Raw genomic sequence first — 57,671 nt, forward strand, 5'->3', positions numbered from 1 at the left:
TCCTCAGCAGCTTCCTTATCTGCTGCAGCGAGTTTGGCTTGAACTTGGTTAGAAAGTTGTGATTGAGTCTTCGCTTCGGCTGGTGTTACCTGATCGCTTTCCCCTGCCAAGAGGTCAGCTAACAAGTCTGACGCGTCAAGGTCACCTTCTTCGATAGCTTTCAAGACGGCGTCCTTACCAATTACTTCTTTAGCTGCCTTAATGGCCGCTTCTTTATCAGTGATAGAAGCATCCTTGTTCAGGTCATCAATTGTCTCTTGTTCAATTTTTTCTAAGGTAGCGAGTAAATCTGAACGAACTTTAGCGGCCTCAACCTGGGCCTCTTTATCAGCTTCATCTAACTTAGCTTGGTCTTCATCTGTGAATTCTGAGACAGGCTCAGCTTCCGTCTTATGCTCGCTCGTATCTGCTGGCCAATCTACAATAACATCACCAATCTCCAAATCCTCATCTGCAATAGCCTTCAGAAGATCTTCTTTACCAATCTCTTCCTTAGCTGCCTTAATTGCTGCTTCCTTGTCTATAATAGAGGTGTCTTTCTTAATCTCTTCAATTACAGAATTTTCAAGATCTTCTATAGCTTGCAATAAAGCTCCAATAGCTTGAGAAACTTGCTCTCTCGCATCTTTTTCTGCTTGATCTAGCAGCGCCATCTCCTCAGCAGACAACTGTTTATTTGTTTTCGCTTCAGGACCTGTTACCACTGGTTTATCTTCTGCACCTTCTGGTAATTCAGCGATAATATTGTCTAAACTGAGCTCTCCAGACTCAAGGGTATCTGAAATATACAGCTTACCGATATATTCCTTCACAGCCTTAACTGCAGCTTCTTTGTCCTCAATCGCTTCCTTATACTCGATATCACTGATAGCCTGCTCTTCTAACTCATCCAAAGCCTGCATCAATTCTTCTTTGGTCATCTTGGCTAGACTTGTTGCTTCAGGATTAGCTGGACTAGCGTTTTCTAATCCCTTTTCAGTTTGATCACCGCTCTCACCTTCTGGCGCAGTTTGTGGTTGTGTGGGAGTCGCTGCCTGCTCCTCTACTTTTCCTCCATCTGCCTTAACTACTGAAGGTTGTGAAACGAATACACCTGCTCCCAGAACAGCTGCACTTGCTAAACTCGTTAAAATAACTTTCTTCTTGCCCATTAGACAACGCCCCTCTTTTTACTTTTTGTAATTATTATATTATATTGTACATTCTTCGTCAACTCCTTTCCTAAACAACTCAAACTTCCATGATTAAATTGAGCAAATCAGATTCTCGCCCCATTACTATCGAGTTTGTAGCCATCAACTACTCTATTAACAGCTAAGGCTCCCGAAGAATCAACATAGTAATGTTTACCAGAGACTTGGAACCATTGACTGGCTTTCATCCGACCAGATTCTTCTAAATAATACCAAGTTCCCTTGTCTTTAAGCCATCCCGTCTGCATCTGACCCGTTGGCTTCAGATAATACCAATGAGAGCCGTCTTTAACCCAGCCATTTGACATGACACCATTTTCCTTAAAATGATACCAATCACCCTTGATTTTCTTCCATCCTATCGCTTGCTTACCGTCCTCTTGGTAATACCAAATACTACCTTCTTTCTTCCAACCATTTTCTGAAGCACTTAACTCTTCATACTGAACGTATCGTCTAGCACCACTGTAAGATAGATAGCTGAGCCATTTATGCCCATCTTTTTCAAGGATCTGATCGTAATGCACACTTTCCCCAGAGTAGTAATAATCAATAACTTGTCCTTCGCTTGATGGTTGATTCCTAATTGGTATTTTTCTTGTGAAGACCCTGGTCCCACTTGACGAAAATTCTAACCCGCGAGCTCCATCGTTAACTCCACGACTTGAGGACAAATCCCTGAAATGAATAAACCCTGTCATAGTGCTAGCTTTAACTATTCGACGGTTATACCTTTCTCGAACTCCATAGTTATACTCTTCAATCTCAATTGTATCCCCTGATACATTAGATACCCAGGCCACATGCCCATAGTAGCCTTCCGTAGACCAGGCAATAGATCCAACTTCTGGCTTAGTATCCACACGGTAGCCTTCTCGCCTTGCCCGATGTCCCCATTCATTCGCATTTCCGTAGGCAGGAGGAATCTCAAAGCCATTTACACTACTCAAACGAAAGGCCGCAAAAGATGTACACTGGCGAGAATACATCCGCCATTGATCGATTTCAACACTACCATTTTTGTAGTGAAGCGGATAGTCATCACCACGCGCTACACTATCAGCCTGAACCGATTCCCCACCAAACAAAAAAGTGCTTGTAACTAGCAATGTAGTCAGCACTACACCAAATTGAGTAGATCTACTCTTCTTGACTCCCGATATTAAAAACGTCATTCATTCTCCTTTACAAAGTTTTCTACGAGGCTACCCTCCTTTATACTATTCGGGAGAAAAAGAAAAAAGTGAGCTCAGCTCACTTCGTTTTATTCTTGATCTAGGTAATGAATCAAATTCTTCTCTGTTAAGATATCTGAATAAGTGAAGGATTCCACATAGACATTGGCTTGTTTGTCTCCCTCAACATCCCCAAATTCAACGATAAATAAAGATGGATAAACCTCAATTAACTTACCCAATCGATTTTTTTGGCGCTTACGTCCATTCTCCAAAGTCATTTCCACGACTTGTCCCTCATGCGCCTTGATCTCTTCTTTAATTTTTTTCATCTTGGCCACATCTGTAAATGCATCTGACATCTTATGCCTCCCTCTTTGAGATACTTGAAAATTTATTGTATTCTTTTTGGAAAATCAATTCCACCGTTCCACGAGCTCCACTACGGTTTTTCTCGATGATAACCTCTACCTTGTTATTTGGAATTCCTTCCTCTTCTTCACCCGCACGATCATAGTAGTCTTCACGGTATAGAAAGGCTACGATATCCGCATCCTGCTCAATAGAACCCGATTCACGAATATCAGACAAGACTGGTCTCTTATCCTGACGCTGTTCCACACCACGAGATAACTGACTGAGAGCAATGACTGGAACCTTTAGCTCCTTAGCTAGGATTTTCAACTGACGAGAAATTTCAGAGACTTCTTGTTGGCGGTTCTCACGACCAGTCCCTGTGATAAGCTGTAGGTAGTCGATCAAAATCAAGCCTAGATTACCTGTTTCTTGAGCCAGTTTACGTGAGCGCGAACGAATTTCCGTGATCCGAATCCCTGGCGTATCATCAATATAGATACTCGCGTTGGCTAGATTCCCTTGAGCAATGGTATACTTTTGCCACTCCTCATCAGTCAATTGACCAGTACGGATAGAATGGGACTCCACTAATCCTTCGGCCGCCAACATACGGTCTACTAGGCTTTCTGCACCCATTTCCAGTGAAAAGATGGCAACCGTCTTGTCCAACTTAGTTCCAATGTTCTGAGCAATATTTAAGGCAAAGGCTGTCTTACCAACCGCTGGACGCGCCGCTAGGATAATCAACTCCTCCTCGTGGAGACCTGTCGTCATATGGTCCAAATCACGGTAACCCGTTGCAATACCAGTGATATCCGTTGTTTGTTGTGACCGAACTTCTAGGTTCCCAAAGTTGATATTTAGAATATCTCGGATATTCTTGAACCCACTACGATTGGCATTTTCACTGACATCAATGAGTCCCTTTTCAGCTTGAGCGATGATTTCATCTGCAGGCTTAGAGGCCTCATAGGCTTGGTTTACAGAGTCTGTCAACTTGGAAATCAAGCGACGTAGCATAGACTTTTCTGCAACAATTTTAGCATAATACTCCGCATTAGCTGAAGTTGGTACAGAGTTGACAATTTCAACAAGATAGGACAAGCCACCAATATTTTGAAGATCGCCTTGGCTATCCAAAATCGTCCGAACTGTTGTCGCATCAATCGCTTCTCCACGATCCGACAAATCTACCATCGCTTGGAAAATCAACCGATGAGCATACTTAAAGAAGTCACGAGAATCAATATATTCTCGGACAAAAACGAGCTTACTCTCATCTATAAAAATAGCCCCCAGAACAGATTGTTCTGCTAAAATATCCTGAGGTTGAACTCGCAGTTCCTCTACTTCTGCCATCCGACTTTCCTTCCTTTTACAATCTTGTCAATAAGTTGTAAACTTAACCTTCTTTTACACGAAGATTGATGACACTGGTAACATCTTGATAGATTTTCACTGGTACATCAATCAAACCTACTGCTCGAATTGGTGCTTGCACTTGAATATTGCGTTTGTCAATCTTGATACCAAATTGCTTTTGCAATTCTTCTGCAATCTTCTTGTTGGTGATGGACCCAAATGTACGACCATCTGGTCCAACCTTTTCAACAAACTCTACAACAGTTTCTTCTGCTTCAAGCTTAGCCTTGATGGCTTTTGCTTCAGCAATCATCTCTGCATGAGCTTTTTCTTCAGATTTTTGTTTTCCACGCAACTCACCCACTGCTTGAGCAGTCGCTTCCTTGGCCAAATTCTTTTTAATCAAAAAGTTTTGAGCGTAGCCAGTTGGCACTTCCTTGATTTCGCCTTTTTTTCCTTTTCCTTTGACATCTGCTAAAAAGATTACTTTCATTCTTCTTTCTCCTTTTCCTTTAGTTCTTCCAAGATTAGTTGAGTCAATTTTTCCCCTGCTTCTGACAGACTCATATTCTCGATTTGCGCAGCTGCTAGATTAAAGTGGCCTCCACCACCCAGCTCTTCCATAATGCGTTGAACATTGATTTTACTGCGACTTCGAGCTGAGATAGAGATAAATCCTTGTGTATTTTTCGCCAAAACGAAGCTGGCTTCAATACCAGACATGCCCAACATAGCATCGGCAGCCTTACTGATAACAACTGTGTCATAAGACATTGAGTCCTTAGCTTGGGCAATCAAGATATCTGAACCTAGCTTATGACCTTGTAAAATGAGTTCATTTACCTCACGGTACTCTTCAAAATCTGTCGCAGCAATCTCCTGGATTGCGATGCTGTCGCTTCCACGTGTTCGAAGGTAGCTAGCCACATCAAAAGTTCGACTCGTTACTCGAGACGTAAAGTTTTTGGTATCCAGCATCATACCAGCCATCAAAACACTGGCCTGCATACGACTTAAACGATTTTTCTTAGAATTTTGGAACTGAATCAATTCTGTGACCAACTCACTCGCACTACTTGCTCCACTTTCGATATAGGTAATTACAGCATTTTCTGGAAAATCCTGATCACGTCGATGATGGTCAATGACAATGGTTTGCGTGAATAGATCATAAAAACCTTTGGACAAGGTCAAAGCTGTCTTCGAATGATCTACTAGAATCAACAAAGAACGCTTTGTAACTAGCCTCATCGCATCAGACAGAGGCAAGAGCTTGGTAACACCCTCTTTTTCCAAGAAGTTGATAGCCCGCTCGATATCTGGCGACATATGGTCCGCATCGTAAACTGCATAGCTGTCTTCTATAATATTGCTTGCAAACAACTGCATACCAACTGCAGAGCCTAAAGCGTCCATATCTAGATTCTTATGACCGACTACAAAGACTTGGTCTACACTTCGAATTTTATCTGAAATAGCTGTCATCATGGCTCTGGTACGTGTTCTTGTTCTCTTAACAGAGGCTGCGGAACCACCACCAAAATAGACTGGGTTCTTGGTTTCATCATTTTCCTTGACAACCACCTGATCACCACCACGAACCTCGGCTAGGTTCAAGTTTAGAAGAGCAACTTTTCCTATCTCATCATGATTTCCATCACCATAAGAAAATCCCATACTTAAAGTCAAGGGCAATTGTCTCTGTTTCGACTCTTCGCGGAAAACATCAATGACAGAGAACTTATCATTCATCAATTCCTCAAGCACGGTATAATCAGTAAATAGATAAAATCGATCCATCCCCACGCGCCGAGAAAACATGGCATACTTCTCCGTAAACTCCGATACAAAGTTGGCCACAAAACTATTGATATGACTGATATCCGAGTCAGAAGTCGCATCTTCTAAATCATCGTAGTTATCGACCGAGATGACCCCAATCACTGGTCGACTCGTTACCAACTCGACAGTTGCTTCGTATTCCCCTGAAACGTCAAAGAAATACAGGACACCTGAAGCCTTGTCCATATGAACGGCATAGCGTGTTTCCCCCAAGGTGGCGTAAGAACCAGGGTTCCCCACCGAAGCTTTGATGATGGTTTGAATCAATTCGACATCAATTTCGCCTTCTTCAGTAGTCAAAATCAACTCAGCATAAGGATTAAACCACTCTACTTCGCCAGTAGATAGGTCTAATTTCAGAACACCAACCGGCATTTGTTCGAGCAGCGTGTTTAAGCTATCTTCCGCTTGATGATTTACGTATTGAATTTGTTCAATTTCGCTCTTTTCATACTGTTTTTTTTGCCAGACAAATAAAAGCAGATAAAGAAGTACAAATAAAAACAAGGCACTGATTGTTACAACATTATTTTGTGAAAAAATAATCAGCATTGTTAAGGTTCCGAAAGTTGCAAGCCCTAGTAGAATCGCAGAATTCGGAGTTAAATTATTTTTTTTCATTCTAAACCTCTTGCGCATTATTATATCACAAATGCCCTTAAAAAGCGACCTTTAAAGAGAAAGCACTGCTTTTATTATAGCAAGATGCTCTTAAAGAAACCATACATAAAAAAGGAGAGCAAATGCCTCGCTCTCCTTTTTCCACATCAGTGCAGAATCTTCCGCCTAGATTACATTATTCACCTAATTCTAGTCGAATGTCTTGTAGGCGCTCTTGCGCCTGTTTCACAATTGATTCTAAAATAGCCTTACATGGTTTGATGTCTTTCACCAAGCCCGCAATTTGTCCACTCATCATTGAACCATGAACTGTATCACCTTCATAGACAGCCTTAGATAGAGAACCGATCGTAATTTCTTCCAGTTCCTCTCGGTTTGTACCTTTCTGCTCTAATTCAATGTAGTGATCCGTCATCTCATTGCGAATACAACGAACTGGCGCTCCCGCGATGCGACCTGTAACTGCAGTCGCTGTATCACTTGCCGCCAAAATAGCTTCTTTATAGGCAGGAGAAATTGGACATTCTTCTGAAGCAAGAAAAACTGTTCCCATTTGAACTCCTTGTGCACCTAGGGCAATCGCAGCAGCAAGTCCACGACCATCTGCCACACCTCCTGCAGCAATGACTGGAATCGTTACCGCATCAACGATTTGTGGGATAAGAGCCATTGTATTGGTCTCTCCAATATGTCCACCAGCTTCTGAACCTTCAGCGATTACAGCATCAACTCCCAATTCTTGCATCTTTTGAGCATGCTTGACACTGGCAATAACTGGAATAACCTTGATTCCTGCTTCTTTCAAGTAAGGCATGATATGCTTAGGAGTTCCTGCACCTGTAGTTACCACTGGAACCTTTTCTTCGATGATAACAGTCACAATATCCTTGATATTTTTCATCATCAACATGATGTTGACACCAAAAGGCTTATCTGTCAACTTTCTCAGTTCACGAATTTCTTCACGCAACTGTTCTCCGGTCATACCACCCGAAGCGATAATTCCCAGACCTCCAGCCTCAGAAACAGCTGCTGCTAGTTGATAGTGCGAGATTTGAGCCATGGCCCCTTGGAAAATTGGATATTGAATCTGTAAAAGTTTTGTAATTGACATATGAGTCCTCCTTTTATTTTCTGTTGATTCTTGTTGGCAAATGGATGCACGATGCACCAATATCCCCGTCAACAAGAAAATGTTACATTTGTCTCCTCATATTCTGCTATCCTAAAAAGTCTGGCTTACGATCCTGCTGATCTGTAAAAGGAATAAGTGGGAGGCGAGAACGTAGAACATAATCTACAAATTCCTTCCCATCCTTGTCAAACTCTACCACCGCGAAAAATTGATCATGGTAAAAGAAAAACTTATAATGATTCTCAAAAGCCTGACGCAACCACTTCTCTTTGGCTAAAATTGATTTCATAGGATAATCATCAACTGCTGGAACCCAGAGAGGATTTCGATGAACATGTGATAACATCAAGTCCCCCATATGGATCATCGTATCTTTCCCCTGTTTGAGCAAGATAATACTGTGGCCATTGCTGTGACCACTTGTATGAATCATTTGGATTTCTGGAATGACATTGATATACTCTGAGAAAGTCGTCACCTGATCTTGAATCGGTTCCCAATTTTCTCTTAAATAAGTTCCCCGCGTTCGATTATTAGGGTTTCTCATCTCATACCATTCGACATCATTCACAATAATCTTGGCGTTTGGATACTTGGAAACCAGCTTCCCTTGATCATTCACATACGTCAAGCCACCAGAATGATCATGGTGCATATGTGTCATCAGCACGATGTCAATGTCTTCAGACGATAGTCCCAAAAGAGCTAAACTTTCTTCTACCCGACTTTCAGACAAGATTCCTAAGTTGCGCCTTTGTTTATCGGATAATTTTGCTGTATCAAAACTTGCATCTATCAAGTAATTTTTACCCTTGTACTGGATCAAAATAGGATCCGTCAATTCCGCCATCATATTAGCATCATTTGTTGGGTAGTAACGAGACCACACAACTTTCGGAACCGGACCAAAAAGAGTCCCTGCATCCGTCAATTTATCGGCTCCACGTAGCCATGTCAGTTTCATATCATGAAATTGATATTCCTGTAAGGTGAGTTCTGCCATGCTTTACTCCTTTATCCATTGGGCTGCTATTCTTTTACGAATCGAATCCCCAGATTTTCCATAGATTTCAATCGTTTTGGCATCCTTTAGATAACGGTCTATGGGGATGTCATCCAAGGTTTGAAGAGGTCCAATTAATCTAATAATTTCCTCAGAAATCTCAATTGCTACTTTTGTCGTATAAAGTTTTATCTGAGATACAAAGAGAGAATCCGCATTCATCCTGTCCTTGTAGGAAGCAAAGTAAGATTCAGCCGCACACAGCTTAGTATACAAGTCTACAAATTGATTCTGATAGACTGTCGCATCGATTAATCGTTTCCCAAATCCTCTTTTGACCTTTACAAAAGCCAGACCTTTTTCAAAAGCTCCCTCAGAGATACCAATAGAGATTGCGCTTAATCCTAGCTGTAATTTTTTGATAATATCATTTAACTGAATTTCCCCATTTAAGGTCAATCCAAGCAGACTATCTTCTGGCAATATGACCCGATCAAAAGTTACCGAATTCACAGGTAAACCCTGTAAACCAGGTTTTGCTATATCATCTCCAAAAGCAACCCCCGGTCGAGTCGTATCAACAATGAAAAATCCATATCCATCTTCTCCGTTAGTTTCCTCAACCTTGGCTAAGATTAACAAAATATCTGTATAGCGGCAATTTGATACAATTGACTTCTTCCCAGTTAAAGACCAACCTGCCTCTGTTTTCCTTGCGGTTGTTGCAATAACCTCCAAGCTTTCCATCAATTTCCCTTCAGAAAATCCCAAGCCAGCTAAGATTTCTCCCTTTACTAATGGTTCTACATAACGCGATTTTTGTTCCTGACTCCCATATCGTAAAATAGGATAGATACCATAACATGCCTGAGTTAGTAGAACAGCAGAAAAAGCAGGAAAATCTTTTGAAATCAAGCGAATAAAGGTCAAAAACTCGGTTCTCAAAACAGAATCTTGACTATCTAAAAGTAAGGAAAAGATATCAAATTGCTCAATAAACTGATAAAGCAATTCTCTAGGGAACTGTTGTTCATCCTCACGAGACTTAAAATAGTCCCGAATCAACACTTTCACGTCTGCCTTCAATTCTCGCGCCAGCACGTCATTATAGGTCATCGCATTCACCTCATCTTAGTTGTCAGAAAACGGTTGGTAATAATCTTTCAACAATTCTTCATACACATAAGACTCTACTTCATTGTAGGAGTTTTTATAGGGTCTACAAAACCAAATATTAAATGGAATCGGATCCTTGAATCTAACCGCCTTAAAACGACTCTTATCCACAAAATATTCAACCGGCCTTGGCAAAAGGGCAATCAAATCTGTCTGATGAGTTGATTCAACTAGGAAGTCCCAAGTAGAGGAAAGATAAGCAAATTTAGCCTCAATTCGTTGTGAACGAAGTTTTTCTGTCACTAAATCATAAGTCGTAAATGTTTTGTTAAAGGTTGCCAATTCATAACCAGCAATATCAGACCATTCCAACAAGCTTTTCTGAGCCAGCGGATGATCCTTATCCATATAAGCAACGTATTCATCCAATTGAATGATATGTTGTTCATATTTTTTAGCATCCAGGCTCGTAGGCTCTATCAGAATAGAGAGATTCAAATCTCCATCAACCATTTTTTGACGAATTTCCTTCCCTCCACCTTCCGTAACCTGGATATGGATATGAGGATTATTTTTCAGAAAATGAGGCAAAGCACTAGCAAAATAAACTCGTAAAATCAAGGACGGAATACCAAGATTAATGGTGCCTTTTTGCTTTTGAGCTTCTATATGGATCATGGAAAGCATTTCTTCATGTCGATTCACAATCTCGGTCGCATAACGATAAATTTTGCGTCCCGCCTCTGTTAAACTTTCTAATCTTCCATTCTTGCGATTGAATAATTGAACCCCTTCAGCTGCTTCAAAATTTGTCACGAATTGACTCAAGGCTGATTGACTAATGTGAATCTTCTTTGCAGCAATGGAAAGGTTGCATCCGCATTCTATGATATTGATGAAATAGTTCATTTGGATAATATCCACTTACCCATCACCTAGCTTTCCTTCACTATTTTAGTAGGTCAATTAGACAACTATTCTAGTGTTTGATAGTTGTCTACTGACTTTTTATCGAAATAACATTTCGAATACTTCATTTTAACGTTGTATATAAAGCGCTTACAATACTATCTAGTTTATATCATAACACACTAAGTAGAAAATAGCTCTTTTTTTGCTTAAATCGGCATTGTTTTTAGGTCTTCTGAGACAATGACTTCCCCAGCTGTTTTTTCAAGAACTTCTTCTAATGTCACACCAGGAGCCAGCTCTTTCAACAGGAATTTACCATCTTTGAATCCAAAAACAGCTAATTCTGTGATGACAAGATCCAATACTCCTTTAGCTGATAGAGGTAATGTGCACTCTTTCAAGAGTTTAGATTCACCACCTGTAGTATGTTGGATCGCTGCAATTACACGTTTAGCACCTACCAACAAGTCCATTGCGCCACCCATACCAGGAGCAAATTTCCCTGGGATAATCCAGTTGGCAATACTACCATCTTGGCTGACTTCTAGTGCTCCCAGAACGGTTGCATCCACGTGTCCACCACGAATAATGGCAAAGGAAGTTTGTAGATCAAACAAGGCTGCTCCGGGCAACAATGTGATAGGAGCTCCACCTGAGTTCGCTAAATTGGCATTATAGTTGTCCTTGGTTGGTGTTTCTCCAAATCGAAGGGCGCCATTTTCTGCCTGCAAAATAACATTTACACCTTCAGGGATGTAATCAGCAGAGGCGTTTGGAATCCCAAATCCAAGATTGACCACATCTCCATCTTTAAATTCAAGCGCTACACGTCTTGCGATAATTTCTTTTGCTTTCATCTTATTTCACCCCCGCCAGTTTGTTTGTCTCTGTCCACAAGTCTCCCATCATCTGATGATGTTCTTGTGGTGTCAATCCTTGAACGACATAGTCAACTAGGATACCAGGGATGTAAATATCATTTGGATCAATTTCTCCAGCTTCAACCAACTCGTTTGTCTCAACAATGACTTTGTCAGCCGCTAGAGCGAGTTGAAGAGAGATATTTTTAGTAGTCCCATCTAGATAAAGGTTGCCATACTTATCCGCCTTAGTAGCTTTAATCAAGGCAACATCGATTTTCAATGGATCATAAATCAAATATTCTTTTCCATTTCGAGTCACTTTTTCGTGCTCATCTTCAAGAATTGTTCCTACACCTGTTGGCGTTAAGACTGCTCCAAGACCCGCACCCGCAGCATGCAAGCGTTCTACAACAGTTCCCATCGGAGTGAACTCCACTTTCATGGCTCCTGAGAAATAATCATGCTGAGCAGCAGCAGATGTCCCTACATGGGCTGCAATGTATTTTGTAACCTGATGGTTTTCACAAAGACGACCAACTCCAACTTCCTTACCAGGTTGAGAGGTTACAACAGACACCAAGGTCAAATCTTGCTGGTTTTGACGAACCAGTTCCTCAATTAACTCAAGTGGTTCTCCCACTCCGAGAAATCCAGAAATACCAACTTTATCTCCTGAATGAATCAAGGAAATAGCTTCAGACAATGTTACAACTTTCATAACCTATCTCCTCTCTTATTTACGTTGAAAGACAGCTTTGCGTTTTTCAACAAAAGCGCGCATTCCTTCTACCTTATCTTCTGTTGAGAAGAGTAGAGCTTCCGCTTCTGTTTCCAAACGAATAGCATTTTTCAGAGGGAGTTCTGAGCCAACTTGGATAATATGTTTAGCTTTTTCAACTGCTAGCGGTGCATTTTTCATAATCGCTGCTGCTAGCTCTTCTGCCGCAGGCAATAGTTCTTCTGCTGCTACCAACTTGTTAAGAATTCCAAGATCGTATGCTTCTTGTCCTTTAACCATTCTAGCAGTGAAGATTAATTCCTTTGTTTTACTAGTACCAATCAAACGAGACATTCTTTGAGTACCTGCAAAACCAGGAATGATTCCCAAGCCGACTTCAGGGAAGCCAACCATTGTCTTGTCATAGCCGATTCGGATATCAGTTGAAAGAGCTAATTCTAAACCGCCTCCCAAAGCATAACCATTCAATACTGAAATAGTTGGCTGGGTCAATTCAGATAAGCGGGTAAAGGTGTCGTTCGCATAGGTCATGTATTCATGAGCCTGAATTGGAGACATTTGGTCCATCTCTTTAATGTCTGCTCCCGCGACAAATGCTTTCTCTCCTTGACCGGTCACAATGACAACACGAATGTCCTCGCTTGCTTCAATTTGGTCTAAAGCGAGATTCAAATCCTTTAAGACTTCTGAACTTAAGGCGTTCAAAGCCGATGGACGGTTAATTGTTAGATAGCCAAGACCATTCTTAACCTCTAATAAAACAGTTTTACTCATTGTTCTGCTCCTACTTGATTTATTTTGAGTACAGAGTACAGCGTCAACAAATACCAACACAAAATGTAAGAGCTTACATTTTCATCATAAACCTTTTTTTTCCATCCGTCTACTTAATCTTTATTTATAGACCTATAAGTCCAGCTTATAGGATGTGATCATCCAATCCATCCTTAAAGTCTTAGAAAAAATAAAAATACCTTATCAAGCCCTTTTAGAGAAAGACACTTGATAAGGTATGTAACTATGAGATCGGATCAAAATCTCATTTTGTAATCGTAATATTGAAAAAGAGGAAATGACGTTCAGTTTTCTAATAACTAACGTTCAACGATGAGGGCTGTTCCCATCCCTCCTCCGATACAGAGAGTTGCTAAACCAGTTTTAGCATCACGTTTCATCATCTCATGCACCAGAGTTACTAGGATACGGCAACCTGAAGCCCCAATTGGGTGACCAAGAGCAATCGCGCCGCCATTGACATTGACAATATCTGTATTAAAGCCAAGTGTTTTCCCGACCGCACAAGCCTGAGCAGCAAAGGCCTCATTTGACTCGATCAAGTCAAGATCATCAACTGTCAAATTACCTTTTTCAAGAGCTTTACGGGTCGCATAAATCGGTCCACATCCCATAATCTTAGGATCCAAACCTGCACTTGCATACGAACGAATGCGCGCAATGACTGGAAGTCCTAATTCTTCAGCTTTTTCAGCACTCATGACCAAGACAGCCGCCGCCCCGTCATTGATACCTGAGGCATTCCCCGCTGTAACAGAACCGTCTTTTTTGAAAACAGGACGCAGCTTAGACAGACTCTCCAAGCTAGCATCTTTTCTAGGAAATTCATCTGTATCAAAGACGATAGGATCGCCTTTACGTTGAGGAATGACCACCGGAACAATCTCTTCCTTAAAGCGTCCAGATTCTATAGCCGCCACTGCTCGTTTTTGTGATTCCAAAGCAAGCGCATCTTGATCATCCCGGCTAATACCATATTCTGCGGCCACATTCTCAGCTGTAATCCCCATATGGTATTCGTTAAAGGCATCAGACAAACCGTCCTTAATCATGGTATCTACCACTTTCGAATCTCCCATACGGCCACCCCAACGGAAGTTTGGCAAAACATATGGAGCCTGGCTCATGTTTTCTGCACCACCAGCCACGACAATATCTGCATCTCCGCACTGAATCGCTTGAGCAGCTAACTGCACTGCCTTCAAACCGGAACCACAAACCTTATTAATGGTAAAGGCTGGTGTAAATTCAGGAAGCCCAGCATGAATACTCATTTGGCGAGCCACGTTTTGGCCTAAACCTGCGCCTAGGACATTCCCCATAATCACTTCATCTACCTGCTCTGGTTTAATATTCGCTTTTTCCAAAGCACTCTTAATTACCAAAGATCCCAAATCAACAGCAGAAACATTCTTCAAGCTCCCACCAAAGGAACCTAAAGGAGTTCGCACTGCCGAAACAATAACTACGTCTTTCATGACTACCTCCATCAGTGTCTAGTAAGTAAAGAAGCCTTCTTTTGTCTTCCGTCCCAATTTTCCTGCTTCGACCATTTTCTTAAGAAGAGGGGCAGGACGGTATTTTTGATCACCAAACCCTTGGTTTAGGACGCCCATAATAGCCAAACAAACATCCAATCCGATCAAGTCTGCAAGAGCCAAAGGTCCAATAGGATGATTTGCACCAAGTTTCATCGCTTCATCGATTTCCTCGGCACTAGCCACTCCTTCACCTAGAATGTAAATGGCTTCATTGATCATAGGAATCAAAATTCTGTTCACAACAAAACCATAAGAATCTTTAACATCAACTGGTGTTTTACCAATTTTCACTGTCAATTCACGAACCGCCTGAACCACTTCTTCTGAAGTCTGCAAGGCCTTAATAACCTCTACAAGTTTCATGATTGGGGCAGGATTAAAGAAGTGCATTCCAATTACGCGCTCCTGATGTTTAGTAGCAGCAGCTATATCCGTGATTGACAAAGAGGATGTGTTTGATGCTAAGATAGTTTTAGGATCTGTCAATTCATCCAATTGTTTGAAAATATTCAACTTAATCTCACGATTCTCAGTTGCAGCTTCAATCACCAATTGGACTTGTTTCGCATCTTCATATGAAACAGATGGAAGCAAATTGGCCAATACCTGATCCTTCTCATCCGCAGACATCCGTCCTTTTTCAACTGAACGTTCCAATTGTTTTGTGATATTATTCAAGCCTCTTTGAACAAATTCTTCTTTAATATCGTTTAAGTAAACTGTAAAACCAGCCTGAGCAAATACTTGAGCAATTCCGCTTCCCATTTGACCAGAACCAATAATCATCACCTTAGATATCATTATTTTCTCCTTCTTATTTTACAAAAATCCAGTGCATGAAGCAAGGACGATTGAACAGAAATCCTTCAATCGCCCTTCTCACATTAAACAAAGGCACCTAGTCCAGTAATCTCACGACCAACAATCAAGGCATTCACTTCGTGTGAACCTTCATAGGTATAGATTGATTCAGCATCTGCAAAGAAACGAGCAACATCTGTCTCAAGTGTAATACCATTACCTCCGCAAGTTTCACGAGCAAGGGCAACTGTTTCGCGCATCACCAAGGAATTGTGCATCTTAGCAAGGGCAGAGTTAAGCATCAATTCATTACCTTTCTCTTGCATCTCAGCAATACGAGTTGAATAAGCAATAACTGCTACAGCATTTGCTTGCATACGAGCCAATTTTTCTTGAACAATTTGGAATTTGGCAATTGGACGTTTGAACTGTTCACGATCTTTAGCATATTTAAGAGCTGCTACATAAGATCCACAAGTCACTCCCATAGCAATGTGAGCAACGTCCGCACGAGTGAAGGTCAAGATGCGGGCTACATCACCAAAACCATTGATATTTACCAAACGGTCTGAGTCTGGAACCTCTACATTCTTCATAGTAATATGGCCATTGCGGACACAACGAAGAGCAATCTTATGTGGGATTGGTTCTGCATGATATCCAGGAGCTCCCTTACGAACGATAAAGCATTTCACCTTGCCATCCGCAACATCACGAGCAAATACAGGAACGACATCCGCAGTATCTGAACCACCAATCCAGCGTTTTTCACCATTTAGAATCCACTTGTCTCCAACACGTTCTGCAGTAGTTGCAAGTCCTCCAGCAATATCAGAACCTGAAAGAGGTTCAGTTAAAGCGAAGCAACCTTGCCAATCAAATGCAGCTAGTTTTGGAAGAAATTCTTTTTGTTGACGCTCATCACCACCCAAGAGAATTGTGTTGTAGCAAAGTCCGCCATGAACAGTGTAGAATGTTGCCATAGAAGCATCGAAGCGGGCAAGTTCAAGATACAAGAAAGCAATATAAAGTTCAGATGGTTTCCAGCTACCTTCACGTCCCTCAAACAATTTTGGATTGTTCATAATTTGAGCGCCCTTAGCCACAGCATAGAATTCTTCAAAAGGAAAATCAGGTTTTTCCCAGTATTCATTAATAACCGGACGGAGATGTTTCTCAATCAAACGGCGAGTTTCTTGTAAAACCTCTGCTTCTCCCAAAGTTAGACCATCCGCATAGTGAAAAAGGTCCTCAGGATATAGTTCGCGTAAAATTTCTTCTTTTGTTGCCATAGTCATGACTCCTTTATTTGTTATAAGAGCGCTTACATTTTTGTATTCGCTATTTGTTGACAACCCCATTCTATCCCTTAGGGTATTATTTTGTCTACTTAATAAATATAAACACCCCTATAAGTTCAGATTATAGGAGTCGGTTCTGACTGTTTTATCAAGGATTTCCTCGTTTTTCTACTTACCTTAGGCACAAGAAAAAGTGGTTTACAAATCAGTAAACCACTCTTATTAGTTATTTCAATTTTATGATTCTTTTACTTCGAGCAAACCAACTTCACCATCTTCACGACGATACAAAACATTTGTTGTTTGATCTTCTACGTCTACATAGATAAAGAAATCATGTCCCAACAAATCCATTTGAAGAAGCGCTTCTTCTAAATCCATTGGTTTTAAATCAATTTGTTTTGAACGAACTACTTTTGGTTGCACAACATTTGCCTCTTCAACTAGGGCATCTGTAAAGAGTTGGCTTGTCGCAACTTTATTTTTATTTTTACGTTCGATTTTTGTTTTATTTTTACGAATCTGACGTTCAATTTTATCAGTTACAAGATCGATAGATCCATACATATCTTGAGAAATATCTTCTGCACGGAGAGTAATAGATCCAAGTGGAATCGTTACTTCAACTTTTGCTGTTTTTTCACGGTAAACTTTCAAATTCACACGTGCATCCAACTCTTGCTCAGGTTGAAAATACTTTTCGATCTTTTCGAGTTTAGAAACTACATAATCACGAATCGCTTCTGTTACTTCTAGGTTTTCACCACGGATACTATATTTAATCATATAAGTACCTTCTTTCTAAACATTTTTGTTTTTCTAACTATATTATAGCGCTTTCATTTTCATTTTGCAAATTTTTTCCTCATCTTACAAGGGAAAAAGTTTTAACATCCAAAGCTCCTGCTTCTTCAAAAAGACGCTTCACACGATTGACAGTCGCACCTGTTGTATAGATGTCATCAACAACCAAAATTTTCTTAGGAAGAGGGGCTTCAGTTTTTATAAAAAATGGAATTTCGGTAGCTAATCGTTCCGAGCGATTTTTAGAAGAACTAGCCGTCTCTTCTCTTTTCCCTAGTAAATCTTGAAAAGAAAACCCTGCTGCCTCAACCAAACCTTCAACCTGGTTAAATCCCCTCTCAAGCAATCTTTCAGGACTTAGGGGAATGACAACAAATTGATAGTCTCCATACTTTTTCAATTCATTAGCTAGAACAGGAGCAAAAACCTTTCTAAGTAGAAAATCCCCATCAAACTTATATCGACTAAAGAAGTCTTTCATAGCTTGATTATAGGTGAAGATTGCATTATGATCGACTCGAATCTTTTCTTTACACCAAAATTTACAATCTTGACACATAGTTGACAGGCCTGTTTTCATACAGTTCGGGCAATAGTCCTCACCAATTTTCTCAAAAGTAGACTCACAATCTGAACAAAGATAGTTGTTCTCATTCTTAAACAGCAAAAGGTGACAAAATATCAAGTCACTCTTTATTGTCTGTCCACATAATAAACAGTTCATAAACCTGCCTCCTTGTTCATCTGCTTAATTTCCTTGATTGCTTTTTTAATGGAAACATTTAATCCATCATGAAAGAAGAGCAGTTCACCAGTCGGTCTATCCATACTGCGCCCAACTCGCCCTCCAATCTGAATCAAGCTAGACTTGGTAAAGAGACGATGATTAGCTTCTACAACAAAAACATCCACACAAGGAAAGGTGACCCCACGCTCCAAAATTGTTGTACTAATAAGGATTGTCAACTCTCCATCTCGAAAAGCTTGTACCTGCTCTAATCGATTTTCTGTGATAGAGGACACAAAGCCGATGTTTTCATTTGGAAACTGTTCCTGCAAGAGTTCTTTTAGTTTCTCGCCTTTCTTAATCTCAGATGCAAAGATTAACAACGGATAACTTGTTCTTCTCTGCTTCTTAATGTAGGACTTTAACTTTGGAGACAACTGACTCTTTTCTATATAGCGATTAAAATCTGATAACCAAACTAGCTTTGGAATAATCAATGGATTTCCATGAAATCGTCTTGGCAAGCTCAATCGTTTTAATTCTCCAGTGCGAACCTTCTTATCTAACTCATCTGTAGAGGTCGCTGTAAGAAATATCTTTAGCCCCTCCTCCTTTACACATTGGTTTACAGCATAGTAAAGAACAGAGTTGTCAACATAAGGAAAGGCATCTACTTCATCCACTATCAGCAAGTCAAAAGCATGATAAAATTTTAACAGCTGATGAGTCGTTGCAACAACTAGTGGTGTTCGAAAATAAGGTTCTGACTCACCATGAAGTAGTGCTATCTCACAAGCAAAGTCATTCTGCAGTCGTTTATACAGCTCCAAACACACATCAATTCGAGGGCTGGCTAAACACACTGCACCACCTTCATCAATCACTTTAGCCACAACTTGATAAATCATCTCTGTCTTTCCCGCTCCTGTTACAGCGTGAACCAAGGTTGGCTCTTGCTTGTCTACCGCTTGAAGAAGTCCCTCTGACACTTTTTCTTGAAAAGGTGTTAACTGACCACGCCATTTGAGGACGTCTTGCTTAGGAAAATCCTCCTGCGGAAAATAGTATAAAGCTTGATCACTCCTGACCCTCTTCATCAATAAACACTCCCTACAATAGTAAGCACCTATAGGTAAATGCCATTCTTCTAGAATACTACTATTACAACGTTGACAAAACAGTTTCCCTTTCTCTTTTCTCATTGCCGGCAGTTTCTCAGCCATCTGACGTTCTTCTTTCGTTAATTCTTTCTCAGTAAACAAGCGACCGAGATAGTTTGGATTTACTTTCATACTTCTTTATTCGTAAAAATATAGCGCTTTAGGAAATTTTTTAGTACAATTAAATCATGGAATTTAGAACAATTAAAGAGGACGGGCAAGTCCAAGAAGAAATCAAAAAATCACGCTTTATCTGTCACGTAAAGCGTGTCTATAGTGAAGAAGAAGCTCGTGACTTTATCACTGCTATCAAAAAAGAACACTACAAAGCCACCCATAACTGCTCTGCTTTTATTGTAGGGGAACGCAGTGAAATCAAGCGTACGAATGATGATGGTGAGCCTAGTGGTACTGCTGGAGTCCCTATGCTTGGCGTCTTAGAAAATCATAATCTTACGAATGTCTGCGTAGTAGTTACTCGTTACTTTGGTGGAATTAAGTTAGGCGCTGGCGGTTTGATTCGCGCTTACGCAGGAAGTGTAGCCTTGGCTGTCAAAGAAATAGGCATTATTGAAATCAAAGAGCAAGCTGGCATAGCCATTCAGATGTCTTACGCTCAGTATCAAGAATATAGCAATTTTCTTAGAGAACATAAACTCACGGAAATCGAGACAAACTTTACAGATCAAATCGATACCATAATTTATGTTGATAAGGAAGAGAAAGAAAATATTAAGTCTGCTCTTGTAGAGTTTTTTAATGGAAAGGTTACTTTAACAGATCAAGGTTTACGAGAAGTTGAAGTTCCTGTAAACTTAGTGTAAATAAAGGAGAAATACATGGCGTTTGGAAAATTTATTCAAGGACTTGCTGGTAACTTCAGCGAGCAAAACAAAGAAACTCTTATCAAAGAATATGGTCAATACCTACTAGAGAATGAAGAAATCCAAAGTGGATATAAGCTCATTCGTGACGCAATCATCTTTACAAATATTCGTATCATCTTTACAGATAAGCAAGGCGCTACTGGTCGCAAGATGTCTGTTAAGTCACTCTTTTTGATGAACATTGTCAACGTTGAAATGGAAACTGCAGGAGCAGGTATAGACGATAGTGAGATTACGATCACTTATTTAGAGAATGTCTTTCTAAAAGCACATAATGAGCACCTGAGTTTGCATAAATTTGAATTCCCTAAAAAAACGGACATCCTTCCGCTTTACACCTATTTATTAGAATTGGCTTATCACAATCGATTGAAAATTAATGGCTTAGACCTTTGATATAAAAAAATCCTATCGCTTCGATAGGATTTCTATATTTTACAAATAGCCTAGAGCACGTTATACTAGTATCATCTTATACAAAGAGGTATATCTATGACTATTTACAATAATATTACTGAACTAATCGGACAAACACCAATTGTTAAACTCAACAATATTGTTCCTGAGGGTGCTGCAGATGTCTATGTTAAACTAGAAGCTTTTAACCCTGGATCTTCAGTAAAAGACCGTATTGCCCTTAGCATGATTGAAAAAGCTGAGCAGGATGGCATTCTAAAACCCGGTGCTACTATTGTTGAAGCAACAAGTGGAAATACTGGAATCGGTCTTTCATGGGTTGGTGCCGCTAAAGGATATAAAGTTGTTATCGTCATGCCAGAAACGATGAGTGTGGAACGACGTAAGATTATCCAAGCCTATGGCGCTGAACTCGTCCTTACGCCTGGTAGCGAAGGTATGAAAGGTGCGATTGCCAAAGCCCAAGAAATCGCAGCTGAGCGCGGTGGTTTCCTTCCTCTACAATTTAACAATCCAGCTAATCCTGAAGTACACGAAAGAACAACAGGAGCTGAAATACTAGCTGCTTTCGGTTCTGATGGACTAGATGCCTTTGTGGGTGGTGTTGGTACTGGTGGAACAATTTCGGGCGTTTCTCATGCACTTAAAGCTGCAAATTCAAACATTCAAGTTTATGCAGTTGAGGCAGACGAGTCAGCTATCTTGTCTGGTGAAAAACCAGGACCCCACAAAATTCAAGGCATCTCAGCTGGATTTATTCCTGAAACACTTGATACAAAGGCCTATGATGGTATCGTCCGTGTAACATCAGATGATGCTCTTGCACTTGGTCGTGAGATTGGCGGAAAAGAAGGCTTCCTTGTTGGGATTTCTTCAGCTGCAGCGATTTACGGTGCAATTGAAGTTGCTAAGAAATTAGGTGCAGGTAAGAAAGTCCTTGCTTTAGCACCAGATAACGGCGAACGTTATCTGTCTACAGCACTCTATGAATTTGAAGTGTAGTCTCCTAAATGCACTGAGCCCTTTTAAAGGGCTTTTTGTTTACTCACTCTAAAATAAAAAAAGGAAGCAAATTGCTTCCTTTTCATTATTAGTTATTTAAGGCTGCTGCCATTGTAGCTGCAACTTCTGCTTCGAAGTCGTTCGCAGCTTTCTCAATTCCTTCACCAACTTCAAAGCGAGCGAACTCAACTACTGAAGCGTTAACTGATTCAAGGTATGCTTCAACTGTCTTGCTGTCGTCCATGATGTAGACTTGTGCAAGAAGTGTGTATGCTTGGTCAACCTTAGTGTTGTCAAGCATGAAGCGATCCATTTTACCTGGAATGATTTTGTCCCAGATTTTTTCTGGTTTGCCTTCTGCAGCCAACTCTGCTTTGATGTCAGCTTCAGCTTGAGCAATCACTTCATCAGACAATTGTGCTTTTGATCCATACTTCAAGTGTGGAAGAGCTGGTTTACCAACCATTGCACGACTTTCGTTATCTTGGTCGATTACGTGGTTCAATTGTGCTAACTCATCTTTAACGAATTGCTCATCCAATTCTTTGTAAGAAAGAACTGTTGGTTTCATCGCAGCAATGTGCATTGAGATTTGTTTAGCAAGCGCTTCGTCTCCACCTTCAATAACAGAGATAACACCGATACGACCACCATTGTGTTGGTATGCTCCAAAGTGTTGTGCATCTGTTTTTTCAAGCAAAGCAAAACGACGGAATGAGATTTTTTCACCGATTGTAGCTGTTGCAGATACATATGCAGCTTCAAGAGTTTCACCTGAAGGCATTGTCAAAGCAAGAGCTTCTTCGTTGTTCGCTGGTTTTCCTTCAGCAATTACTTTAGCTGTTGCGTTTACCAAGTCAACGAATTGAGCGTTTTTCGCAACGAAGTCAGTTTCAGCGTTTACTTCAACTACTGCTGCAACGTTACCGTTAACATAAACACCAGTCAAACCTTCTGCAGCAACGCGGTCAGCTTTCTTAGCTGCTTTCGCCATACCTTTTTCACGAAGCAATTCAATCGCTTTTTCGATGTCACCGTCTGTTTCTACAAGCGCTTTTTTAGCGTCCATAACACCGGCACCAGATTTTTCACGCAACTCTTTTACAAGTTTAGCTGTAATTTCTGCCATTTTGATTCTCCTATATTTTTTAAAAAATAGGAGAGCTGGGCTACGCCCCGCCCTCCTAGGTAATTACTATTTATATGAATTAAGCGTTGTCGCCTTCTACAACTTCAACGATTTCTTCGATTGAGTCTGCTTGAGCTTCTGAAGCTGCAAATTCTGCTTCAACTGCTGCTGCATCTTCACCTTGACGTCCTTCGATGATAGCGTCAGCCAATTTAGCTGTAATCAATTTAACCGCACGGATAGCGTCATCGTTAGCTGGGATGATTACATCGATATCGTCTGGATCAGTGTTTGTGTCAACCATGGCTACAACTGGGATTCCCAATTTTTTAGCTTCTTTAACAGCGATTTGCTCTTTATGTGGGTCAACTACGTACATTACATCTGGGATACGAGGCATGTCTTCGATACCACCCAAGAATTTTTCAAGACGTGCACGTTGTTTGTTAAGAAGTGCAACTTCTTTCTTAGGAAGAACGTCAAAGATTCCTTCTTCTTCCATACGTTTGATTTCTTTCAAACGAGCAATACGTTTTTGGATAGTTCCCCAGTTAGTAAGAGTTCCACCCAACCAACGGTGGTTGATGTAGTATTGACCTGAACGCTCTGCTTCTTCTTTAACAGCGTCAGCAGCTTGTTTCTTAGTACCAACAAACAATACAACTGCATCGTTAGCTGCTGCATCACGCATAAAGTCGTAAGCTTGGTCAGCGTATTTTACAGTTTGTTGCAAGTCGATAACGTGGATTCCGTTACGCTCAGTGAAGATGTACTTAGCCATCTTAGGGTTCCAGCGACGAGTTTGGTGACCAAAGTGTACACCAGCCTCAAGAAGTTGTTTCATTGAAATTACTGCCATGAGTATTTCTCCTTTTTGTTTTTTCCTCTCCTTGATTTCAACTTGCAAAACGACCCGAGGGCAACAGTTTCACAATTCATCAAAAATGAGTATTATCGTTTACACGATAAGTTTCATTCTATCATAATTGGAGCTTTATTTCAAGTGATTTTGTTATTTTTTCTTATTAAATTACTAGTTGAAAGCTCTAAATTTAAAACATCTCAACATATACTGCTGAGATGTTCTGATAACTAATTTTTTTAAATTTAATGTAGTGGCAAAATAATTAGTTTATCCTATCTACTTCGAAGTTTCTTACGAATTTTATAAGCTAGATTAAACAAGAAATATAATGAACTAGTTGGATAATTAAACTCACCAGCAAATTCTTCGATAGTAGGATTAAACTTGGATTTAAAGTTAATTAACCCACCCTCTAAGTTGTTTTCAATTCCACCCATATTATGAGTCTCAGCCCCTCGTTCAAAAGAATGTTGAGCTGTCTCAAACCATGTAGGAATAGCAGGTTGATAGTGTCTAAATTCTTCATTCATTCCAGCATATAAGTTTTCAGAAGTTTTCCCAAATTCGATAGTTAAAGTACCAGACAATGGGACAACACTATCTCCTCTATCAATATAGCTCTTAAGAAAAGAAATTTCTTCTTCTAATCGATTTCTCTCTTGCTGATTATCTTTTACTTTACCTTCTTTCGTTTTATCTGTAAACTTCTGCGCTGTTTTTAGATTCTTTTCGAATTGCTTCTCAACTTCTTTCAATCTATTAGGTAGATCTAAATAGCTCAGTGTGATAAAGGAGTGGCTAGGATAAGTAGTCAGTAACTTTTGATAGTAATCTTTGTCTCGTAAACTAATGTTCTTACGAGACTCTGTTTTCTTCATTAAAAATGAAAATTCATCTAATAAATCGAGTCCACCAAATTTTACTTCCAATCCTTTATTTCTTGCAGTTCGGATGGCCTGTCTAGTAGACTTAGAAAGTTGATCAAGTGAAAAATTTTCTTTATGAATATTAGCTTGAAAACGTGGTTGTATATTTTCTGCCATATCCTTTGTTAAGCCTGTCCAATGAACTTTATTTTTTTTCAGTTCTTCAACAATTTCTAAAGTCATAGAATTTTGGACAGTTTCTTGGCCAATAAGACCTCTACTGATAAATAGACTTGGGTCAAATTTAACCATTATTGCATGGCTTTTTTTAGCAAGTTTTCTCAACGTTAAAAGAACAAATTTCAGAAGTTCTTTATCTTCATAATCAATTACTGGACCTCGTGGAATGTAGAACATAGAAAGTCCTAATGGTAGCGGCTGAATTAAGATATTTGCTACTCCAACTAATTGATTGTCTTTATAAAAGCCAACTCTCTCATTCCCCCAAGTATCCTTTATCTTGTACCAATCACTACTCTGCAATAAATTTCCTTGAGGATGATTTTCTAAAAATAAATCCCACTCTTTAACATCAACATTTATTTTATACGTAAACATAACTCCAACACCGACTTCCTTAGAAAACATTCTTTATTAACATGCTACACTCGTACTAAATCCCTACGTTTCATTTTACTTTAACCAAACAATTATAAGAATAGCATAGAAGTTCAAGTAATTATATAATGCAATTTATTTTTCAGCACTATACAAAGAGTGAGATTAATAAAATCTCACCCTAAATTTAGTAATAATCAGTATATTAGTTTGGATAAATGTATCTTACAGTACCTCTTGATGCTGTCGGATTAAACCATCCACGATAATTTCCGATTGGTTGAGTTCCACTGCCATCATAGTTACACTCAGAAACTTGAATACGAGTTGATGATTCAACTGCTGTAACAACTGCTACGTGACCGTATCCTCCATCATCCCATGAAGCAATTGCGCCAACTTGTGGTGTAGAACCTGTACGGAAACCTGCAGCCGCTGCACTAGCTGCCCACTGACCACCATTACCCCAATAATCACCGGCCCATGGAGCCAAGGTCTTAGCACCCCATGTACATTGACCTACAGGATAACTTGAAGCATTTGAGCTATATGTTGGACGAGTTCTAGTTACAGTTGGAGCAGGTGCTGGAGTGTAGCTTGAATCATCATCTGATGAAGAGCTTGAAGCTGCTTGCACTTGATCTGAAAGTGTTGTATTTCCAGAAGCAACAACTGATTGTTGTTGGCTTGTTTGACGTGCTTTATAAGCTGCCTCTGCCTCAGCTGCTGCTTTCGCTTCTGCTTCTGCAGTTGCTTTTTGTTCTAGCAAAGTAGCTTTTTCGCCTTCTGCAGTTGCTTTCTCAGCAGCAAGGTTCAACTCAGCAACTTTCAACTCAGCTTGCTTTGTTGTCAATGTTTGTGCATCGTCAGCAAGAGTTTGTTGGTTGGCAATTACGGTATTGATAGCTTCGTTATTCGCAACTTGTTTTTCAGAAATTGATTTTTTATCAGCCTTTTGTTGTTCCAACATTTTATTGTTAGCTGATACAATCTCGCTCATAGCTGCAACACGTGAAATAGCTTCAGTAATTGATTTTGAGTTTACAATTGTGTTGATGTAGCTAGTTGCAGCACCATTTGTTTGTGCGCTACGTGCTTGTTTTTCCAATGAGTCATTACGAGCAACAATGTTCTTAGAAAGCTCTGTAATTTCTCCTTCAAGTTTCTTAGACTCAGCTTGAAGTGTTTCATTTTCAGCTTGCAAGCTTGCTTGTTGTGTTTGAATAGCTGTAACTTGCGTTTGGATTTCATCTACTTCTTTTTGAGCTTCTTTTTGTTTAGCTGACAAGTCACTAATTTTACTATCTTGAGCAGCAATTTTTTCATCAGTTGTTTCAGCATGAACAGTTGTTAATACCGCCGTTTGTGAAACCAATACTGTACTTAACAAAAGTGACGCTAAGATTTTTTTCTTCATATTATGTAGATACTCCTTCTATTTAAGACATTACTAGTATACCAAAAAAAAGACATAATAAATATTACGCCTTTGTTACATTTATATTTCTTTCTCATAGATAATATTTTTCAAAAATGTATTGGAAAATCACCATCCATAAGAAGTTCAGAATCATTGATGGGACAAGACTATAGACAATGAAGACTGGCATAGAATCTACCGTCAATCCTACAGCTAAAGCCAGAAGATAACTCCCCATATCAAACAGAAAACTGATTACAATAATAGTCAGCATCCTTGTCCAACGATTTGTCAGAATCACACTGTTAAACTTGTGGAGCGAAGCACCAATCACGATAAACAAAAGCGTGGCAATTCCAATCAAGTGGAAAAAATAAATATCGTAAACCAAACCCACTATACAACAATAGGCTAGATAGAGATACTCTGACACCTCGATTGTCTCAAATAAGAGAAACAAGAATAGAAAATGACTGGCTAAATGAAAGTGGGGGAAGAAGGACCCCACCAATTGACCAATATGAGCATCAACTAGAACGACAACAGGGAGTAAAAAGAAAATACCAACTTGTTTAAACAGTCTCATTACGAATTCCCCACTAACTCTACCACATGAAGATCTTTGGTATCAGCACTCAACTTTACTGTTACCTCTCGTGTTAGATAATCACTGCTGTGTGTTGTGGCAACAACCTCGCCAACAGGAATATCCTTAACATTAAAGTTTCCGAGCCCCCCTGTCGTCACCTTGTCTCCCGCGCTAATGTCGCTATTACTATTTAATTGACTAATTTTAAGCAGTTCGGTTTCCTTGTCATAACCAACGATGATTCCATAAATTTCAGTAGAACCATGCAGGATTTTAACGGAAATTTTGTCGGAATTTTCAGTATTTGTCAATAAGTTGACCGTTGTTGAATGCTCCTCTACTTTTGAAACACTACCAATCAAGCCACCGTTTGCAATGGCCAACATGTTTTCAGAAACTCCTTTTGAACTTCCCACATCAATTGTCAACTCTTGCTTCCAAGATACTGGAGCTCGCATAATCACATCTGCTGCTAGGGTTTTTGTAGCCTGTAATTTTGACTTCATCTCTAGAAGCTGACGTAGTTGTTCATTTTCTGTTTTTAAACGTTCTGATTGATTAGACTCCACCTCTAGTTGATAGAGTTGTTTTTTTAGACTTTCGTTTTCATTGTAAGTCTGCGTCAAATGTCCCAAATCCGATTTGAAAGCATCAAACCACTGAAAGGGTTTTTGAACAATTCTATCTACTAAGGAAATGCCATCTCCTAGTTTTGTCACAATAGCACTTGAATAGGTTGTCACTAATAGTACAGAAACTGCCAGAACTGTGACAAAAACGATGATTAGATATTTTGATTTTTTAAAACGGTTCATATTCCTACCTTTTTACTAAAGATCTACTACTGTGATTTTTTTATAAATCTTACAAATCCACTAAGATTTTAAGAAAAATAAGAGACATCCCAGCACCAGAATCACAAGAATCGCCAGTGTATCCTTTTGACACCATCTCAACTGTCTATACTGGCTTCTACCCTTTCCTCCCTGATAACCACGCGCTTCCATGGCTATTGCCAATGAATCTGCACGCTTTAAGCTCGTCGCAAAAAGAGGAATTAAAATCGGAATCATAGCCTTTACTTTTTGAACGATACTACCTTCGCCAAAGTCAACTCCACGAGCCTTCTGAGCATTCATAATTCTCGTCGTGTCATCCATCAAGGTTGGAACAAAACGCAAACTCATTGATAACATGAGACCAATTTCATGAACGGGAACTTTCACGCGTTTCAGAGGCGCTAAAAGAGCTTCAACTGCAGCTGCCAGACTCAAAGGCATGGTCGTTAACGTTAGCAAAGTTGAAAAGAAAATAATCAACACAAAACGACAGAAAATAATCCCAGCTTGTTGCAAAGCATAATCCGTTATTTTTATAAAAGAAAACTCAAATAAGACATTTCCGCTTGAAATGAAAAAGAGTTGAAATAGAGTCGTAAAAGCAATCAAGAAAAACATGGATTTTAATCCCTGAACAAAAAATGAGAGGGAAACACCCGACAAAGCGATAAATATACCTGTTGCTACAAAAAGAATGAGATTGGCGAGGGGATTATTGGCCCAAAATACAATCAAAATCAACAGGATCATAGCGAGCAATTTACTACGGGGATCCAAGCGATGAATGATGGAATCTCCTGGTATATAACGCCCTAAAATCATACTATCCATTTAGCGACTCCTTAAACTCCTCTATCTTGATTGGCAGTTTTTTAAAAGCTACACCTCTATCTGCCAAACGTTTACAAAAGGCTGTGATTTTAGGCACACCTAACTGCACCTTTTCCATAGAGGCTACATCTTGGAAAACATCACTCGGTTTGCCACTTTTGACTAAACACCCCTTTTCCATAACATAGACCTGATCAGCATACGTAGCTACATCATCCATCAAATGCGTTACCAGGACGATTGTCATTCCAGAAAGGTGGAGTTCTTTAAACAAGGTCATCAATTCTTTTCTGCCCAGAGGATCTAGCCCTGCTGTTGGCTCATCCAAAACCAAGACAGTAGGCTCCATGGCTAGTATCCCTGCAATGGCCACACGTCTCATCTGACCACCCGAAAGTTCAAAAGGACTGCGCTCAAAGAGTGACTCATCGATGCCTACCAAGGCTAACTTTTCACGCGCAATTTTCTTGGCTTCTTCCTCAGAAACTCCAAAATTTTGTGGTCCAAACGCAACATCTTTCAAAACAGTTTCTTCGAAAATCTGATTTTCAGCAAATTGAAACACTAGACCGACTTGCTTTCGAATCTGTCGAATTTCTTTATTTGTTGATGTAGGAGTAATGACGGTATCGAAAACTCGAACAGAACCCTTACTTGGAAGCAATAGGCCATTTAAAAGCTGTAAGATCGTCGATTTCCCACTACCTGTATGTCCTATCAAAGCTGTATAGGAGCCGTCCTCAATCGTCAAGGAAACATCAGTCAAGGCTGATGAAGATAGGGGAGTCCCCTCTTGATAGGTAAAGCTCACATTTTCTAGAGTAATTCCCATAACTTGTCCTCTAGCTCTCCTTCTGTCAAATAGCCATCCGGCAACTGATAGCCTGTCTCTCTCAAAGATTCTCTCAATTGATTAGTAAAGGGATCATCTAAGCCTATCTGGTCAAGGTCATCCCGAGAAAAAAGTTCTCTTGGGCTACTGGTTGACTCCACTTGGCCTTTTTTCATGACCAAGACACGGTCACTCATCGCAACTTCTTCCAAGTCATGCGTAATGGAGACAACTGTCATCTGATAGTCTTTTCGAATCTCTTGAACTGTCTGAATCAGTTCTCTGCGCCCCTCGGGATCCAACATACTTGTAGCCTCGTCCAGAATCAAAATAGCCGGTCTCAGGGCAACAACTCCTGCAATAGCCACCCGTTGTTTTTGTCCACCAGATAAGCGGGCTGGTTCTCTCTTCTTAAAGTCTAGCATACCTACTAACTCCAAAGATTCAGCCACTCTCTTCTTCATTTCTTCACGAGGAAGTCCCTGATTTTCTAGGCCAAAGGCAACATCATCTTCAACAGTTGCACCTACAAATTGATTGTCTGGATTTTGAAAAACCATACCAATTTGACGACGCAAGTCCCAAACATTCTCAGGAGACAGCAATTGGCCATCTATCCAGATTTCTCCAGATTCCGCTTCAAGCAAGCCATCAATCAAACGAATAGTTGTTGACTTCCCACTCCCATTATGACCTACGATTGAGAGCCACTCCCCACGTTTCACGTGAAACGTAACGCTGTTAACATCATAATACTCTTGATCTTCTTTGTATCGAAAAGACAGATCTTTTACTTCAATAATCGATTTCATTTCGAACCAAATGTCCCTTTGAATACATGAGCGCTACCCTTGAAATAATCATAACCAGAGTAGATAGTGAAAAACAAAGCGGTATAAAGCAACAGTTGCCCAATTAAATTCCAATGTAAGAGCAAAAAGATAATGGCAAACATTTGACTAAAGGTCTTGATTTTCCCAGGCATCGCTGCCGCCAGAACTGTTCCACCCGTCTCAACGAGCAACAGACGAAGGCCTGTCACAGCGAGTTCACGACAGATGATAATAGCAACAACCCAAGCTGGAGCCATACCCAACTCAATCAACATGATAAAAGCTGACATAACCAACAACTTATCCGCCATTGGATCTGCAAACTTTCCAAAGTTGCTAACCACATTCCATTTTCGAGCAAGATACCCATCGAGATAATCTGTTACACTAGCAACTGCAAAGATAATCGCTGCCAGCAGGTGACTGCCTTGTGACTGGTCCAAAGTCAAAATAAGAATAAAGAGAGGTATAAAGAGAATTCTACCAATTGTTAATACATTAGGGATTTGTTCTTTTTTCATTGGTTTTTCCTTAATCTGTAGTGAATGTCAGTGTTACAGTTCCAGTCTGAGTTGTCAGCTTCGAGGTATCGATTGTTTGATTGTCCACAGTTAAAGTAACTCCCTTCACTACACCCAAAGTAATCGTCACAGGTTCTTTCGTCGAAACTGTTGTTTTTGCGTTTTTATTGTCTGATGACAAGGTCACACCACCTTCAAGGTCACTTCCTGAAACACTTACCCAGCTAGTTGCATCTGAAACTGTTAGCTGAACCGAAACTGTTTCCTTACTCGTTTTATAGCGAGCTTCAATGCGGTTCCCTTCACCTGAAACGGTAATAGTTGGTTCCGCAGTAGAAGATGAGCTTGATACCTGACTACTAGAAGATGAACTAGATGAGGTTGTTGAACTAGTTGAGTTCACAACACTATAGTTAGCTGAAGAAGGACTTGGCTGAGTTTGGATGTAGTTCCAAACATAGTAAGTCACAAAAATTAAAATTGATAAAGCAAATAGCACAAAATAAAATAAAGGGAGAAAAGACGTTTTTTTCTTATTTGATCGTCTACGACCAGACAGGTCTTCTTCATCAACATCGACCTCTTCATAGGTGATCATACTACCTGAATCATAGGCATCCAAGACAATTCTTTCATCTAATTCTACTGCCCAAGCATATTTTCTTAAAAAAGAACGAGCGTAAAAGGTACTAGGAAGTTGATCGAAATCATCCGCCTCCATTGCTTCTAGAAAATTCAACTGAATTTCAGTTTTTTCCTGCAATTCTTCTATACTCAATCCCTGGTTAATTCTAGCTAAACGCAGAACCTCGCCAATTGTTTTTTTTCTCATACTTACCATTCCTTCTTTCTAGTGTTCTTGCCTTATTTAGGCTGGAAAAATTGTAAAATCAACTAGATCACCATCATCAATCAAACGATGTCCAGCTTCAAGAACATCTTCCAAAGTAATCTCCTGTAAAATTTTCGGAAAATCAAAAATTGTTTCTCCGAGATCCATAGGATCGTATTGAGTTGCAATAAATTCCAAGGAGTTCATACTACTGAAAAATTCTCCAAACATCTCACTCTTAACAAGATCCAGATGCTCCTCAGTAATATCTGCATCACTACTAAACTGACGAATCGCTTTCCGAAATTGGTGCGACAAAGAAACAGGTTCCTTGGTATCCATCGTCAATATCACAAAATGAAAGCGACTATTTACCTCAACCTCTAGTGACAATGACGCATCTAACTTCCCTGTCTCGTATAATCTTTGAAAACGATCCGAGGTCCAGCCAAACATCATCGTAAATAGCAATTTCAATAAAATGTTGTAACGATAAGACTCCTCTTCCGTTATTTGACCAGTTCCTCTAATAGCAACAGCAAGTTTGGGTAAAGAAACTTCCATACGAAGACTATCTGTTTGCTTTACAGCTTGCAAAGGTAGTTGCTCTTTTGAAACTGGAAACTGCTCTAAAATCTTATTTTCCTTTTTCGAAAAGTATTCCTCAATGAGCTCCACATCAATATTTCCAACTAAAAATAGAGACATGTTGACAGGTTTGTAAAAGTCTGTAAAGTTTTCTTTTAAATTTGAAACTTGAATCTCAGAAATTGATTTCTCACTCCCAACAATATCTGTCGCTAAAGAAGTTTCAGGATAAAGATTGGCTAATGTTGCAAAAAACAAACGCGAATCTGGATCATCTTGATACATTTCTCGTTCTTGCTGGATAATATCTTGTTCCCTAAAAACAGACTCTTCTGTAAAATGAGCATCTCCAACTAACTCATCAAGTAAATCTAAATTATCTAATAAATGATCAATTGTTGAAAAAAGATAGCTGGTCTTGGTAAAGCTTGTAAAGGCGTTGCTATCTGCACCTAATCGAGTAAAAGCAGCCATCATATCTTCAGAATTTTCTCGTTCAAACAATTTATGTTCAAGAAAATGGGCAATTCCTGATGGATGATGACGTAAACCTTTTTCCAAACTTGTATAAGTTGCATCTACAGAGCCAAATTGAACCGTTACAACTCCGTAAACCTCATTATAATCTTGTTTAGGAAGTAAAGAAACTGTCAACCCATTTGACAATTGTGTTTTGTACACTCTTTCCTTTACAGCAGGATAGTATTTTTCTTCAAAAGTAACCCTTGTCATTCTACTCCTTCCATAAAGTAAATCGCTTGTAATTTCAAACTGTTGGCAGCTTTACATACAGCTTCTTTATCAACACTCTCTAATTTTTCCAACAACCGATCGATGTCAAGAGTCGCTTTTCCAAATAGTGCAGTTAAATAGATTCTTTCAACTAAGGTATGCTGACTATCTTGAGCAATTAATAAAGATCTTCGAATCATCTCCTTGGTTTGATAAAGCTCAAAATCTGTAAAGTTGCCCTTTTTCAAATCGATCAACTGATGATTCATCATTTTTCTAGCTTGATTCCGATTTCCTCTATCGATACCTGCATACATTCTTAACAAGCCACTAAACAGATCCAACTGACTAGAGACCGTATAGGCTATCCCAGCATTCTCACGAACGTTTGTAAAGAGTTTCGAATGTGCAAATTCCCCCAACAAACCATTCATAACAAGCATAGGCAGATGCTGATCATCACCATATTTTACAGGAGAATGATAGCCCATTTCCAAAACAGATTGTCCAACATTTCTCTGAACCATTCCTTCTTGTAAAACATTCGAATAAGACTGATTGTACTGGATGGCAACATCGCTCTTTCTAGCTGTAAAGGGCAATGACTTCAGCGATTCTGTAATTTCTACTTCATTAAAATCACCTAAGAAAAAGAAATCAATCCGATCATTTTTCAGAGCATCTTGAAAGCAAGTGTAGCTACTTTCCGGAGACTCATTTGAAATGCTATTTCGTAAATCACTGTATCTCAATTGAAGACGCTCATCATGGAAGAACAAGCTGTCTAACTCCTTATGAGCAAAATAAAATGAATCATCCATATCAGTAGCTAAGCTAGCCAATAATTGCTTTTTTTCAATTTCAAACAAGGTTGGTTCAAAGGCTCCATCTAGAACTAATGGGGCAAATAAAGTCTGTTCTACCAATTCCATAATTCGAGAAGTCAAGACATTTTTTTTACTCAAAAACTCATCTCGTACATAGGTAAAGGTTAAGTCAAGAATATGTGCCTGTCCTCTACGATAAGCACTCGTAGAAATATCTGCTCCGTACAAACTTGCTAAATATCTACGAAAAGCTTGGGAAGTTGGGTAAGCTTTATTGGCAGTCTCCAACATACTCGCACTTAACATGCGTCCTGTTACTGTCTCAAGAGATAAGGGAGTAGTAAAACGAACAGTGATTTTATTTGTTTTAAACTTTTTGGATTGAACAAAATGTGCTGAAATTCCAGGCACTAACTCCATACCTTACCTCCTTACATATAGAGTTCTATTATATCACGAAAAGGAAAATATTTCTTATTCTCTTTACCGCTTTTAAAATAAAAATCGTTTTCATTTCCAGTGATTTCGCTCACTTAATTCTAAGAAATATGGTATAATACCTTAGATTGAGGTGAATTATGGAATACAAATTATTTGAAGAATTTATTACGCTCCAAGCCCTCCTAAAAGAGCTTGGAATTATACAAAGCGGTGGTGCTATTAAATCCTTTTTGATGGAACATCAAGTTTACTTTAATGGTGAATTAGAAACTAGACGTGGGAAAAAAATTCGTGTTGGAGATGCGATTGACATCCCTGATTTAAAGATTGACATCACCTTGACACAACCAAGTTTAAAAGAGCAAGAAGAATACCAAGCAGATAAGATTGAAAAAGAGCGGATTGCTAAACTTGTCAAAGAGATGAACAAGGGTGTAAAGAAAGAAAAACAAAAAACTGCTTTATCACCTAAAACCAAACAAGCTCCACGTTTTCCAGGAAGATAATCATGTGGCTCCAACATTTAACAATAAAAACCTTTCGAAACTACAAAGAGACGAAAATTGATTTCAATCCAAAATTAAACGTCTTTTTAGGTCAAAATGCACAAGGAAAGACCAACATTCTAGAAGCAATCTATTTCTTGGCCTTAACACGTAGCCATCGGACTCGGACAGATAAAAATCTCATTCATTTTGATGAAGAACAACTCCATCTTTCTGGCTTGGTTCAGAAAAAAACAGGCTCTATCCCTCTAGAAATTGATTTAACACCCAAAGGGCGTGTGACTAAAGTCAATCACTTAAAGCAAGCTCGCCTCTCAGACTACATCGGACATATGAATGTAGTTCTCTTCGCACCTGAGGATCTCCAGTTAATTAAAGGAGCACCCTCTGTCCGTCGAAAGTTTATAGACATCGAACTGGGACAAATTAAACCAATCTACTTGTCAGACTTGTCAAACTATAACCATATACTCAAACAAAGAAACACTTACCTAAAATCCAGTCAAAAGATTGACGAAACATTTCTGTCGGTCTTAGATGATCAGTTAGTAGAGTATGGTTGTCGCGTCATAAAACATCGGATAAAATTCATCAAAGACCTAGAGAAATTCGGTCAAAAAACACACTTAGAAATTTCAAACCAATCAGAAGAGTTGTCAATTTCTTATCAATCAACTGTCAACTTCACTAATGAAGAAGTCTTAATGGATTCTTTTAAAATGGCTTTAGAAAAAAGTAAATCAAGAGATTTATTTAAAAAGAATACTGGTGTTGGCCCTCATCGAGATGACATTGCTTTCTATATCAACGGTATGGATGCTAGTTTTGGAAGTCAAGGGCAACATCGTAGTCTTGTGCTTTCTATCAAACTAGCAGAGATTGAACTAATGGAAAGCATTACTAACGAGTCTCCAATACTCTTGCTTGACGATGTTATGAGCGAGCTTGACAACACACGACAATTAAAATTACTAGAAACTATTTCACAATCTATCCAGACCTTCATCACAACAACAAGTTTAGATCACTTACAAAACTTGCCAGAAAATCTTAGCATTTTCAACATCCAAAACGGTAAAATATCTGTAAATTAAAATTGACACCTTTGTAAACAAAAAAGGACTCCTGAATTTCAGGAGTTCTTTTTTACTTCTTACATAGAGTAGTTTGGTGCCTCATTAGTGATTTGTACATCATGAGGATGGCTTTCTTTTAGGCCAGCTCCAGACATTTCAATAAATTGAGCCTTGTCGTGCAATTCTTTAAGGTTAGCTGCACCACAGTAACCCATACCAGAGCGAATACCACCAATCATTTGGAAGACAATATCAGCTGCTGCACCTTTATAGGCAACACGACCTTCAATTCCTTCTGGAACGAGTTTGTTTGCTTCATTGATAGAACCTTGGAAGTAACGATCACTTGAACCTTTTTTCATTGCAGCGATTGATCCCATACCACGGTAAGTCTTAAACTTACGTCCTTGGAAAATTTCAGTTTCACCTGGTGCTTCATCTGTTCCAGCAAACATTGAACCAAGCATAACTGCATTTCCACCTGCAGCAAGGGCTTTTACAATATCTCCAGAATACTTGATTCCACCATCAGCAATAATCGTTTTTCCATATTCGCGCGCAACTGCTGCCGCATCATAAATTGCTGTCACTTGTGGGACACCTACACCTGCAATCACACGAGTAGTACAGATAGAACCTGGTCCAATCCCGACTTTGACAACATCCACACCCGCATCATAAAGAGCACGCGCACCTTCTGCAGTTGCAATATTACCAGCAATCAAAGTGCGATCTGGGAAGTGAGCACGAATTTCAGCAATTTTACGTAAAACCCCAGCAGAGTGACCATGTGCAGTATCAATAACAATTGCATCAGCTCCTGCTTCAAAGAGAGCCTCTGCACGTTCAAATGTATCTGAAGTGACACCCACCGCACCAGCAACTAGTAGACGACCAAATTCATCTTTGGCAGCATTTGGAAACTCAATAACTTTTTCAATATCCTTAATAGTAATCAAGCCAGAAAGACGGCCTTCTTCGTCAACCAAAGGAAGTTTTTCAATACGGTGTTCTTGAAGAATATGTTCAGCTGTTGCAAGATCTGTACCAACAGGGGCAGTGACAAGATTTTCACTGGTCATATGGTTTGAGATTGGTTGATTGTAATCTGAAATGAAGCGAAGATCTCGGTTTGTTAGAATACCAACCAATTTACGGTTTTCAAGTGTCTCTACAACTGGAACACCACTGATACGGTAACGTCCCATCAGTTCGTCTGCCTCAGCAATGGTATGTTCTGGAGTCAAGAAGAATGGATCAATAATAACACCATTTTCAGAACGTTTTACCTTGCGAACTTCGTCTGCTTGTTGCGCAATAGACATATTTTTATGGATTACTCCGAGACCACCAGCACGAGCAATGGCAATGGCCATTTGGCTTTCTGTGACTGTGTCCATTGCGGCTGTAATAATTGGGATATTTAAAGTCAGATTATCTGCCAATTTTGTTGTTAAATCTGCATCATTCGGCAACACATGACTCTCTGCTGGAATGAGCAATACATCATCAAAGGTAAAACCTTTTTTCAAAAATTTAGTGTCCCAATTAGACATTCGAAGTTTCCTCTTTTCTTTCTTTTTGAGCTTGACTCTTTTTGTATTGTATCTATCATACCATTCTATGAAAATTTGTCAAATGATACAAGGACAAATAAAAAAACTATCTTTTCCTGTGCGAAAAAAGATAATTTCTTATAGTATATAAGCTTATTTAAAATAATGAAGTCCCATTGCTTCCTTAACCTCAGATAGAGTTTGTCCTGCAACCTCGCGAGCTTTTTCGCTTCCTTTTTGAAGCATATTATACACTTCTCCCATATCCTGAGCAAATTCGATACGGCGCTCACGAATAGGACCAAGTTCGCGTTCAAGTATTTCGAGTAGATAGCGTTTCGTCTTCACATCACCAAGACCACCACGTTGATAGTGTTCTTTCATCTCTGCAATTTCTTGAGCATCTTCAGGACGACCAAAAACATCTAGATAATGGAAAACCATGTTTCCTTCAATCTTACCTGGATCCTCAACTCGAATATGATCTGGGTCTGTATACATACTCATGACTTTTTTACGCAAAGTATCAGCATCATCAGCTAGATAAATACCATTATTAAGGGATTTAGACATTTTAGCATTCCCATCTAGACCAGGTAGACGACCTGCTCTTTCATTTTCTGGATAAATACCTTCTGGCTCAATCAATACATCACAATTATAAGCATGATTAAAGGAACGAACAATCTCACGAGTTTGTTCAATCATTGGTTTTTGGTCTGTTCCTACAGGAACATAATTAGCCTTAAAGGCTGTGATATCTGCTGCCTGAGCGATTGGATAAACCAAAAAACCTGTCGGAATACTTTCCCCAAATCCTTTTTGAGCAATCTCTGTTTTTACTGTCGGATTACGCTCCAAACGAGCTAGTGACACCAAATTCATATAGTACATAGACAGCTCAGCCAACTCTGGAATCTGACTTTGAATAAAGATAGTTGATTTACTAGGATCCAATCCAACTGCTAAGTAATCTAAGGCAACATTCCCAATCGATTCTACAATCGTTTGAGGGTCTTTGGCGTGATCTGTCAATGCTTGTTGGTCCGCCAAAAAAACAAACATCTCATACTTGTCTTCTTCCTGCAGTAATACTCTATTTTTAAGACTCCCAACATAATGTCCAATATGCAGTTTTCCTGTTGGGCGATCTCCTGTTAAAATAATGGGTTTCGTCATTTTTTTCTCCTTCGAAATGGTCTCTTCAATTATAGCATTTTTTTGTTAAAATAACAGAAATTTTTTTAAATCAAATAGCCAATACACTGTAAACAAAACTGTAAATTTAGTTGACATAAAATTGACAAAGAAAAATTTGAATATTTTTCTCTTTTCTAGTAGAATAAATATATTACATATATAGGAGAAAAACATTGCTTACAGTATCTGATGTTTCACTACGTTTTAGTGATCGCAAACTTTTTGATGATGTCAATATCAAATTTACAGAAGGAAATACTTATGGATTAATTGGTGCTAATGGTGCTGGGAAGTCTACATTCTTAAAAATTTTAGCTGGAGATATCGAACCTACAACTGGTCACATTTCTCTTGGTCCAGATGAACGTCTCTCTGTTCTTCGTCAAAATCACTTTGACTATGAAGATGAACGTGCAATTGATGTCGTTATCATGGGAAATGAAAAACTTTATAGCATCATGAAGGAAAAAGATGCTATCTACATGAAGGAAGATTTCTCTGATGAGGATGGTGTGCGTGCTGCCGAACTCGAAGGTGAATTTGCCGAACTTGGAGGTTGGGAGGCAGAGAGTGAAGCGTCTCAACTACTTCAAAATCTTAATATTCCAGAAGAATTGCACTATCAAAACATGAGCGAATTAGCCAATGGTGAAAAAGTGAAGGTTCTCCTTGCTAAAGCACTTTTTGGTAAACCTGATGTTCTTCTTTTGGACGAGCCAACCAACGGTTTAGATATCCAGTCTATTACTTGGTTAGAAGACTTCTTGATTGACTTTGATAACACTGTTATCGTGGTATCTCATGACCGCCACTTCTTAAACAAAGTATGTACCCACATGGCCGACCTTGACTTTGGAAAAATCAAACTCTATGTCGGAAACTATGACTTCTGGAAAGAATCTTCTGAGCTCGCTGCTAAATTACTAGCAGACCGTAATGCCAAGGCAGAAGAAAAAATTAAGCAATTGCAAGAATTCGTTGCTCGCTTCTCTGCCAACGCTTCTAAGTCAAGACAAGCAACATCTCGTAAAAAAATGCTTGACAAGATTGAATTAGAAGAGATTGTTCCTTCTAGTCGTAAATACCCATTTATCAACTTTAAAGCAGAACGTGAGATTGGTAATGATCTCTTGACAGTAGAAAATCTAACTGTAAAGATTGATGGTGAGACTATTTTAGATAATATCAGCTTTATCTTGCGTCCAGGTGATAAGACGGCTCTTATTGGACAAAATGACATCCAAACTACGGCATTAATTCGTGCAATCATGGGTGACATTGACTATGAAGGAACAGTTAAGTGGGGAGTTACTACTAGTCGCTCTTACTTGCCAAAAGATAACTCTGCTGATTTTGCAGGGAGTGAGTCAATTCTTGACTGGTTGCGTCAATTTGCAAGTAAAGAAGAAGACGATAATACCTTCTTACGTGGTTTCCTTGGTCGTATGCTCTTCTCTGGCGATGAGGTTAACAAACCTGTAAATGTCTTGTCAGGGGGAGAAAAAGTTCGTGTCATGCTTTCAAAACTTATGCTTTTGAAATCAAATGTCCTTGTACTTGATGATCCAACAAATCACTTGGACTTGGAATCTATCTCAAGTTTAAACGATGGATTGAAAAACTTTAAAGAATCAATCATCTTTGCCAGTCATGACCACGAGTTCATTCAAACTTTGGCAAACCATATCATTGTTTTATCTAAGAATGGCGTCATTGATCGTATCGATGAAACCTATGATGAATTCCTAGAAAATGCAGAAGTACAAGCAAAAGTCAAAGACCTTTGGAAAGTCTAAATAAGACTTCAAAACTCAGTTGGGTTAACCAACTGAGTTTTCTATCATTCTACGAGGTAACATGAAATCATTTTTTAAAACATATTGGACCTATTTTGTTTCTTTCATCATTCCTTTAGTAATTATGACTGGAGTATACCTAACTCAAGGTATCTACTGGAATAGCGATACATCTCCACTATTAGGAGATGGTTTCCATCAATACGTTATTTTTGATGTGGCTTTACGGAATATTCTACATGGAAATGGTAGTTTGTTTTACACCTTTACAAGTGGCCTCGGACTGAATTTCTATGCTCTATCTAGTTATTACTTGGGTAGTTTTCTCTCACCTCTGGTTTACTTTTTTAATCTGTCGAATATGCCAGATGCTGTTTATCTAACAACTCTATTAAAATTTGGATTGATTGGACTGTCAACCTTCTTTAGTCTAAATAGATTATTTGAAGATATTCCGAAATATTTAAAACTGTCCTTATCTACTTCCTATGCTCTAATGAGCTTTACCGTTAGTCAGTTAGAGATAAAAACCTGGCTAGATGTTTTTATCTTGATTCCTTTAATTATAACTGGCTTACACATCCTTATAACGGAAAAGAAGTGCCTGCTATACTTTACAAGTCTGTCAATCTTGTTTATTCAAAACTATTATTTTGGATATATGACAGCTTTGTTTCTTATTTTCTGGTATCTCTGCCAAATTTCATGGGACTTTAAAAATCGAAGATCATCTTTTCTTGATTTTGTTGTCACCTCCTTTTTAGCAGGAATGGCTAGTTTGATTATGACTCTTCCTACATTGTTTGATTTACAAACTCATGGGGAGAAGTTAACTGCCATTACAAAATTAAAGACAGATAGTAGTTGGTATTTGGATATTTTCGCAAAACAATTCATTGGATCTTTTGATACAACTAAGTATGGATCTATACCAATGATTTTTGTTGGATTGCTTCCTTTTATTTTAACCATTCTATTTTTCACAATAAAATCCATCAAGTTTCACGTGAAACTTACTTATGCAATTCTCTTTATTTTTTTAATAACAAGCTTTTACATAGAGGCACTTGATTTATTTTGGCAGGGGATGCATACTCCAAATATGTTTTTGCATCGCTATGCTTGGATTTTTTCTACTCTGTTAATTTATACTGCAGCAGAAGTCTTAAATCGCCTGAAAGAACTGAAACTCTGGAATCTATTTGTCTCACTTTTTCTTGTACTAACAGGATTTTTGGCTACTGTATACTTTAAATCACACTATTCTTTTTTAACTGATTTGAATATCCTACTCACTCTTGAATTTCTACTGGTTTATGCTCTTTTACTTCTTGCAGTCATTAAAAAATTTATCTCTGTAAAACTATTTGCAATTCTTTTATCTTTATTTATAACAGTTGAGATAAGCCTTAATGCTTCAGCTCAAATGGAAGGAATAGCTAAAGAATGGGCTTTTGCTTCTCGCAGCGTCTATAATAGAGATGTCACTGCTCTGGAATCTATTCTAAACCAAATTGACGATCCATTTACACGTACTGAAAAACTGCAAATTCAGACAGGAAATGACAGTATGAAATTTAATTACAATGGAATCTCTCAATTCTCGTCTGTACGAAATCGCTCAGCTAGCACTAGTTTAGATAAACTGGGATTCAAATCCTCTGGAACTAACCTCAATCTTCGTTATACAAATAATAGTATTTTAGCAGACAGTTTATTTGGAATCCAGTACAATATTTCAGAAACTCCTCTTGATAAATATGGATTTCAAGAGATTTATCAAAAGGATCATTTAACCTTATATAAAAATCAACTTTCCCTCCCCATTGCTTTTGCTACTCAATCTATTTACACAGATGTAAACTTTAATAATCATACTCTGGATAATCAGGCTTTATTTATAAACCAGCTTGCTAATCTCAACTTAGATTATTTCTATCCAATAGCATATGATAAAACAGATGATTCTGAAGGTTTAACAAGCATCACAAGTTCTACGAATGAGGATGCAAGGATTGATTATCAAATTGAGGTTCCTCAAAATAGTCAAGTCTATCTCTCTTTTTCAAACCTTCATTTTACTAATGATAAACAAAAGAAGGTTGACATACTTGTCAATGGAGAAAAGAAGACTTTTACAACTGACAATGCATTTAATTTCTTTAATTTGAGTTATACTGAGGAACAAAAAACTTTCAATATCAGTGTTAGTTTCCCTGGAAATTCTCAGGTGTCATTTGAATCTCCAACCTTCTATCGTTTAGATACTCAGGCTTTTACTGAAGCAATCCAAAAAATTAAAGAACAACCTGTAGAAGTATCCACCTCTAAAAATAAAGTCTTTGCTACATATGAAGTAAAACAAGATACCTCTATTTTCTTCACCATTCCTTATGACAAAGGTTGGTCTGCATACCAAGATGGGAAAAAACTTGAAATCAAGCAGGCTCAAACTGGTTTTATGAAAGTTGATGTTCCAAAGGGAAAAGGAACCATTACACTTTCCTTTATTCCCAATGGTTTTGTTATTGGAGCAGTCTGCTCAGTAACTGCCCTTCTTCTTTTTGGAATCTATAATTACAGACAAAATTTATCTAATACAGAAAAAGATTGACCAAGGAATTGGTCAATCTTTTTAATCTTCCTCCATTTTCTTAGGTTGATAAGCTAGCATACCTAAAGCAGTAAAGAAAGCTAGTGTTATAATAAGGAAAATCACTTGGTGATGAATATTTCCTGTCATAGAGATTGTTTGTCGTAAGCCTGATACAGAGTAACTCATTGGTAACCATGGATTGATACCTTTAAAGAAATCATTTGTCAAAGCAAGGGGATAAGTCCCTGCACTTGATGCTAACTGTAATAATAGTAAAATAAGAGAGAAGAATGCTCCTAAACGGCTATTCCAAGTTGTTAAAGCTGTCACCATAGACATAAAAGCTAAACTTATGATTATAATTAAAATTAAGGTTCTCATCTCATGGTTAGCAGTTAAACCAATCAGATGGACACCGCCATAAACTAAAACACCTGCTAAGACAGCTATAATGCCATTTATTTCAGATCGAGACTTCAACCAAGCCCAACGACTCTCTGGATGACGTCCAGAAGGCAACTTGGCAAAAATCATATTGGTAGATATAGCAGCAACAAAAAGAGCAACTGATATCATATAAGGAGCCATAGCAATCCCATTTACAGGAACATGGTCGTTATCTGTTTTTGAGAGAACTAGAGGTTCAGATAATGTTTCTGCATTTTTAGATTCTGTTGATGCTGATTTAAGTTGATTATTAGCATTGCCTAATCCTTGTCCTAATGAATCAACTCCTGTCTGTAAATCTTCAAGACTAAAGGTTAAGGTTGTTCCACCATCTGCTAGTTTTCCAGCACCATCTGCAATCTTCATAGCGCCACTTCCTAGTTGGGATGCTGCAGAAAGTAACTGTGTTGATTTGTCTGTTAATTGACCAGAGCCAAATTGTAATTTAGTAATACCTGCTATCAGCTCTGGGTTCTTATTATTCAATTGAGCAGAACCAGTTGACAAGCTTTCTATACCTGATACTAATTCTGGAGCTTTTCCAGCTAACGCATCTACTCCAGCTGTCAAGCTTGATGTATTTTCTGTCAACTTACTTGATCCAGACACTAATTGATCTAGACTAGTTGTTAAACTTGCATTCTTTTCACTTAGTTGATTAGCACCTATAGAAATTGTGTCCAATCCCTTAGTATAGTTTACAACTCCTTTTTCAATTGACTGACTTCCTGGAACCAACTGATTATCTACAGCAGTTTGCAATTTTGTAAATCCATTTGACAAGGTTGTCAAGGAGCTAGATGCTGCAGGTAAGAGTTGATTTGCTTTCGTCTGCACATCAGATAGATTAGATACTTGTTGTTCTGAATTCTCTAAACTTTCTTTCAATCCTCCTACTGTCGTTAAAATTGTTTTTGCTGACTCAATAGTAGAACTAGAATTTTTAGAAATAGCTTCTATCAGTTCTTTCTTTTGTTCATCTGTGAGAGATTGATAAGTAGCTGTTGATTGAAGGTTAGCAATAGTTTTCTCTTGTTCTGTCTGACTTTTGGTCACAATATCCTGTGCAAGAGTTGTTAGATTTGGCAAAACTTCTGACAATGTACTTTTCAGTTGAGTATTATCTGATATTGTAAGAGCTTGTAATGTTTTATTCAGTTCTCCTAAGCTAGTTTCCAATTGAGCTATTTCTTCATTTTGTTGAGATGAGGACTCCAATTGACTTGAAATTTCTTTAATACCAGTATTTAATTGCTCCATTCCATCTCTTAGGGCAGCTGATTGATTGGATAATTGACTTGTTCCATTAGAAAGTTCTTTCACACTACTTGTATAAGCATTTACACCAACTGAAAATTGATTGAGGCCTGTATCCAGTTGTGAAACGCCACCTGTGTAGGACTTTATACCTGTATTTAGTTGATTTACACCTGCCACCAACTCGGGAGTTTTTGACGCTAATTGACCCAGTCCAGTGTCAACCTGTGAGACAGCATTTGTATAACTTTGTAAACCACTATTAAAAGTTCCTAAACCAATATGTAATTGCTCTATAGCAGATACATAGCTAGATAATCCTTTTGTAAATTGATCTGCTCCATTTGAAAAAGTTACACTTGAGTTGGCTAGAGTATTAAGATTTGTAGATAATGTTTGACTTCCCATCACCAACTGATTCGCTCCATTAGCCAGTTGTTCACTTCCATCAGCTGCCTTGTTTACTCCAGACTTCAAGTCATTCATTTTTTGAAATAAAGCCTTGGTATACGTTTCAGTTACATTAGTAGAAACGGTTTGTTTTAATTGTGTCATTGCAGAATCACTCATCTTGCTTGCAATAAAGCTATGCCCACTTGACGTCTGATAATCAATCTGCATTTGTTCAGGATGATTCGTTAGGATAGAGGTCGCTTTTTCAGATAAGTCACTTGGTAATGTTACCACCATATAGTAGTCACCATCTTCTAGCCCTTTTCCCCCTTCCTCTTCATTAACAAAGTGAAAATCTAAAGCCTTATTTTCTTTTAAATTAGACACCATGTCTTCACCAATTGTCATTGTCTGTCCATTATAAGAAGCTTCCTTATCTTTATTGACAACTGCCACAGGTAACTCCGATACTTGACCATATGGATCCCACATGGACGATAAAAATATAATGTTGTATAAAGCTGGAATGAGAGAAATCCCTATCATTACAATGATAAAGGTCGTTTTTTTAAATATTGCTTTCCATTCTTTAAACATATTTTCTCCTTTTTTAAACATATTGTCTAAAATTTTGATATAATAGATTATACATAAAAAAATCCAAATTACAAGGTAAAAAATATTTTTTTAGACATATAGTCTATTTTTGTGTACAAGGAGGAATTATGAAAGAAAGTAACAAACGTTTAAAAACAAAACGAATTATCGAAAATGCCATGGTTCAATTGTTGATGGACCACCCCTTTGATCAAATTTCTACGGTCAAGTTAGCTGAAAAAGCCGGAATTAGTCGTTCCAGCTTTTACACTCACTACAAGGATAAGTATGATATGATTGAGCACTACCAAAGTAAACTCTTTCATACCTTTGAATATATTTTTCAAAAACATGTTCATCATAAAAGAGACGCTATTTTAGAAGTATTTGAATATCTAGAATCAGAACCACTTCTGGCTGCTCTTCTTTCTGAAAATGGAACCAAAGAAATCCAAAATTTCTTGAGAAATAAACTGCATATTATGCTTAGTACTGATCTTCAGAAACGTTTTATGCAACTACAACTCAATCCAATTGAACTAGAATACAGTAGCATTTATCTAACAAATGCCCTATTCGGAGTTTGCCAGACGTGGATTGCCCACGGAAAAAAAGAAAGTCCGCAAGAAATGACAGACTTCCTTATGAAAATGTTAGGTGATACAAACTAAGAATAAAAAGAACACCACCTGGTGTTCTTTTTATCTGACTCCGCCAGTAGGACTCGAACCTACGACATCATGATTAACAGTCATGCGCTACTACCAACTGAGCTATGGCGGATAAAATAGTCCGTACGGGATTCGAACCCGTGTTACCGCCGTGAAAAGGCGGTGTCTTAACCCCTTGACCAACGGACCATCTATCTGTAGCAGATATAACCATTATATCAATTTCTTACTAATTGTCAATCACTTTTTAGATTTTTTCTCTAGAATATCTTTTAGTTTGCGAGTTTTCAAACGAGTGATGGGACAGCGATGATCTTCATAAAAGACAACTTCTAAATTCTTTCGATCAATTTCTCTCACATTTCCCACATTGACAAGGAAAGATTTATGGGAGCAATAAAATCGTTGGGTATGTTTGTCCTTTTCCTGAATATCTGTCATGGTCCCGTAGAACTCTTTGGCAAAATTCTTCCCGATAATTCGCAGTTTATGAGAAACACCTGTGGTTTCGATATACAATATATCGTGGTAAGGGATTTTTAAATCATTTCCCTTATAGTTGTAATCAAAATAGTCTACAACATCTTCGTTTTCAAGTAACATACTCTTAGTATAAAAAATACTCTGCTCGATACGTTTTTTAAACAATTCATCATTGATGTCTTTATCAACGAAATCTAGGGCTGATACCTGGTATTTGTAGGTTAAGGTAGCAAATTCAGATCGACTGGTAATAAAGACAATAATAGCATAGGGATTGTGATGACGGATAAATTGTGCTACTTCAAAGCCCTTTTTCTCAATTCCATGAATATCGATATCTAAGAAATAAAGCTGGTTTACTTCATCATTTTCGATATATTCCTTAAACTCACGAACTTTTCCTGTTGTCTTGTACGAAATAGGAATATTTGATTCCTCAGAGATTTCATTCAATATTCTCTCAAGTCTCACTTGATGCTCGATAACATCTTCTAAAATTAGTACTTTCATTCAAATCCCCTCTTAAATCTAATAATTTGTCTAAATGTGTTGTCTTCCATCTCTGTCTCTAGAATAATGTTGTCATACTTGTCTAAAATCTCATTGACATTATTAAGTCCTAGACCTCTATTTCTTCCCTTAGTAGAGAAACCTAAGGCAAATAAGTTTTCTGAAGGCGTCATAGTGATTTTACATGAATTTTGGATGACTATAACTGTTTCAAAATCCATTTTAATAACTGCAACTTCCATTTGTTTCAAGTAACTATCCGCAGCACCTTCAACAGCATTATTTAAGAGAATGCTCATAATACGAACAAGATCAAGTAAATCTATTGACAATCTAGTAATAACATCCTTTACTTCCAATGTAAACTCTACATCATTATTTCGTGCATAGACAATGGATTGAGCAATCAAACTACGTAAAGCTGAATCTTCTATGTTATTTAAATCAAAGTAAGTATATTTGTCTGATCTCAATTTCTGATTTGCTTTTACTAGGACTTCATTGTAAACCCTGTTAATTTCTTGTAAATCTCCACTGTCAATCGCCATTTGCATGCTGACAAGCATCCCTGCATAATCATGACGAAAACCTCGAATTTCATTATACAAACCTACAATTTCATCTGTATAAGTCTGTAAATATTTTTGTTCAAATTTCTTTTGTTTTAGAGCAATCTCTTTTTCAACTTGAACCTTATAAGAGTTCATTGCAAAGAAGCACAATAACAAACATATAAAAATGATGGCTGCTAAAATACTCCCAAAGCTATTTAAGTGATGAGTCGTACCTACTATATCTGAAATAAACAATAATATATGCAAACCAAAGAAAGCAACTATTGTTTTTTTAAAAAAAGGATAGAGATAATCTTTATCAAAATAGGAAAGTTCTAAATGGAAATAAGTAATAATTTTTTTAATAATAAAATATGTTAGTAATAGTACTCCTAAATAAAACATCACTTCATGTTCTATCACAAAAGCATCACCTGTTATAGAGGATAGGGTTACTGATAAAAAAGTATGGGTACTATGATATAATAAAGATAGTAGTAAACTGATAAAAATTCCTTTATGCTTATCATACTTCTTAAACACTACTATAGAAGTATATAGAATAAAAGGAAATATAAACTTTTCAATCCCTAACCCAGCTAATGAAATAAAGTCAAAGAAAAATTCAGCTACAGACTGATATACAAATATACAAGCTATAAATAAATATCTTTCTTTTTTAGTTACTTTACAAATTAATTCATAGCTTATTGTTAAAATAAAAATATGAAGAATAACTATTCCAAATCCTAATAAACTCATACTATCACCCTATAATATTATTACTTTGTCCTATTTGAAAAAATATGTTTAAAAAAGTAAAGTAGTCTTTTATCCCCACCTCGAATCTCCTGCAATTCTGTTTCTGTTACCTCTTTAAATTGTTCCAATTTAACTGTGTTTTTCATAATAAAGTCTCCTGTATTGTTTTTCTTGTAAATTAACTTACAACCCTATTATACAAAATGAAGACCATGTAAGAAAAATTTCTTCCCAACTGTACATTTTTGCACCTGAAACGCACTTTTTTAAGAAAAAAGCTGGGAAAAATCCCAGCTTTACATCTAAAATTGATCCCAGCAGGATTCGAACCTGCGACCGTTCGCTTAGAAGGCGAATGCTCTATCCAGCTGAGCTATGAGACCTAACATGAACATTCTATCAAAAAACAAGAGCTAAGTCAATCTTCTATTTGTGATAAGGAGATCCCTGCTGAATTGTAAAAGCTCGATAAATTTGTTCAACTAAAACCAATCTCATTAACTGATGTGGTAAGGTTAGACGTCCGAAACTAACAGAAAGATTAGCCCTATTTTTTACACTAGGTGCCAGACCTAAACTTCCTCCAATGATAAAAGTAAGAGTTGAGTAACCTTTTATAGAAGCCTCTTCTAATTGCTTACTAAATTCCTCTGAAGAGAATGTTTTTCCTTCTATAGCCAAGACAAGGACAAAATCCCTTTCTCCAATTTTAGAAAGAATTCTAGCGCCTTCTGTTTCCAAGATTTTTTGATTTTCTATTTCACTAGCTTTATCAGGTGTTTTCTCATCAGCAAGCTCAATCATCTCCAATTTTGCGAAACGTGAAATTCGTTTGCTATATTCAGCAATACCATCTTTAAGATATTTTTCTTTCAGTTTTCCTACTGTTACAATTTTTATTTTCATTCTTTTATTCTATCATATCCACACTTTATTTCACATCTTATACACATAAAAAACATCCAAAATCACAAGGAAATTCACAGAATAAAGTAAGTTATCCACAACTTGTGTAAAACTTTCAAACTTTTAAGTTTGAATTAAGTTAATAGGTTTATAATCTGAGTAAATAAATAACAAACGGAGGCGTTTATGAAACACTTACAAAAATTTTACAAAAAAGGGGTAAAAGTTCTTGTAATCATTTTAATAGGTTTTTTAAGTGGTGCACTAGGAAGTTTCGTAACATTACAACTTTATCAAAAACAAGGAAACCAAGCTACAAATAATAATTCCAACACTGTTACCCAAACATCCTATAAGAATGAAACTTCAACTACCCAAGCAGTCAATAAGGTTAAAGATGCCGTTGTATCTGTTATTACTTATTCATCAAATAGACAAAGTAGTCTATTTGGAACTGATGAAACAGATACTGATCCTGATTCTCAACAAATTGCAAGTGAAGGTTCAGGAGTTATCTATAAAAAGAATGGGAATGATGCCTATCTTGTAACAAATACTCACGTTATCAATGGAGCTTCAAAAGTTGATATCCGCTTGGCAGATGGTACTAAGGTCCCTGGTGAGATTGTAGGATCTGACACCTTCTCTGATATTGCTGTCGTAAAAATCTCTTCAGAGAAAGTAACAACCGTAGCTGAATTCGGTGACTCTAGCCAACTTAACGTAGGGGAAACGGCGATTGCAATTGGTAGTCCACTAGGTTCTGAATATGCCAATACAGTTACACAGGGGATCATTTCAAGTCTTGATCGAACTGTATCTCTAAAATCTGAAGATGGACAAGCTATTTCTACAAAAGCTATTCAAACAGACACTGCTATTAACCCAGGTAACTCTGGTGGTCCACTTGTAAACATTCAAGGTCAAGTTATCGGAATTACATCAAGTAAAATCGCAAGTAACGGGAAAACATCTGTAGAAGGTCTTGGTTTTGCAATTCCTTCAAACGATGCACAAAATATTATTAAACAACTGGAAACGGATGGTAAAGTAACTCGTCCTGCTCTTGGAATTCAAATGGTCAATTTGGCTAATGTTGGAGCGAACGATCTGAGAAAACTCAACATCCCAAGTAGTCTTACTTCAGGTGTAGTTGTTCGATCTGTTCAAAGTAATATGCCAGCAAATGGACATCTTCAAAAATACGACGTCATTACTAAAGTTGACGACAAAGAGATTGCTTCATCAACAGACCTACAACATGCTCTTTATACTCATGCTATAGGAGATACTATAAAAGTAACCTACTATCGTAATGGTAAGGAGGAAACAACCTCTATTAAACTTGATAAGAATTCAGGTGATCTAGAGTCTTAATTGACATCAGTGTAAAGAAAACTTTACAGATAGTAAAAGATATGTTAGTGTAGAATCATGGAAAAATTTGAAATGATTTCTATCGCAGAAATACAAAAAAATCCTTACCAACCTCGAAAAGAATTTGATGCAGAGAAACTAAAGGAATTAGCCCAATCAATCAAAGAAAATGGGCTCATCCAACCAATCATCGTTCGTCAATCTCCTGTAATTGGTTATGAAATCCTTGCAGGAGAGAGACGATATCGGGCTTCTCTCTTAGCTGGTCTTACTTCTATTCCAGCCATTGTGAAACATCTCTCAGATCAGGAAATGATGATCCAATCTATCATTGAGAATTTACAGAGAGAAAACTTAAATCCAGTTGAAGAGGCACGCGCCTACGAATCTTTGGTAGAAAAAGGATTTACTCACACTGAGATAGCGGATAAAATGGGAAAATCTCGTCCTTATATCACTAATTTTATTCGTTTACTTTCCCTACCAGAGCATATCTTATCTGAAGTGGAAAATGGAAAAATCTCTCAAGCTCATGCACGTTCACTAGTTGGTTTGGATAAAGAGCAGCAAGAATATTTCTTCCAATTAATCAAAAACGAAGACATCTCTGTGAGAAAACTAGAAACACTGCTGACAGAAAAAAAACAAAAGAAACAGAAAAAAAGTGACTCTTTCATCAAAGATGAGGAAGATAAATTGAAAAAACTACTTGGAGTGAATGTAGAAATTAAACTTTCTAAAAAAGATACTGGAAAGATTGTTATTTCTTTTTCAAGTCAAGAAGAATATGACAGAATTATCAACAGCCTGAAATAAGGCTGTTGTTTTATTTTCTCAACCCACAAATTTATCCACTAATTTTTTTAGCCAAAGACTTACTAAATCAAGGATTTTTCTATTTATCCCCAACCTGTGGATAAATACTGCTAACATTGTGGATTCTTTTCCTCAATCTGTGGAAAAATCCTACTATCTATGGTAAAATAAGTCTAGCACTAAACTACTAAAATCATAGTAAAGGAGGAAAAATAGTTGAAAGAAAAGCAATTTTGGAATCGTATTTTAGAATTTGCTCAAGAAAGATTGACGCGATCTATGTATGATTTCTATGCTACACCTGCTGAACTCATCAAAGTAGAAGAAAATACAGCTACTATATTTCTACCGAGAACAGAGATGGAAATGGTGTGGGAAAAACAATTAAAAGATATTATTGTTGCTGCTGGTTTTGAAATTTATGATTCTGAAATCAAACCCCACTATATTTTCACTAAACCTCAGAGTACAGAGTCTTCTCAAGTAAGTGATACGACTGATAGTTCTACTTACAATTACACACCTGCGCTACCAACGATTCCCTACTCCGAAACAGGGTTAAAAGAAAAATATACCTTTGATAACTTTATTCAAGGTGATGGAAATGTTTGGGCGGTTTCTGCTGCACTAGCTGTATCTGAAGATTTGGCTCTGACTTATAATCCTCTTTTCATCTATGGAGGACCTGGTCTTGGAAAGACTCACTTGCTCAATGCGATTGGAAATGAGATTTTGAAGAATATTCCTGATGCGCGTGTCAAGTACATTCCTGCTGAAAGCTTTATCAACGACTTTCTTGAACACTTAAGACTTGGGGAAATGGAAAAGTTCAAAAAGACTTACCGTAGTCTTGATCTCCTGTTGATCGATGATATCCAATCTCTCAGCGGCAAAAAAGTTGCGACCCAGGAAGAATTTTTCAATACCTTCAATGCTCTTCATGATAAACAGAAGCAGATTGTCCTAACCAGTGATCGTAGTCCTAAACACTTAGAAGGCCTTGAAGAGAGACTTGTCACGCGCTTTAGCTGGGGATTAACACAAAATATCACCCCTCCTGACTTTGAAACACGTATCGCCATTCTTCAAAGTAAAACAGAGCATTTAGATTACCATTTCCAAAGCGATACCCTAGAATACCTAGCTGGCCAATTTGATTCAAATGTTCGAGAATTGGAAGGAGCAATCAACGATATCACTTTAATTGCTAGAGTGAAGAAGATTAAGGATATCACTATTGATATTGCTGCAGAGGCTATCAGAGCACGTAAACAAGATGCCCGCCAGATGCTTGTTATTCCAATTGAAAAAATCCAAACTGAAGTTGGTAATTTTTATGGAGTGAGTGTCAAAGAAATGAAGGGGACGAGACGAGTTCAAAACATCGTTTTGGCGCGTCAAGTTGCTATGTATCTAGCTAGAGAACTGACAGATAATAGTCTTCCTAAAATCGGAAAAGAATTCGGCGGAAAGGATCATACTACCGTGATTCATGCTCATGCTAAAATAAAATCATTGATTGACGAAGACGATAATTTACGTTTAGAAGTAGAATCAATCAAAAAGAAAATTAAGTAGAGTGTGGATAACTCTCACTTTCCTATCTTTTTTATCCACATTTTTTAAACAAGCTAAGAAACTTGAGTTTACTAAATAGAAATCAGTTTTCCACAGAATTCACAGACTCTATTATTACTATTAACTTTCTAATACTAAGAATAAATAAAGGAGAATCCATGATTCATTTTTCAATTAATAAAAATTTATTTCTACAAGCCTTAAATACCACAAAACGAGCAATTAGCTCTAAAAATGCTATTCCAATTTTATCAACAATCAAAATTGATGTTACCAATGAAGGAATTACTTTAATTGGATCAAATGGGCAAATCTCCATTGAAAATTTCATTTCTCAAAAGAATGAAGATGCTGGTCTCTTGATAACTTCTTTGGGTTCGATTCTTCTAGAAGCCTCTTTCTTTATCAATGTTGTATCCAGTCTTCCAGATGTAACCCTTGATTTCAAAGAGATTGAACAAAAACAAATTGTCTTAACAAGTGGCAAATCAGAAATCACTCTAAAAGGAAAAGATAGCGAACAGTACCCACGAATTCAAGAAATTTCAGCGAGCACACCTTTGGTTCTTGAAACCAAACTACTCAAGAAAATTATCAATGAAACAGCTTTTGCTGCAAGTACGCAAGAAAGTCGTCCAATTTTGACTGGTGTCCATTTTGTTTTGAGCAATCACAAGGAACTAAAGACAGTTGCAACAGACTCTCATCGCCTTAGTCAGAAAAAATTGACTCTTGAAAAAAATGGTGATGATTTTGATGTGGTGATTCCTAGTCGCTCTCTACGCGAATTTTCAGCTGTATTTACGGATGATATTGAAACTGTGGAGATTTTCTTTGCAAATAATCAAATCCTCTTTAGAAGCGAAAATATTAGCTTCTACACTCGTCTCCTAGAAGGAAACTATCCTGATACAGATCGTTTGATTCCAACTGACTTTAATACGACAGTAACTTTTGATGTTGTCAACTTGCGTCATTCAATGGAACGTGCTCGTCTCTTATCAAGTGCGACTCAAAATGGTACTGTGAAGCTTGAAATTAAAGGTGGTGTTGTTAGCGCCCATGTTCATTCTCCTGAAGTTGGTAAAGTAAACGAAGAAATTGATACGGAGCAGGTTACTGGGAATGATTTGACTATTAGTTTCAACCCGACTTACTTGATTGATTCCCTCAAAGCTTTAAATAGCGAAAAAGTCATTATCAGCTTTATCTCAGCTGTTCGTCCATTCACTCTTGTTCCAGCAGATACTGATGAAGACTTCATGCAGCTCATTACTCCAGTTCGTACAAATTAAGTGAAAGAGGTTGAGCCTAGCTCGCCTCTTTTATGATATAATCGAAAAAGAAAAGGAGAGTAGTATGTATCAAGTTGGAAATTTTATTGAAATGAAAAAGCCACATGCTTGCACCATCAAGTCAACAGGAAAAAAAGCCAATCGTTGGGAAATTACACGTGTTGGGGCAGATATCAAAATCAAATGTAGCAATTGCGACCATCTTGTTATGATGAGCCGCCATGATTTTGAACGAAAAATGAATAAGATTATTGACTAAGAACCCTTAGTTAGAGGGTTAGCAAGTTTTCCCTTTTTGTGTTATAATGTTAGGGATTGAAATGAGAACGGAGAATGAGAAACTATGGCTTTAACAGCAGGTATCGTTGGTTTGCCAAACGTTGGTAAATCAACCCTTTTTAATGCAATTACAAAAGCAGGAGCAGAGGCAGCAAACTACCCATTTGCGACTATTGATCCAAATGTTGGAATGGTAGAAGTTCCAGATGAACGCCTACAAAAACTAACGGAAATGATTACTCCTAAAAAGACAGTTCCAACAACCTTTGAATTTACAGATATTGCAGGGATTGTAAAAGGCGCATCGAAAGGAGAAGGTCTAGGGAATAAATTTTTGGCCAACATCCGTGAAGTAGATGCGATTGTTCATGTTGTGCGTGCATTTGATGATGAAAATGTTATGCGCGAGCAAGGACGTGAAGATGCCTTTGTGGATCCACTTGCAGATATTGATACCATTAACTTGGAGTTGATTCTGGCTGATCTAGAGTCAGTAAATAAACGCTATGCGCGTGTAGAAAAGATGGCGCGTACGCAAAAAGATAAAGAATCAGTAGCAGAGTTTAATGTCCTTCAAAAAATTAAACCAGTCCTTGAAGATGGAAAATCAGCTCGTACCATTGAATTCACAGATGAAGAACAAAAAGTAGTCAAAGGTCTCTTCCTTTTGACGACTAAACCGGTTCTTTATGTTGCTAATGTGGATGAAGATGTCGTTTCAGAACCAGACTCTATCGACTATGTCAAACAAATTCGTGAATTTGCGGCGACAGAGAATGCTGAAGTAGTAGTTATTTCCGCGCGTGCTGAAGAAGAAATTTCTGAGTTAGATGATGAAGATAAGCAAGAGTTTCTTGAAGCACTTGGCTTGACAGAATCAGGTGTGGATAAGTTGACTCGAGCTGCTTACCACTTACTTGGACTTGGAACTTACTTCACAGCTGGTGAAAAAGAAGTTCGCGCTTGGACCTTTAAACGTGGTATGAAAGCTCCTCAAGCAGCTGGTATTATCCACTCAGACTTTGAAAAAGGCTTTATTCGTGCAGTCACCATGTCATATGAGGATCTAGTGAAATACGGATCTGAAAAGGCTGTAAAAGAAGCTGGGCGCTTGCGTGAAGAAGGAAAAGAATATGTCGTTCAAGATGGCGATATCATGGAATTCCGCTTTAATGTCTAATAACATTTAACAAATAGTGTCAATTAGGTTGGAAAAAAATTCCAACCCTTTTGGCTTTTGAAAGGAAAATAAATGACTAAATTACTTGTTGGATTAGGAAATCCAGGGGATAAATATTTTGAAACCAAGCACAATGTTGGCTTTATGTTGATTGACCAATTAGCTAAAAAACAAAATGTCACTTTTACACACGATAAGATATTTCAAGCTGACCTAGCATCTTTTTTCCTCAATGGAGAAAAAATTTATCTTGTCAAACCTACGACCTTTATGAACGAAAGTGGAAAAGCGGTTCATGCTTTATTGACTTACTATGGTTTGGATATTGAAGATTTACTGGTTATTTACGATGACCTTGACATGGAAGTTGGGAAAATTCGCTTAAGAGCTAAGGGATCAGCAGGTGGTCATAATGGGATCAAATCTATTATTCAACATATAGGTACTCAGGTCTTTAACCGTGTTAAAATAGGTATCGGAAGACCTAAAAAAGGTATGTCAGTAGTTCACCATGTTTTAAGTAAGTTTGATCAGGATGACTATGTAGGTATTTTACAGTCAATTGACAAGGTTGACGATGCTGTAAATTACTATTTACAAGAGAAAAACTTTGAGAAAACAATGCAGAGGTATAATGGATAAATGGTGACTTTATTAGATTTATTCTCAGAAAATGATCAGATAAAAAAATGGCATCAAAATCTGATAGATAAGAAAAGACAACTAATACTAGGTCTGTCAACTTCTACCAAGGCTCTTGCAATTGCAAGTAGTCTAAAAAAAGAAAATAAGATTGTGTTATTGACATCAACTTATGGAGAAGCAGAAAGAATTATCAGTGATCTTCTTTCTATCTTAGGAGAGGAATTTGTCTATCCATTTTTGGTAGATGACTCTCCTATGGTAGAGTTTTTGATGTCTTCACAAGAAAAAATCATTTCGCGAGTTGAAGCCTTGCGTTTTTTAACTGATTCATCTAAGAAAGGGATTTTAGTTTGTAATATCGCAGCAAGTCGCTTGATTTTACCTTCTCCAACTGGATTTAAAGAAAGTATTATAAGGATTGCAGTCGGTGAAGAATATGACCAACATGACCTTCTTCACAAATTAAAGGAAATAGGCTATCGCAAAGTTACGCAAGTACAAACTCAAGGTGAGTTTAGTATTCGAGGAGATATTTTAGATATTTTTGAGATGTCTCAGTTAGAACCTTTCCGAATCGAGTTTTTTGGTGATGAAGTAGATGGAATTCGGACTTTCGAAGTAGAAACACAATTATCAAAAGAAAATCAAACAGAACTCATTATCTTTCCAGCAAGT

General features: G+C 38.0%; 54 protein-coding genes, 3 tRNA genes and 1 pseudogene (1 of these 58 running past the window's edge). 16 read left to right on the forward strand and 42 right to left on the reverse strand.

The window, feature by feature from the left end:
* The 19 genes and pseudogenes from ACVC7S_RS08030 to ACVC7S_RS08120 all read right to left on the reverse strand — a co-directional run.
* Positions 1-1,151: pseudogene (locus ACVC7S_RS08030) on the reverse strand (SIALI-17 repeat-containing surface protein); the annotation flags it as partial.
* A gap of 107 nt (positions 1,152-1,258) precedes the next feature.
* The gene (locus tag ACVC7S_RS08035) at positions 1,259-2,368 is read right to left on the reverse strand and encodes a CHAP domain-containing protein (protein WP_447266782.1); all 1,110 of its coding nucleotides are present in this window, start codon (positions 2,366-2,368) and stop codon (positions 1,259-1,261) included.
* Positions 2,369-2,457: 89 nt separating this feature from the next.
* Positions 2,458-2,730, reverse strand: a complete 273-nt coding sequence (locus ACVC7S_RS08040) for a Veg family protein (RefSeq protein WP_001278164.1) — start codon at positions 2,728-2,730, stop codon at positions 2,458-2,460.
* Between the two features lies 1 nt (position 2,731).
* Positions 2,732-4,084 carry a replicative DNA helicase gene (dnaB, locus tag ACVC7S_RS08045; RefSeq protein ID WP_061853326.1) on the reverse strand — a complete coding sequence of 451 codons (1,353 nt, stop codon included), beginning with the start codon at positions 4,082-4,084 and terminating at the stop codon, positions 2,732-2,734.
* A gap of 43 nt (positions 4,085-4,127) precedes the next feature.
* A complete protein-coding gene (gene rplI / locus ACVC7S_RS08050; protein WP_000864211.1) occupies positions 4,128-4,580 on the reverse strand; it encodes a 50S ribosomal protein L9 in 453 nt (150 codons plus the stop codon).
* Positions 4,577-6,550 (reverse strand): DHH family phosphoesterase, encoded by a 1,974-nt coding sequence (locus ACVC7S_RS08055; RefSeq protein ID WP_447266783.1) that lies wholly within the window; start codon positions 6,548-6,550, stop codon positions 4,577-4,579. Before ACVC7S_RS08055 ends, rplI begins: the two co-directional genes overlap by 4 nt.
* Positions 6,551-6,725: 175 nt before the next feature.
* Positions 6,726-7,706, reverse strand: a complete 981-nt coding sequence (locus ACVC7S_RS08060) for a nitronate monooxygenase (RefSeq protein WP_255261433.1) — start codon at positions 7,704-7,706, stop codon at positions 6,726-6,728.
* Between the two features lie 64 nt (positions 7,707-7,770).
* Positions 7,771-8,688, reverse strand: coding sequence for an MBL fold metallo-hydrolase (locus ACVC7S_RS08065; RefSeq protein WP_447266784.1), 918 nt, complete (start codon positions 8,686-8,688; stop codon positions 7,771-7,773).
* A 3-nt stretch (positions 8,689-8,691) separates the two neighbouring features.
* Positions 8,692-9,804, reverse strand: coding sequence for an acyl-CoA dehydrogenase family protein (locus tag ACVC7S_RS08070; RefSeq protein WP_447266785.1), 1,113 nt, complete (start codon positions 9,802-9,804; stop codon positions 8,692-8,694).
* Between the two features lie 15 nt (positions 9,805-9,819).
* On the reverse strand, positions 9,820-10,728 hold the full coding sequence (locus ACVC7S_RS08075; RefSeq protein WP_009755472.1) for a LysR family transcriptional regulator: 909 nt from the start codon (positions 10,726-10,728) through the stop codon (positions 9,820-9,822).
* Between the two features lie 194 nt (positions 10,729-10,922).
* Entirely contained in the window at positions 10,923-11,573 is a 651-nt protein-coding gene (locus ACVC7S_RS08080) for a 3-oxoacid CoA-transferase subunit B (protein WP_000644729.1), read from the reverse strand.
* A gap of 1 nt (position 11,574) precedes the next feature.
* A complete protein-coding gene (locus ACVC7S_RS08085) occupies positions 11,575-12,297 on the reverse strand; it encodes a CoA transferase subunit A (protein WP_447266786.1) in 723 nt (240 codons plus the stop codon).
* 15 nt (positions 12,298-12,312) lie between these two features.
* Positions 12,313-13,092 (reverse strand): enoyl-CoA hydratase-related protein, encoded by a 780-nt coding sequence (locus ACVC7S_RS08090; RefSeq protein ID WP_000048041.1) that lies wholly within the window; start codon positions 13,090-13,092, stop codon positions 12,313-12,315.
* A gap of 320 nt (positions 13,093-13,412) precedes the next feature.
* Complete coding sequence (locus ACVC7S_RS08095) at positions 13,413-14,591, reverse strand: acetyl-CoA C-acetyltransferase (protein WP_447266787.1); 1,179 nt, start codon at positions 14,589-14,591, stop codon at positions 13,413-13,415.
* Positions 14,592-14,609: 18 nt separating this feature from the next.
* Positions 14,610-15,458, reverse strand: a complete 849-nt coding sequence (locus ACVC7S_RS08100) for a 3-hydroxybutyryl-CoA dehydrogenase (RefSeq protein WP_025172369.1) — start codon at positions 15,456-15,458, stop codon at positions 14,610-14,612.
* Between the two features lie 80 nt (positions 15,459-15,538).
* Entirely contained in the window at positions 15,539-16,747 is a 1,209-nt protein-coding gene (gene fadE, locus ACVC7S_RS08105; RefSeq protein WP_000201480.1) for an acyl-CoA dehydrogenase FadE, read from the reverse strand.
* 246 nt (positions 16,748-16,993) lie between these two features.
* The gene (hpf, locus tag ACVC7S_RS08110; RefSeq protein ID WP_000599113.1) at positions 16,994-17,542 is read right to left on the reverse strand and encodes a ribosome hibernation-promoting factor, HPF/YfiA family; all 549 of its coding nucleotides are present in this window, start codon (positions 17,540-17,542) and stop codon (positions 16,994-16,996) included.
* A 79-nt stretch (positions 17,543-17,621) separates the two neighbouring features.
* On the reverse strand, positions 17,622-18,284 hold the full coding sequence (locus ACVC7S_RS08115) for a ComF family protein (protein WP_096408716.1): 663 nt from the start codon (positions 18,282-18,284) through the stop codon (positions 17,622-17,624).
* A complete protein-coding gene (locus tag ACVC7S_RS08120; protein ID WP_447266788.1) occupies positions 18,281-19,579 on the reverse strand; it encodes a DEAD/DEAH box helicase in 1,299 nt (432 codons plus the stop codon). Before ACVC7S_RS08120 ends, ACVC7S_RS08115 begins: the two co-directional genes overlap by 4 nt.
* Positions 19,580-19,635: 56 nt before the next feature.
* Between ACVC7S_RS08120 and ACVC7S_RS08125 the strand changes: the two genes are divergently transcribed.
* The 3 genes from ACVC7S_RS08125 to cysK all read left to right on the forward strand — a co-directional run bounded on the left by ACVC7S_RS08125 (position 19,636) and on the right by cysK (position 21,753).
* Entirely contained in the window at positions 19,636-20,271 is a 636-nt protein-coding gene (locus ACVC7S_RS08125) for a YigZ family protein (RefSeq protein WP_096408721.1), read from the forward strand.
* Positions 20,272-20,286: 15 nt separating this feature from the next.
* Positions 20,287-20,730 carry a PH domain-containing protein gene (locus ACVC7S_RS08130; protein ID WP_447266789.1) on the forward strand — a complete coding sequence of 148 codons (444 nt, stop codon included), beginning with the start codon at positions 20,287-20,289 and terminating at the stop codon, positions 20,728-20,730.
* A 96-nt stretch (positions 20,731-20,826) separates the two neighbouring features.
* Entirely contained in the window at positions 20,827-21,753 is a 927-nt protein-coding gene (gene cysK / locus ACVC7S_RS08135) for a cysteine synthase A (protein WP_096408726.1), read from the forward strand.
* An 88-nt stretch (positions 21,754-21,841) separates the two neighbouring features.
* Here cysK and tsf read toward each other — a convergent pair whose 3' ends face one another.
* The 13 genes from tsf to yfmF form a co-directional block, all read right to left on the reverse strand.
* On the reverse strand, positions 21,842-22,882 hold the full coding sequence (tsf, locus tag ACVC7S_RS08140) for a translation elongation factor Ts (protein ID WP_061586807.1): 1,041 nt from the start codon (positions 22,880-22,882) through the stop codon (positions 21,842-21,844).
* A gap of 79 nt (positions 22,883-22,961) precedes the next feature.
* Positions 22,962-23,741 (reverse strand): 30S ribosomal protein S2, encoded by a 780-nt coding sequence (rpsB, locus tag ACVC7S_RS08145; protein WP_000268475.1) that lies wholly within the window; start codon positions 23,739-23,741, stop codon positions 22,962-22,964.
* Positions 23,742-24,019: 278 nt separating this feature from the next.
* Positions 24,020-25,231: an aminoacyltransferase gene (locus tag ACVC7S_RS08150; RefSeq protein WP_447266790.1), complete on the reverse strand. Its 1,212-nt coding sequence runs from the start codon at positions 25,229-25,231 to the stop codon at positions 24,020-24,022.
* 205 nt (positions 25,232-25,436) lie between these two features.
* The gene (gene pcsB, locus ACVC7S_RS08155; protein ID WP_447266791.1) at positions 25,437-26,648 is read right to left on the reverse strand and encodes a peptidoglycan hydrolase PcsB; all 1,212 of its coding nucleotides are present in this window, start codon (positions 26,646-26,648) and stop codon (positions 25,437-25,439) included.
* Between the two features lie 94 nt (positions 26,649-26,742).
* On the reverse strand, positions 26,743-27,237 hold the full coding sequence (gene mreD, locus ACVC7S_RS08160) for a rod shape-determining protein MreD (protein WP_447266792.1): 495 nt from the start codon (positions 27,235-27,237) through the stop codon (positions 26,743-26,745).
* Entirely contained in the window at positions 27,237-28,055 is an 819-nt protein-coding gene (mreC, locus tag ACVC7S_RS08165; RefSeq protein WP_447266793.1) for a rod shape-determining protein MreC, read from the reverse strand. Before mreC ends, mreD begins: the two co-directional genes overlap by 1 nt.
* A gap of 60 nt (positions 28,056-28,115) precedes the next feature.
* Positions 28,116-28,910, reverse strand: a complete 795-nt coding sequence (locus ACVC7S_RS08170; RefSeq protein WP_447266794.1) for an energy-coupling factor transporter transmembrane component T family protein — start codon at positions 28,908-28,910, stop codon at positions 28,116-28,118.
* Entirely contained in the window at positions 28,903-29,742 is an 840-nt protein-coding gene (locus tag ACVC7S_RS08175) for an energy-coupling factor transporter ATPase (RefSeq protein ID WP_447266795.1), read from the reverse strand. Before ACVC7S_RS08175 ends, ACVC7S_RS08170 begins: the two co-directional genes overlap by 8 nt.
* Positions 29,727-30,554, reverse strand: coding sequence for an energy-coupling factor ABC transporter ATP-binding protein (locus ACVC7S_RS08180; RefSeq protein WP_049536491.1), 828 nt, complete (start codon positions 30,552-30,554; stop codon positions 29,727-29,729). The genes ACVC7S_RS08175 and ACVC7S_RS08180 overlap by 16 nt, the downstream gene beginning before the upstream one ends.
* A complete protein-coding gene (pgsA, locus tag ACVC7S_RS08185) occupies positions 30,551-31,096 on the reverse strand; it encodes a CDP-diacylglycerol--glycerol-3-phosphate 3-phosphatidyltransferase (protein WP_447266796.1) in 546 nt (181 codons plus the stop codon). The genes ACVC7S_RS08180 and pgsA overlap by 4 nt, the downstream gene beginning before the upstream one ends.
* 10 nt (positions 31,097-31,106) lie before the next feature.
* Positions 31,107-31,928 (reverse strand): cytoskeleton protein RodZ, encoded by an 822-nt coding sequence (rodZ, locus tag ACVC7S_RS08190; RefSeq protein ID WP_447266797.1) that lies wholly within the window; start codon positions 31,926-31,928, stop codon positions 31,107-31,109.
* A gap of 36 nt (positions 31,929-31,964) precedes the next feature.
* Complete coding sequence (gene yfmH, locus ACVC7S_RS08195; protein WP_447266798.1) at positions 31,965-33,248, reverse strand: EF-P 5-aminopentanol modification-associated protein YfmH; 1,284 nt, start codon at positions 33,246-33,248, stop codon at positions 31,965-31,967.
* Entirely contained in the window at positions 33,245-34,495 is a 1,251-nt protein-coding gene (yfmF, locus tag ACVC7S_RS08200; RefSeq protein WP_447266799.1) for an EF-P 5-aminopentanol modification-associated protein YfmF, read from the reverse strand. Before yfmF ends, yfmH begins: the two co-directional genes overlap by 4 nt.
* Before the next feature lie 158 nt (positions 34,496-34,653).
* On the opposite strand from yfmF, the gene yaaA reads away from it, so the two are divergent.
* Positions 34,654-35,022: a S4 domain-containing protein YaaA gene (gene yaaA / locus ACVC7S_RS08205; RefSeq protein WP_000455886.1), complete on the forward strand. Its 369-nt coding sequence runs from the start codon at positions 34,654-34,656 to the stop codon at positions 35,020-35,022.
* Between the two features lie 2 nt (positions 35,023-35,024).
* Positions 35,025-36,116 carry a DNA replication/repair protein RecF gene (gene recF / locus ACVC7S_RS08210; RefSeq protein ID WP_447266800.1) on the forward strand — a complete coding sequence of 364 codons (1,092 nt, stop codon included), beginning with the start codon at positions 35,025-35,027 and terminating at the stop codon, positions 36,114-36,116.
* 59 nt (positions 36,117-36,175) lie between these two features.
* Here recF and guaB read toward each other — a convergent pair whose 3' ends face one another.
* Both guaB and trpS read right to left on the reverse strand, forming a co-directional pair.
* Positions 36,176-37,654: an IMP dehydrogenase gene (guaB, locus tag ACVC7S_RS08215; protein WP_278275814.1), complete on the reverse strand. Its 1,479-nt coding sequence runs from the start codon at positions 37,652-37,654 to the stop codon at positions 36,176-36,178.
* Between the two features lie 153 nt (positions 37,655-37,807).
* A complete protein-coding gene (gene trpS, locus ACVC7S_RS08220) occupies positions 37,808-38,833 on the reverse strand; it encodes a tryptophan--tRNA ligase (RefSeq protein ID WP_045592612.1) in 1,026 nt (341 codons plus the stop codon).
* Positions 38,834-39,027: 194 nt separating this feature from the next.
* Here trpS and ACVC7S_RS08225 point away from each other — a divergent pair, with 194 nt between their 5' ends.
* Both ACVC7S_RS08225 and ACVC7S_RS08230 read left to right on the forward strand, forming a co-directional pair.
* Positions 39,028-40,650, forward strand: coding sequence for an ATP-binding cassette domain-containing protein (locus ACVC7S_RS08225; RefSeq protein ID WP_447266801.1), 1,623 nt, complete (start codon positions 39,028-39,030; stop codon positions 40,648-40,650).
* Positions 40,651-40,711: 61 nt separating this feature from the next.
* Positions 40,712-43,264 (forward strand): YfhO family protein, encoded by a 2,553-nt coding sequence (locus tag ACVC7S_RS08230; protein WP_447266802.1) that lies wholly within the window; start codon positions 40,712-40,714, stop codon positions 43,262-43,264.
* A gap of 21 nt (positions 43,265-43,285) precedes the next feature.
* On the opposite strand, the gene ACVC7S_RS08235 is transcribed toward ACVC7S_RS08230, so the two are convergent.
* Positions 43,286-45,940, reverse strand: a complete 2,655-nt coding sequence (locus tag ACVC7S_RS08235) for a YhgE/Pip family protein (RefSeq protein WP_447266803.1) — start codon at positions 45,938-45,940, stop codon at positions 43,286-43,288.
* Positions 45,941-46,068: 128 nt separating this feature from the next.
* Here ACVC7S_RS08235 and ACVC7S_RS08240 point away from each other — a divergent pair, with 128 nt between their 5' ends.
* On the forward strand, positions 46,069-46,611 hold the full coding sequence (locus ACVC7S_RS08240; RefSeq protein WP_447266804.1) for a TetR/AcrR family transcriptional regulator C-terminal domain-containing protein: 543 nt from the start codon (positions 46,069-46,071) through the stop codon (positions 46,609-46,611).
* A gap of 38 nt (positions 46,612-46,649) precedes the next feature.
* Here ACVC7S_RS08240 and ACVC7S_RS08245 read toward each other — a convergent pair.
* The 7 genes from ACVC7S_RS08245 to rlmH form a co-directional block, all read right to left on the reverse strand.
* Positions 46,650-46,723, reverse strand: a tRNA-Asn gene (locus ACVC7S_RS08245).
* 5 nt (positions 46,724-46,728) lie between these two features.
* Positions 46,729-46,800, reverse strand: a tRNA-Glu gene (locus ACVC7S_RS08250).
* 51 nt (positions 46,801-46,851) lie between these two features.
* On the reverse strand, positions 46,852-47,604 hold the full coding sequence (comE, locus tag ACVC7S_RS08255; protein ID WP_447266805.1) for a competence system response regulator transcription factor ComE: 753 nt from the start codon (positions 47,602-47,604) through the stop codon (positions 46,852-46,854).
* Positions 47,601-48,920: a competence system sensor histidine kinase ComD gene (gene comD / locus ACVC7S_RS08260; protein ID WP_447266806.1), complete on the reverse strand. Its 1,320-nt coding sequence runs from the start codon at positions 48,918-48,920 to the stop codon at positions 47,601-47,603. The genes comE and comD overlap by 4 nt, the downstream gene beginning before the upstream one ends.
* A 20-nt stretch (positions 48,921-48,940) precedes the next feature.
* On the reverse strand, positions 48,941-49,066 hold the full coding sequence (gene comC / locus ACVC7S_RS08265; RefSeq protein WP_268705771.1) for a competence-stimulating peptide ComC: 126 nt from the start codon (positions 49,064-49,066) through the stop codon (positions 48,941-48,943).
* A gap of 163 nt (positions 49,067-49,229) precedes the next feature.
* A tRNA-Arg gene (locus tag ACVC7S_RS08270) sits at positions 49,230-49,303 on the reverse strand.
* A 43-nt stretch (positions 49,304-49,346) separates the two neighbouring features.
* On the reverse strand, positions 49,347-49,826 hold the full coding sequence (rlmH, locus tag ACVC7S_RS08275) for a 23S rRNA (pseudouridine(1915)-N(3))-methyltransferase RlmH (RefSeq protein WP_049536882.1): 480 nt from the start codon (positions 49,824-49,826) through the stop codon (positions 49,347-49,349).
* 186 nt (positions 49,827-50,012) lie between these two features.
* Here rlmH and ACVC7S_RS08280 point away from each other — a divergent pair, with 186 nt between their 5' ends.
* The 8 genes from ACVC7S_RS08280 to mfd all read left to right on the forward strand — a co-directional run.
* Positions 50,013-51,203 (forward strand): S1C family serine protease, encoded by a 1,191-nt coding sequence (locus ACVC7S_RS08280; RefSeq protein WP_000681806.1) that lies wholly within the window; start codon positions 50,013-50,015, stop codon positions 51,201-51,203.
* A gap of 57 nt (positions 51,204-51,260) precedes the next feature.
* Positions 51,261-52,019, forward strand: a complete 759-nt coding sequence (locus ACVC7S_RS08285; RefSeq protein ID WP_049536884.1) for a ParB/RepB/Spo0J family partition protein — start codon at positions 51,261-51,263, stop codon at positions 52,017-52,019.
* A 216-nt stretch (positions 52,020-52,235) separates the two neighbouring features.
* The gene (gene dnaA / locus ACVC7S_RS08290) at positions 52,236-53,597 is read left to right on the forward strand and encodes a chromosomal replication initiator protein DnaA (RefSeq protein ID WP_000660631.1); all 1,362 of its coding nucleotides are present in this window, start codon (positions 52,236-52,238) and stop codon (positions 53,595-53,597) included.
* Between the two features lie 158 nt (positions 53,598-53,755).
* Entirely contained in the window at positions 53,756-54,892 is a 1,137-nt protein-coding gene (gene dnaN, locus ACVC7S_RS08295; RefSeq protein WP_447266807.1) for a DNA polymerase III subunit beta, read from the forward strand.
* A 64-nt stretch (positions 54,893-54,956) separates the two neighbouring features.
* A complete protein-coding gene (locus ACVC7S_RS08300; RefSeq protein WP_000285177.1) occupies positions 54,957-55,151 on the forward strand; it encodes a DUF951 domain-containing protein in 195 nt (64 codons plus the stop codon).
* An 84-nt stretch (positions 55,152-55,235) separates the two neighbouring features.
* The gene (gene ychF, locus ACVC7S_RS08305) at positions 55,236-56,351 is read left to right on the forward strand and encodes a redox-regulated ATPase YchF (RefSeq protein WP_447266808.1); all 1,116 of its coding nucleotides are present in this window, start codon (positions 55,236-55,238) and stop codon (positions 56,349-56,351) included.
* Between the two features lie 72 nt (positions 56,352-56,423).
* Positions 56,424-56,993: an aminoacyl-tRNA hydrolase gene (gene pth, locus ACVC7S_RS08310; RefSeq protein WP_061453864.1), complete on the forward strand. Its 570-nt coding sequence runs from the start codon at positions 56,424-56,426 to the stop codon at positions 56,991-56,993.
* On the forward strand, positions 56,994-57,671 hold the 5' end (the start) of the coding sequence (gene mfd / locus ACVC7S_RS08315; protein ID WP_447266809.1) for a transcription-repair coupling factor. It continues 2,826 nt past the right edge of the window; 678 of the gene's 3,504 nt are visible here — the first part of the coding sequence; its start codon is at positions 56,994-56,996; its stop codon lies off the right edge, out of view.

Source organism: Streptococcus sp. Z556, assembly GCF_053010225.1.

Excerpts from the sequence above, each read along its gene's own strand:
- ACVC7S_RS08035 (WP_447266782.1), bottom strand. The coding sequence starts at position 2,368 with ATGACGTTTTTAATATCGGGAGTCAAGAAGAGTAGATCTACTCAATTT.
- ACVC7S_RS08040 (WP_001278164.1), bottom strand. The coding sequence starts at position 2,730 with ATGTCAGATGCATTTACAGATGTGGCCAAGATGAAAAAAATTAAAGAA.
- dnaB (WP_061853326.1), bottom strand. The coding sequence starts at position 4,084 with ATGGCAGAAGTAGAGGAACTGCGAGTTCAACCTCAGGATATTTTAGCA.
- rplI (WP_000864211.1), bottom strand. The coding sequence starts at position 4,580 with ATGAAAGTAATCTTTTTAGCAGATGTCAAAGGAAAAGGAAAAAAAGGC.
- ACVC7S_RS08055 (WP_447266783.1), bottom strand. The coding sequence starts at position 6,550 with ATGAAAAAAAATAATTTAACTCCGAATTCTGCGATTCTACTAGGGCTT.
- ACVC7S_RS08065 (WP_447266784.1), bottom strand. The coding sequence starts at position 8,688 with ATGGCAGAACTCACCTTACAGGAATATCAATTTCATGATATGAAACTG.
- ACVC7S_RS08070 (WP_447266785.1), bottom strand. The coding sequence starts at position 9,804 with ATGACCTATAATGACGTGCTGGCGCGAGAATTGAAGGCAGACGTGAAA.
- ACVC7S_RS08080 (WP_000644729.1), bottom strand. The coding sequence starts at position 11,573 with ATGAAAGCAAAAGAAATTATCGCAAGACGTGTAGCGCTTGAATTTAAA.
- ACVC7S_RS08085 (WP_447266786.1), bottom strand. The coding sequence starts at position 12,297 with ATGAAAGTTGTAACATTGTCTGAAGCTATTTCCTTGATTCATTCAGGA.
- ACVC7S_RS08090 (WP_000048041.1), bottom strand. The coding sequence starts at position 13,092 with ATGAGTAAAACTGTTTTATTAGAGGTTAAGAATGGTCTTGGCTATCTA.
- ACVC7S_RS08095 (WP_447266787.1), bottom strand. The coding sequence starts at position 14,591 with ATGAAAGACGTAGTTATTGTTTCGGCAGTGCGAACTCCTTTAGGTTCC.
- fadE (WP_000201480.1), bottom strand. The coding sequence starts at position 16,747 with ATGGCAACAAAAGAAGAAATTTTACGCGAACTATATCCTGAGGACCTT.
- hpf (WP_000599113.1), bottom strand. The coding sequence starts at position 17,542 with ATGATTAAATATAGTATCCGTGGTGAAAACCTAGAAGTAACAGAAGCG.
- ACVC7S_RS08115 (WP_096408716.1), bottom strand. The coding sequence starts at position 18,284 with ATGAACTGTTTATTATGTGGACAGACAATAAAGAGTGACTTGATATTT.
- ACVC7S_RS08120 (WP_447266788.1), bottom strand. The coding sequence starts at position 19,579 with ATGAAAGTAAATCCAAACTATCTCGGTCGCTTGTTTACTGAGAAAGAA.
- ACVC7S_RS08125 (WP_096408721.1), top strand. The coding sequence starts at position 19,636 with ATGGAATTTAGAACAATTAAAGAGGACGGGCAAGTCCAAGAAGAAATC.
- ACVC7S_RS08130 (WP_447266789.1), top strand. The coding sequence starts at position 20,287 with ATGGCGTTTGGAAAATTTATTCAAGGACTTGCTGGTAACTTCAGCGAG.
- cysK (WP_096408726.1), top strand. The coding sequence starts at position 20,827 with ATGACTATTTACAATAATATTACTGAACTAATCGGACAAACACCAATT.
- tsf (WP_061586807.1), bottom strand. The coding sequence starts at position 22,882 with ATGGCAGAAATTACAGCTAAACTTGTAAAAGAGTTGCGTGAAAAATCT.
- rpsB (WP_000268475.1), bottom strand. The coding sequence starts at position 23,741 with ATGGCAGTAATTTCAATGAAACAACTTCTTGAGGCTGGTGTACACTTT.
- ACVC7S_RS08150 (WP_447266790.1), bottom strand. The coding sequence starts at position 25,231 with ATGTTTACGTATAAAATAAATGTTGATGTTAAAGAGTGGGATTTATTT.
- pcsB (WP_447266791.1), bottom strand. The coding sequence starts at position 26,648 with ATGAAGAAAAAAATCTTAGCGTCACTTTTGTTAAGTACAGTATTGGTT.
- mreD (WP_447266792.1), bottom strand. The coding sequence starts at position 27,237 with ATGAGACTGTTTAAACAAGTTGGTATTTTCTTTTTACTCCCTGTTGTC.
- mreC (WP_447266793.1), bottom strand. The coding sequence starts at position 28,055 with ATGAACCGTTTTAAAAAATCAAAATATCTAATCATCGTTTTTGTCACA.
- ACVC7S_RS08170 (WP_447266794.1), bottom strand. The coding sequence starts at position 28,910 with ATGGATAGTATGATTTTAGGGCGTTATATACCAGGAGATTCCATCATT.
- ACVC7S_RS08175 (WP_447266795.1), bottom strand. The coding sequence starts at position 29,742 with ATGGGAATTACTCTAGAAAATGTGAGCTTTACCTATCAAGAGGGGACT.
- ACVC7S_RS08180 (WP_049536491.1), bottom strand. The coding sequence starts at position 30,554 with ATGAAATCGATTATTGAAGTAAAAGATCTGTCTTTTCGATACAAAGAA.
- pgsA (WP_447266796.1), bottom strand. The coding sequence starts at position 31,096 with ATGAAAAAAGAACAAATCCCTAATGTATTAACAATTGGTAGAATTCTC.
- rodZ (WP_447266797.1), bottom strand. The coding sequence starts at position 31,928 with ATGAGAAAAAAAACAATTGGCGAGGTTCTGCGTTTAGCTAGAATTAAC.
- yfmH (WP_447266798.1), bottom strand. The coding sequence starts at position 33,248 with ATGACAAGGGTTACTTTTGAAGAAAAATACTATCCTGCTGTAAAGGAA.
- yfmF (WP_447266799.1), bottom strand. The coding sequence starts at position 34,495 with ATGGAGTTAGTGCCTGGAATTTCAGCACATTTTGTTCAATCCAAAAAG.
- yaaA (WP_000455886.1), top strand. The coding sequence starts at position 34,654 with ATGGAATACAAATTATTTGAAGAATTTATTACGCTCCAAGCCCTCCTA.
- recF (WP_447266800.1), top strand. The coding sequence starts at position 35,025 with ATGTGGCTCCAACATTTAACAATAAAAACCTTTCGAAACTACAAAGAG.
- guaB (WP_278275814.1), bottom strand. The coding sequence starts at position 37,654 with ATGTCTAATTGGGACACTAAATTTTTGAAAAAAGGTTTTACCTTTGAT.
- trpS (WP_045592612.1), bottom strand. The coding sequence starts at position 38,833 with ATGACGAAACCCATTATTTTAACAGGAGATCGCCCAACAGGAAAACTG.
- ACVC7S_RS08230 (WP_447266802.1), top strand. The coding sequence starts at position 40,712 with ATGAAATCATTTTTTAAAACATATTGGACCTATTTTGTTTCTTTCATC.
- ACVC7S_RS08235 (WP_447266803.1), bottom strand. The coding sequence starts at position 45,940 with ATGTTTAAAGAATGGAAAGCAATATTTAAAAAAACGACCTTTATCATT.
- ACVC7S_RS08240 (WP_447266804.1), top strand. The coding sequence starts at position 46,069 with ATGAAAGAAAGTAACAAACGTTTAAAAACAAAACGAATTATCGAAAAT.
- comE (WP_447266805.1), bottom strand. The coding sequence starts at position 47,604 with ATGAAAGTACTAATTTTAGAAGATGTTATCGAGCATCAAGTGAGACTT.
- comD (WP_447266806.1), bottom strand. The coding sequence starts at position 48,920 with ATGAGTTTATTAGGATTTGGAATAGTTATTCTTCATATTTTTATTTTA.
- comC (WP_268705771.1), bottom strand. The coding sequence starts at position 49,066 with ATGAAAAACACAGTTAAATTGGAACAATTTAAAGAGGTAACAGAAACA.
- rlmH (WP_049536882.1), bottom strand. The coding sequence starts at position 49,826 with ATGAAAATAAAAATTGTAACAGTAGGAAAACTGAAAGAAAAATATCTT.
- ACVC7S_RS08280 (WP_000681806.1), top strand. The coding sequence starts at position 50,013 with ATGAAACACTTACAAAAATTTTACAAAAAAGGGGTAAAAGTTCTTGTA.
- ACVC7S_RS08285 (WP_049536884.1), top strand. The coding sequence starts at position 51,261 with ATGGAAAAATTTGAAATGATTTCTATCGCAGAAATACAAAAAAATCCT.
- dnaN (WP_447266807.1), top strand. The coding sequence starts at position 53,756 with ATGATTCATTTTTCAATTAATAAAAATTTATTTCTACAAGCCTTAAAT.
- ACVC7S_RS08300 (WP_000285177.1), top strand. The coding sequence starts at position 54,957 with ATGTATCAAGTTGGAAATTTTATTGAAATGAAAAAGCCACATGCTTGC.
- ychF (WP_447266808.1), top strand. The coding sequence starts at position 55,236 with ATGGCTTTAACAGCAGGTATCGTTGGTTTGCCAAACGTTGGTAAATCA.
- pth (WP_061453864.1), top strand. The coding sequence starts at position 56,424 with ATGACTAAATTACTTGTTGGATTAGGAAATCCAGGGGATAAATATTTT.